The organism is Gordonia sp. NPDC057258, from assembly GCF_042668985.1.
Lineage (GTDB): Bacteria > Actinomycetota > Actinomycetes > Mycobacteriales > Mycobacteriaceae > Gordonia > Gordonia hongkongensis.
On record NZ_JBHUXZ010000040.1, the window covers coordinates 1 to 44,323 of the forward strand.

General features: G+C 65.6%; 43 protein-coding genes and 6 pseudogenes. 39 read left to right on the forward strand and 10 right to left on the reverse strand.

Annotated features, from left to right (window positions below):
* Positions 1 to 82: 82 nt before the first annotated feature.
* Positions 83 to 322 carry a DUF4229 domain-containing protein gene (locus tag ACFUEJ_RS20765; RefSeq protein ID WP_388031619.1) on the forward strand — a complete coding sequence of 80 codons (240 nt, stop codon included), beginning with the start codon at positions 83 to 85 and terminating at the stop codon, positions 320 to 322.
* 282 nt (positions 323 to 604) lie between these two features.
* Here the strand turns inward: ACFUEJ_RS20765 and ACFUEJ_RS20770 are convergent, their stop codons facing one another.
* Positions 605 to 967, reverse strand: a complete 363-nt coding sequence (locus tag ACFUEJ_RS20770; protein WP_338858013.1) for a M23 family metallopeptidase — start codon at positions 965 to 967, stop codon at positions 605 to 607.
* A 1,318-nt stretch (positions 968 to 2,285) separates the two neighbouring features.
* Between ACFUEJ_RS20770 and ACFUEJ_RS20775 the strand changes: the two genes are divergently transcribed.
* A complete protein-coding gene (locus ACFUEJ_RS20775; protein WP_338086033.1) occupies positions 2,286 to 3,140 on the forward strand; it encodes an endonuclease/exonuclease/phosphatase family protein in 855 nt (284 codons plus the stop codon).
* 129 nt (positions 3,141 to 3,269) lie between these two features.
* Here ACFUEJ_RS20775 and ACFUEJ_RS20780 read toward each other — a convergent pair whose 3' ends face one another.
* The 3 genes from ACFUEJ_RS20780 to ACFUEJ_RS20790 all read right to left on the reverse strand — a co-directional run bounded on the left by ACFUEJ_RS20780 (position 3,270) and on the right by ACFUEJ_RS20790 (position 6,525).
* Entirely contained in the window at positions 3,270 to 3,929 is a 660-nt protein-coding gene (locus ACFUEJ_RS20780; protein ID WP_277244574.1) for a hypothetical protein, read from the reverse strand.
* Positions 3,930 to 4,235: 306 nt separating this feature from the next.
* Positions 4,236 to 5,771, reverse strand: coding sequence for a long-chain fatty acid--CoA ligase (locus ACFUEJ_RS20785; protein WP_388031595.1), 1,536 nt, complete (start codon positions 5,769 to 5,771; stop codon positions 4,236 to 4,238).
* A 115-nt stretch (positions 5,772 to 5,886) separates the two neighbouring features.
* Positions 5,887 to 6,525 carry a TetR/AcrR family transcriptional regulator gene (locus tag ACFUEJ_RS20790; protein ID WP_055476451.1) on the reverse strand — a complete coding sequence of 213 codons (639 nt, stop codon included), beginning with the start codon at positions 6,523 to 6,525 and terminating at the stop codon, positions 5,887 to 5,889.
* A 98-nt stretch (positions 6,526 to 6,623) separates the two neighbouring features.
* Between ACFUEJ_RS20790 and ACFUEJ_RS20795 the strand changes: the two genes are divergently transcribed.
* From ACFUEJ_RS20795 to ACFUEJ_RS20835, 9 genes and pseudogenes are all read left to right on the forward strand, one after another.
* Entirely contained in the window at positions 6,624 to 7,511 is an 888-nt protein-coding gene (locus ACFUEJ_RS20795) for a CoA transferase (RefSeq protein WP_388031598.1), read from the forward strand.
* Positions 7,512 to 7,534: 23 nt separating this feature from the next.
* Complete coding sequence (locus ACFUEJ_RS20800) at positions 7,535 to 8,740, forward strand: thiolase family protein (RefSeq protein WP_055476449.1); 1,206 nt, start codon at positions 7,535 to 7,537, stop codon at positions 8,738 to 8,740.
* Positions 8,741 to 8,792: 52 nt separating this feature from the next.
* On the forward strand, positions 8,793 to 10,466 hold the full coding sequence (locus tag ACFUEJ_RS20805; protein ID WP_006897082.1) for a long-chain-fatty-acid--CoA ligase: 1,674 nt from the start codon (positions 8,793 to 8,795) through the stop codon (positions 10,464 to 10,466).
* Positions 10,463 to 11,260 (forward strand): enoyl-CoA hydratase/isomerase family protein, encoded by a 798-nt coding sequence (locus ACFUEJ_RS20810; RefSeq protein ID WP_008382197.1) that lies wholly within the window; start codon positions 10,463 to 10,465, stop codon positions 11,258 to 11,260. The genes ACFUEJ_RS20805 and ACFUEJ_RS20810 overlap by 4 nt, the downstream gene beginning before the upstream one ends.
* A 23-nt stretch (positions 11,261 to 11,283) precedes the next feature.
* The gene (locus ACFUEJ_RS20815) at positions 11,284 to 12,447 is read left to right on the forward strand and encodes an acyl-CoA dehydrogenase family protein (protein WP_008382198.1); all 1,164 of its coding nucleotides are present in this window, start codon (positions 11,284 to 11,286) and stop codon (positions 12,445 to 12,447) included.
* Positions 12,444 to 12,929 (forward strand): MaoC/PaaZ C-terminal domain-containing protein, encoded by a 486-nt coding sequence (locus ACFUEJ_RS20820; RefSeq protein WP_055476448.1) that lies wholly within the window; start codon positions 12,444 to 12,446, stop codon positions 12,927 to 12,929. Before ACFUEJ_RS20815 ends, ACFUEJ_RS20820 begins: the two co-directional genes overlap by 4 nt.
* Positions 12,930 to 13,450: 521 nt before the next feature.
* Entirely contained in the window at positions 13,451 to 13,738 is a 288-nt protein-coding gene (locus ACFUEJ_RS20825) for a hypothetical protein (protein ID WP_006897078.1), read from the forward strand.
* On the forward strand, positions 13,675 to 14,580 hold the full coding sequence (locus ACFUEJ_RS20830) for a tyrosine-type recombinase/integrase (RefSeq protein WP_006897077.1): 906 nt from the start codon (positions 13,675 to 13,677) through the stop codon (positions 14,578 to 14,580). Before ACFUEJ_RS20825 ends, ACFUEJ_RS20830 begins: the two co-directional genes overlap by 64 nt.
* A pseudogene (locus ACFUEJ_RS20835) lies at positions 14,577 to 14,810 on the forward strand (helix-turn-helix domain-containing protein); the annotation flags it as partial. The gene ACFUEJ_RS20830 and the pseudogene ACFUEJ_RS20835, both read left to right, overlap by 4 nt.
* A gap of 527 nt (positions 14,811 to 15,337) precedes the next feature.
* On the opposite strand, the pseudogene ACFUEJ_RS20840 reads toward ACFUEJ_RS20835, so the two are convergent.
* Positions 15,338 to 15,559 (reverse strand): annotated as a pseudogene (locus ACFUEJ_RS20840) (ATP-binding protein); the annotation flags it as partial.
* Between the two features lie 17 nt (positions 15,560 to 15,576).
* On the opposite strand from ACFUEJ_RS20840, the pseudogene ACFUEJ_RS20845 reads away from it, so the two are divergent.
* A pseudogene (locus tag ACFUEJ_RS20845) lies at positions 15,577 to 15,801 on the forward strand (IclR family transcriptional regulator C-terminal domain-containing protein); the annotation flags it as partial.
* A 31-nt stretch (positions 15,802 to 15,832) separates the two neighbouring features.
* On the opposite strand, the gene ACFUEJ_RS20850 reads toward ACFUEJ_RS20845, so the two are convergent.
* On the reverse strand, positions 15,833 to 16,747 hold the full coding sequence (locus tag ACFUEJ_RS20850; protein WP_006897072.1) for a LysR family transcriptional regulator: 915 nt from the start codon (positions 16,745 to 16,747) through the stop codon (positions 15,833 to 15,835).
* Positions 16,748 to 16,898: 151 nt separating this feature from the next.
* On the opposite strand from ACFUEJ_RS20850, the gene ACFUEJ_RS20855 reads away from it, so the two are divergent.
* The 12 genes and pseudogenes from ACFUEJ_RS20855 to ACFUEJ_RS20910 all read left to right on the forward strand — a co-directional run bounded on the left by ACFUEJ_RS20855 (position 16,899) and on the right by ACFUEJ_RS20910 (position 26,284).
* Positions 16,899 to 17,948 (forward strand): SDR family NAD(P)-dependent oxidoreductase, encoded by a 1,050-nt coding sequence (locus ACFUEJ_RS20855; protein WP_101841495.1) that lies wholly within the window; start codon positions 16,899 to 16,901, stop codon positions 17,946 to 17,948.
* A gap of 99 nt (positions 17,949 to 18,047) precedes the next feature.
* A complete protein-coding gene (locus tag ACFUEJ_RS20860) occupies positions 18,048 to 19,379 on the forward strand; it encodes an aromatic ring-hydroxylating dioxygenase subunit alpha (protein ID WP_006897070.1) in 1,332 nt (443 codons plus the stop codon).
* Positions 19,376 to 19,879 carry an aromatic-ring-hydroxylating dioxygenase subunit beta gene (locus ACFUEJ_RS20865; RefSeq protein WP_006897069.1) on the forward strand — a complete coding sequence of 168 codons (504 nt, stop codon included), beginning with the start codon at positions 19,376 to 19,378 and terminating at the stop codon, positions 19,877 to 19,879. The genes ACFUEJ_RS20860 and ACFUEJ_RS20865 overlap by 4 nt, the downstream gene beginning before the upstream one ends.
* Positions 19,857 to 20,168, forward strand: coding sequence for a hypothetical protein (locus ACFUEJ_RS20870; protein ID WP_006897068.1), 312 nt, complete (start codon positions 19,857 to 19,859; stop codon positions 20,166 to 20,168). The genes ACFUEJ_RS20865 and ACFUEJ_RS20870 overlap by 23 nt, the downstream gene beginning before the upstream one ends.
* Positions 20,169 to 20,216: 48 nt before the next feature.
* A complete protein-coding gene (locus ACFUEJ_RS20875; RefSeq protein WP_137809379.1) occupies positions 20,217 to 21,203 on the forward strand; it encodes an alpha/beta fold hydrolase in 987 nt (328 codons plus the stop codon).
* Complete coding sequence (locus ACFUEJ_RS20880; RefSeq protein ID WP_006897066.1) at positions 21,203 to 22,075, forward strand: extradiol dioxygenase; 873 nt, start codon at positions 21,203 to 21,205, stop codon at positions 22,073 to 22,075. Before ACFUEJ_RS20875 ends, ACFUEJ_RS20880 begins: the two co-directional genes overlap by 1 nt.
* Positions 22,072 to 22,344 (forward strand): hypothetical protein, encoded by a 273-nt coding sequence (locus ACFUEJ_RS20885; protein WP_006897065.1) that lies wholly within the window; start codon positions 22,072 to 22,074, stop codon positions 22,342 to 22,344. The genes ACFUEJ_RS20880 and ACFUEJ_RS20885 overlap by 4 nt, the downstream gene beginning before the upstream one ends.
* Complete coding sequence (locus ACFUEJ_RS20890; RefSeq protein ID WP_006897064.1) at positions 22,341 to 22,586, forward strand: ferredoxin; 246 nt, start codon at positions 22,341 to 22,343, stop codon at positions 22,584 to 22,586. Before ACFUEJ_RS20885 ends, ACFUEJ_RS20890 begins: the two co-directional genes overlap by 4 nt.
* A gap of 483 nt (positions 22,587 to 23,069) precedes the next feature.
* Positions 23,070 to 23,576, forward strand: a pseudogene (locus ACFUEJ_RS20895) (helix-turn-helix domain-containing protein); the annotation flags it as partial.
* A pseudogene (locus tag ACFUEJ_RS20900) lies at positions 23,576 to 24,277 on the forward strand (ISL3 family transposase); the annotation flags it as partial. The pseudogenes ACFUEJ_RS20895 and ACFUEJ_RS20900, both read left to right, overlap by 1 nt.
* 155 nt (positions 24,278 to 24,432) lie before the next feature.
* Positions 24,433 to 25,326 carry an alpha/beta fold hydrolase gene (locus ACFUEJ_RS20905; RefSeq protein WP_286352952.1) on the forward strand — a complete coding sequence of 298 codons (894 nt, stop codon included), beginning with the start codon at positions 24,433 to 24,435 and terminating at the stop codon, positions 25,324 to 25,326.
* A 295-nt stretch (positions 25,327 to 25,621) separates the two neighbouring features.
* Positions 25,622 to 26,284, forward strand: coding sequence for a polysaccharide deacetylase family protein (locus ACFUEJ_RS20910; RefSeq protein ID WP_307814793.1), 663 nt, complete (start codon positions 25,622 to 25,624; stop codon positions 26,282 to 26,284).
* On the opposite strand, the pseudogene ACFUEJ_RS20915 reads toward ACFUEJ_RS20910, so the two are convergent.
* Positions 26,281 to 27,054, reverse strand: a pseudogene (locus ACFUEJ_RS20915) (IS630 family transposase); the annotation flags it as partial. The gene ACFUEJ_RS20910 and the pseudogene ACFUEJ_RS20915 sit on opposite strands and share 4 nt — an antisense overlap.
* A gap of 28 nt (positions 27,055 to 27,082) precedes the next feature.
* On the opposite strand from ACFUEJ_RS20915, the gene ACFUEJ_RS20920 reads away from it, so the two are divergent.
* From ACFUEJ_RS20920 to ACFUEJ_RS20970, 11 genes are all read left to right on the forward strand, one after another.
* A complete protein-coding gene (locus tag ACFUEJ_RS20920) occupies positions 27,083 to 27,739 on the forward strand; it encodes an N-carbamoylsarcosine amidohydrolase (RefSeq protein WP_055476446.1) in 657 nt (218 codons plus the stop codon).
* Between the two features lie 101 nt (positions 27,740 to 27,840).
* Positions 27,841 to 28,983 (forward strand): MFS transporter, encoded by a 1,143-nt coding sequence (locus ACFUEJ_RS20925; protein WP_020171244.1) that lies wholly within the window; start codon positions 27,841 to 27,843, stop codon positions 28,981 to 28,983.
* A 75-nt stretch (positions 28,984 to 29,058) separates the two neighbouring features.
* On the forward strand, positions 29,059 to 29,925 hold the full coding sequence (locus ACFUEJ_RS20930; protein ID WP_006897059.1) for an aldo/keto reductase: 867 nt from the start codon (positions 29,059 to 29,061) through the stop codon (positions 29,923 to 29,925).
* 138 nt (positions 29,926 to 30,063) lie between these two features.
* Positions 30,064 to 31,527, forward strand: coding sequence for an aromatic-ring-hydroxylating dioxygenase subunit alpha (locus ACFUEJ_RS20935; RefSeq protein WP_006897058.1), 1,464 nt, complete (start codon positions 30,064 to 30,066; stop codon positions 31,525 to 31,527).
* A 2-nt stretch (positions 31,528 to 31,529) separates the two neighbouring features.
* Complete coding sequence (locus ACFUEJ_RS20940) at positions 31,530 to 32,141, forward strand: 3-phenylpropionate/cinnamic acid dioxygenase subunit beta (protein WP_006897057.1); 612 nt, start codon at positions 31,530 to 31,532, stop codon at positions 32,139 to 32,141.
* Complete coding sequence (locus tag ACFUEJ_RS20945) at positions 32,138 to 32,443, forward strand: hypothetical protein (RefSeq protein WP_006897056.1); 306 nt, start codon at positions 32,138 to 32,140, stop codon at positions 32,441 to 32,443. Before ACFUEJ_RS20940 ends, ACFUEJ_RS20945 begins: the two co-directional genes overlap by 4 nt.
* Positions 32,444 to 32,491: 48 nt before the next feature.
* On the forward strand, positions 32,492 to 32,689 hold the full coding sequence (locus ACFUEJ_RS20950) for a ferredoxin (protein ID WP_006897055.1): 198 nt from the start codon (positions 32,492 to 32,494) through the stop codon (positions 32,687 to 32,689).
* On the forward strand, positions 32,686 to 33,921 hold the full coding sequence (locus ACFUEJ_RS20955) for an NAD(P)/FAD-dependent oxidoreductase (RefSeq protein ID WP_006897054.1): 1,236 nt from the start codon (positions 32,686 to 32,688) through the stop codon (positions 33,919 to 33,921). The genes ACFUEJ_RS20950 and ACFUEJ_RS20955 overlap by 4 nt, the downstream gene beginning before the upstream one ends.
* Complete coding sequence (locus tag ACFUEJ_RS20960) at positions 33,918 to 34,667, forward strand: class II aldolase/adducin family protein (protein ID WP_006897053.1); 750 nt, start codon at positions 33,918 to 33,920, stop codon at positions 34,665 to 34,667. Before ACFUEJ_RS20955 ends, ACFUEJ_RS20960 begins: the two co-directional genes overlap by 4 nt.
* Positions 34,668 to 34,713: 46 nt before the next feature.
* Positions 34,714 to 35,514: an IclR family transcriptional regulator gene (locus tag ACFUEJ_RS20965; RefSeq protein WP_016895390.1), complete on the forward strand. Its 801-nt coding sequence runs from the start codon at positions 34,714 to 34,716 to the stop codon at positions 35,512 to 35,514.
* Positions 35,515 to 35,806: 292 nt separating this feature from the next.
* Complete coding sequence (locus ACFUEJ_RS20970; RefSeq protein WP_006897051.1) at positions 35,807 to 37,210, forward strand: IS1380 family transposase; 1,404 nt, start codon at positions 35,807 to 35,809, stop codon at positions 37,208 to 37,210.
* A gap of 98 nt (positions 37,211 to 37,308) precedes the next feature.
* On the opposite strand, the gene ACFUEJ_RS20975 is transcribed toward ACFUEJ_RS20970, so the two are convergent.
* Both ACFUEJ_RS20975 and ACFUEJ_RS20980 read right to left on the reverse strand, forming a co-directional pair.
* Positions 37,309 to 38,415 (reverse strand): MFS transporter, encoded by a 1,107-nt coding sequence (locus tag ACFUEJ_RS20975; protein ID WP_327037320.1) that lies wholly within the window; start codon positions 38,413 to 38,415, stop codon positions 37,309 to 37,311.
* Positions 38,416 to 38,750: 335 nt separating this feature from the next.
* Positions 38,751 to 39,506, reverse strand: a complete 756-nt coding sequence (locus ACFUEJ_RS20980) for an IclR family transcriptional regulator (RefSeq protein ID WP_016895386.1) — start codon at positions 39,504 to 39,506, stop codon at positions 38,751 to 38,753.
* A 69-nt stretch (positions 39,507 to 39,575) separates the two neighbouring features.
* Here ACFUEJ_RS20980 and pcaH point away from each other — a divergent pair, with 69 nt between their 5' ends.
* From pcaH to pcaC, 4 genes are read left to right on the forward strand one after another with little or no spacing between them, the layout of a single operon-like run.
* Complete coding sequence (gene pcaH / locus ACFUEJ_RS20985) at positions 39,576 to 40,343, forward strand: protocatechuate 3,4-dioxygenase subunit beta (RefSeq protein ID WP_006898356.1); 768 nt, start codon at positions 39,576 to 39,578, stop codon at positions 40,341 to 40,343.
* A complete protein-coding gene (gene pcaG / locus ACFUEJ_RS20990) occupies positions 40,340 to 40,909 on the forward strand; it encodes a protocatechuate 3,4-dioxygenase subunit alpha (RefSeq protein WP_006898355.1) in 570 nt (189 codons plus the stop codon). The genes pcaH and pcaG overlap by 4 nt, the downstream gene beginning before the upstream one ends.
* A 5-nt stretch (positions 40,910 to 40,914) precedes the next feature.
* Complete coding sequence (locus ACFUEJ_RS20995; RefSeq protein WP_016895385.1) at positions 40,915 to 42,159, forward strand: lyase family protein; 1,245 nt, start codon at positions 40,915 to 40,917, stop codon at positions 42,157 to 42,159.
* Positions 42,156 to 43,355, forward strand: a complete 1,200-nt coding sequence (gene pcaC / locus ACFUEJ_RS21000; protein ID WP_016895384.1) for a 4-carboxymuconolactone decarboxylase — start codon at positions 42,156 to 42,158, stop codon at positions 43,353 to 43,355. The genes ACFUEJ_RS20995 and pcaC overlap by 4 nt, the downstream gene beginning before the upstream one ends.
* A gap of 368 nt (positions 43,356 to 43,723) precedes the next feature.
* Here pcaC and ACFUEJ_RS21005 read toward each other — a convergent pair.
* Positions 43,724 to 44,323 (reverse strand): recombinase family protein (locus tag ACFUEJ_RS21005; protein ID WP_388031617.1); only part of this gene is annotated, 600 nt, incomplete at its 5' end.

Genomic DNA, 44,323 nt, shown 5'->3' on the forward strand with positions numbered 1-44,323 from the left:
CACACCGAACGGAGGTGCCACCGACCTAGAACATCCCGCACAGGGTGGGGACTTTTACCTGGCCACCAGCGGGGACATCAAACTGGCCGTTGACACGCGCCTAGCACTCGCTGCTGCGCTAACTGGACTAGTTCTGTTGGTCGCCTACCTAATTGACGTGGACGTCCCGTTTTTCGTAGCCGTCGTGCTCGCCGTGATTCTCAGTAGTCCAGTCTCGATGATCGTCCTCAAACCCCTACGAACTCGTATCAATCACCGGGCCGAAGCAATGGACTCCCGCCGAGCAACCAAGAAGGGACTCGCCAGACCGGACGCGCCATAGGTTGATATCAGACCAGCAAACATGGTCAGCAGGCCGCCTGTCCGACAGGTGCCGGAACATGCAGTGCAGTCTGCCGGATCGGTGAAACCAACGCAGTTCACCCTCAATGACCACAACCACCCGCACACCGATCCTCTCAAACGATCGGGGTAGGCGCCCATCTGTGTGGCCGTCGAACCGATCACTGCGCCCGCGGATTTGGCCCGACCTAGTCCCGCCTCGAAGCTCGCGACACCTGAGCGGGACCACTCGTCGTCACACCTCCCGCGCCGATGAGGCGGGTCATCCGACGACGTAGACTCCCCGGGTTCTCAGCCACTGTGCAGGATCGAGTTTGGGTCCATCTTGCTGCCAGACCTCGTAGTGCAGGTGTGGGCCGGTGGAGTAGCCGCGGTTTCCTACCGTTGCGATCTGCTCGCCGGCCAGGACTCGCTGTCCGACGCTCACCAGTGTCTCGTTGATGTGCCCGTACACGCCGATCGTGCCGTCGTCTTGCAGCACTCGTATCCATAGACCGAAGCCATCAGCCGGACCGGATTCGATGATCTGCCCGTCGCTGGTCGAGACCACCGGTGTGCCAATCGTGTTGGCGATGTCGAGGCCATAGTGCGTGGTACTCCATCGAGCTCCGTAACTCGAGGTCACGGTGCCGTAGGTCGGTGCCGCCGACCGCGGCCGTTGCGGCACCGGGGGTTCAGGCGGCCGCGCGCGATCTGGCTGTGTCAGTTCTCGCATAGCCGAGGTCAGCTCATCGCGTGACGATGCACGTGCCGACGTGCGGCTTCGCTGTTCGTCCACCGATCCGACGGTTACAGAGCGTGGGGCTGCTGCGGGCTGGACGTCGACGGGCACGCCAGCCTGAGTCAGGGGAGTGACCGTCAGGTCGTGTCGATCGGCGACCGCAGTGGCCGCAGTCCCGCCGGCAGCGCATAGAACCACCGCGGCCATGAGTGATCCACCCAACCCGGCCGCAGCCGCCGACCGAGTTGAGGTGCCCGAGACCTCCTCGCCCTCGAGCACCTCGAGAAAGCCTGACTGAGCTTGCTCGCTGGACTGAGGTTCAACGACCCACAACGCCCGCTCCCACGGTGCGGTAGGCGCTGCCGATGGATGCCTGCCGAGGTCGAGCGGGCGCTGTGAGCGAGGCGGCCCGAAAGCTCGATGGCCAGGCCCGGCTTGGCGGGGCAAGGCAGTACGCGAGCGCGCAGTGTGTGGACGGCCACTGCGAGGTGGGTATGACAGCGACGCCCCGGGCGCCGTCGTCGATCGAGCATGCGGCGAGTAGGAGGGCACCGGGGCGCCCGAGAAGATGGGCCGCGTGAACCCAGCCGACACCTCGGGTTGGACAGGCATTCGGTGTCGCCCGGCCGCATGCACGACGTGTGAATGCTGGGGCCCCGCGAGTCCAGGGGTGAGGCTCGCCGATGCGCCGCGCCGGAACGCAGAGATACCAGCGGAGGGCGGGCTGGGATCAGCTTTGCGATGCCGTGCCAAGAGGAGTCCTTCAGTCCAAGCGTCAGTCCGGATGAAAACAGTTCGATATCGAACGAGCCACAGACAGGTTACTACTATCCAGGTTAGTTTCTCCCCGCTGGCCCCAAAATCGATTCTTCGAGCTCTGCGCAGCTCCGACGGTGCGCTTGGTTGACCAGCGGGTACATTGTGGCCGACTACGCGTCGGCGTCAATGCGTGCGCAAGTTCTCGCCTGGGCAACTGCGTCGATAACGAAGCGTCCGGCTCGTAACGGTCACCATAGATCGAACCGACTGGTGGCTTGGCTGACAGCCCCTGTCGCCGACAGCCTGCACTCGACGATCACCCGCCAGAGAGCGCGACAGCGGTCCTGGCATGATCGGCCGCATGCGTGGACTGCTACGAGCGCTCGGGTGGGGTGCGGTCCTCGCCGCTGCTGCCGGGATTGCTGCCCACTATTCTGGCCTGGTCAGCAATCTCGTGTCCCGGGTGGCGGCGTTCACGCCGGTGCTGATCATCGTCGGCGTCGTCGGTCTGCTGCTGTTGCTCGCTGCGCGCGCCTGGCTCTCCGCGGCGGGAGCTGTGCTCGTCATCGCCGTGGGCGTGACGGCGCAGGCCCCGCTGTATCGGGGGGCGGACGAACAAGTCTCGGACTCGGACCTGACCGTGATGCAGGCCAATATCTATCTCGGGCAGGCTGATCCGGACGCGCTAGTGTCGCGGGTGCGCGACTCAGGCGTTGACGTCGTGACGGTGGTCGAGCTGACGTCTGAGGCGGTGGGAGCCCTCGAGCGCGCCGGGTTGCGGCAAGCCTTGCCGTTTGCGTTTCTTCGTCCCCGAGACGGTGGAGGTGGAGCTGGCATCTATGCGCGGGCCCCGCTGACCGACGGGCAACTCTTGCGTGGGTTCGAACTGTCGAATCTTCGTGCGCGACTGTTGCTTCCGAACCGATCGCCAATTTCGATCTATGCACTGCACCCGTTGCCGCCGTATCCCGAACCGTCGTGGCGCTGGGATGCCGAGCTCCGCGAGTTGCACTCGATCCTCTTCGCCGACACAGATCCACTGATCATCGGCGCCGATGCGAACTCGACCTACGATCACCGCTCCTTCCGGCAGCTACTGTCGGGACCGCCGGATTCGCCCCAGCTGACCGACGCCGCCGAGCATCTCGGATCGGGCGTCGTCGCGACCTATCCTGCCGGCCGGCCCTACCCGTCGCTGCTTGCGCTCGACCGGGTGCTGACACGCAATGGCCCGACACCGACATCGTTCCAGCGGATCGATCTGCCGGGCTCCGATCATCACGGGGTGCTCGCGAGCATCCGGCTCAGCGAAGGATGACGTCCCCGAGTAATCTCGAACCATCGGAACACCTCGGTTCGTGACCGACAGCCTTATGTCAACTCGATCGAGCCTGGCAAGCTATCTCCCCCAACGCTTTCCATATGCCGCCACTGGCTACTTCATGATTCAGCCGGGTGGCGCCGGTGAGGGTGGAGGTGGGTTGCGGTCGCCGGGTTGGGGAATCGGGAAGGTCATCGACAGGCTCGGTGGGTCCGGTGGTGCGAGCCGGCTTTGGGGGTTGGCGCGCACCGCGGCCTCAGCCTCGGCCAGGGGCGCGGAGGCTCTGCCGCGGGCTTGCTGTTCGGTCACCGGTTTGCGGCCGTCAACCGGGATGAGGGTGTACCACTCCTCGGACTCGAGGTAGCGGGTGGCGAACAGGTACCACTGGCCGACCTTGAGTGGTGTGTCGCCGTTGACGGAAATGTAGACACCGTCTTTGACTCCGCCTTGCTGGTTGACTACCACGCTCTCGAAGACTTCGCCCTTGATCGCTGTTTTGGTGAGCACGCTGTACTGAGTTTCGGGGAGCGGCCCGAGTGCCTTGGCGCCAGCAGCTGATTCGACACGGCCGCTGAAGACGTGTGTGGAGATCGCCATCAGATTACGCAAGTCAGAGGTGTCGGTAATCGAGTCCGCATGGGCGGTCGAGGTGGCCGTGGCCGATTCGAGGGGCGGGATGCCCTCATTGACGGTTTGTTCGCCGCACGCGGCCAAGGTGGCAGCGGCGAGGATGCCGGCGATGCCGAGTGTGAGGGCCGCCGGTCGTGCTGCTCGGTGGTGGGTCATCAGAATCCCCACTTGTTGTGGTATAGGTCGCGGGTGAGGCCGGTGGGTGTGTAGGACGTTTCGCGGGCCCCGTCATTATCTGCTATCAGGTCGTTGGAGCAGGTGGAACAGCCCCAGTGCGTGCCCGACCTCAGTCCAAGTTATGTCACTTTCTAGTAAAAGTGCCTGTCCCCCAGCTGTTTTAATGTGCCGATAATTTACGTTATGTAAAGTAGGCGATGCCGAGTATCCCGCGAACTCGACCTCTCCCAGAGCGGGCCAAATGGCAGGTGGCTTGGTAGAGGAGCCTAACGAGCTATCCGATTGTTAGCTGGTGGCGACTGTGCCTTCCGTGATTGCATCACGCAGCACGTGCTTGAGAATCTTCCCCGAGGGGTTACGGGGAATGGGCCGGGTGATGAGCTCGCGCGGAAGCTTGTAACCCGCAATGAACTGGGATCCGTACTCGCGGAGCGACTCCAAGGTGACCTCGCGGCCCTCGACCGGGGTGACGACGGCGATGAGGCTCTCCCCGAACATCTCGTCCGGCCGCCCGACGACCGCCACATCGGCCACGTCCGGGTGGCCGGCGAGGGCCTGTTCGACCTCCACCGAGTACACGTTGCGCCCGCCCGTGATGATCATGTCCTTCATCCGATCAACGATCGTGATAAACCCGTCGGCGTCCCGGACCGCCACGTCGCCGCTGTGCAGCCAGCCGTCGCGGAGCGCATCGGCGGTGGCCTCGGGCTTGTTCCAGTAGCCCTTCATGATGGTCTCGCCTCGGTAAATGATCTCCCCGGGCTCGCCGACCGCGGTGTCGTTGCCCTCGTCGTCGACGATCCGCGTCTCGGCGTTAGTGATGGACGCCCGTCCGGTGGCATCTGGGCGGGCGCGTACTTCGTCCGGAGTGAGGAAGATGCCGGTCGGGCCGCCTTCGGTTTGGCCGCACAGCTGGAAGAACTGCACGTGCGGCAGGGTGGCGAGCAAGCTGGTCGCCGCGCTCGGCGGCATTGGTGCGGCGCCGAAGAAGCCCAGCCGCCACGCGGACAGATCGCGCGTGCCGAGCTCGGGGTGCTGCAGCAGTATCTGGTACATGGTGGGCACGCCCAGGAACACGGTGATGCGGTGCTTCTCCAGCGCATCCAGGACCGCCTTGGGCTCGAACGCTGGCAGCACCACGTGAGTGGTGCCCAGGCTGAACCCTGACATAACGAACAGGACCAGCTCCGCGCAGTGGTACATCGGCGCGACGTGCAGATTCCGGTCGAAGATATTCATACCGAGTGCGGAAACCGAGTTCCCCACCCACAGCATGCGGTGATGGTCGAACAACGCTCCCTTGGGACGCCCGGTCGTGCCCGAGGTGTAGAGGATAATGCAGTCGTCGTCCTCGATGACCTCCACTTCCGGCGCGGTGGTCGGCATGGTGTCTGCGAGCCGCGCGATGCCCTGCGCGGCGGGCTCGTCCAGCACCAGACTTTGCGGCGCGGACGGCAGCGGATCGAGTTCGTCGAGGCCGGCCACCACCACCGCGAGCCCCTCGGAGTACAGCAGCACCGTCGCACCGGAGTCCTCGAGCAGGTAGCGAAGTTCGCGGGCCGGCACGCGAGGGTTGAGAGGCACGGCGACGGCCCCCAGTCGGAACGCTCCGTACAGGCCCAGGATGTACGCGTCGGAGTTCGGACTCAGCAGTGCCACCCTGTCGCCCTTGCCGACTCCGAGCGACGCCAACGCGTGCGCATACTGATTGATCCGGGCCGCGAGCTGCTCGTACGAGTAGGTGCTCTCGCCGAAGATCAGTGCGGTCTTGTCCGGGTGCCGGCGGGCATTGAGCGCGAGGGCGCCTCCGAGAGTGGCCATGGTGACTCCTGAGGTGTCGATGACTCCGGGATCGGGTATGTGACCCCGGACACAGCAGGAACAGTAACCGCCAGCGTGATGCTTGTACAGATGTTCAGTGAAAGTGAAACTCGGGTCAGGTGGCTGACCCGTGGGAACGATCGACAGCTCCTCCCCCGGACACGCTCACGCCGAGTTCGGGCTTGCTGTGCCCCTCGGTGTGGGTGAAGGTCCCGAGGTGGGTCCAGACGGCATCCACCAGCGGCTGCAGGAACAGTCGGCCCATCTGGTTGATGATCACGTCGACCACCTGGACGGAGTCGGCGCGACCTCGCGAGGCCGCGCCGGTCTCGCGCATCGCAACGACCTCCCGGTGGGTGAGTTCGGTGAGCCGCTCCAGCAGTTGCCCCCGCTGGCCGCCGGGTTCGAGTAGCGCCCGGCGGAGGTAGTTGACCACCTCCGGGTTTCTGAACAGCATTTCCGCGACGGATTCATTCCGGACGCGAGCGATTTCTTCGCCGGCCCCGTCGGTCGGCGCCGAAGCAAGGGCCGACGCAAAACGCTCCACGACGATCTGCTCCACGGCCTCGCGGAGGCCGTCTTTGGACCCGTAGTGATGGACCACCAGCCCGACAGTCACCCCGGCGGCGGCCGCGACCGCCCGCATCGGTGTGCGGTCCTCGCCGTTGGCCGCGTAAAGCTCGAGAGCGGCGTTGCGGATTCGCGCTTTGGCGGTGAGATCTTGGTCGCCGGAGTGCTGGGCGGGGCGGTCCACGCGGTCTCCCTTCGGTCGACAAACGAGTCTACGGGGACGCGCCAATCGCTAAAGCTATACAGTGGCTAAGTTTACTGACTACTTGTATAGTCGCTGGAATGAGTCCTCGATCGCTCCGACCCCTGGCCGGCATACAGGTCGTCTCTTTGGCTACCAACCTGCCCGGTCCGCTGGCCGTGGCAGGCCTTCGTGACCTCGGCGCAGCGGTGATCAAAGTGGAGCCGCCGGTGGGTGACGCCTTGGCCGTGGCCGCGCCCTCCTGGTACGCAGAACTGACACAGGGGGTGGAGGTTCGTCGGGCCGACCTCAAGAGTCGTAGCGGCCTGGAGGAGCTGACCAGGCTGCTCGATACGGCGGACGTGTTGGTGACCGCCATGCGCCCGTCAGCGTTCTGCCGACTCGGCCTCGGCGATCTCAGCGACCGCTACCCGCGGTTGTGCCATGTGGAGATCGTGGGCTACGACGGCGCCGACGAGGAGGTCGCGGGCCACGACCTGACCTATCAGGCGAGATACGGCACCATCCGGCCGCCGCACCTGCCGCTGGTCCCGGTCGCCGACACCGTCGGTGGGGAGCGGGCCATCTCGGCCGCCCTGGCACTGCTGCTGGCGCGGGGACAGCACGACTCCGGTGGACATCAACGCATCACTCTCGACGCGGCCGCGTACGACTCCGCGGCTGCCCTCCGGCACGGCCTGTTTGGCAATGGAGCACCACTGGGCGGGGCTCTGCCCTCCTACAACATCTATGCCACCGCCGACGGCCATATCGCCCTGGGGGCACTCGAGCCGCACTTCGAGGCCCGCACCAGAGAGGTACTCGATTGCGACGGCACATCCGCCGCCTACACCCGCGCCTTCGCCGCGCGCACCACGGCCCACTGGGAGGATCTGGCCGCGCGCCACGACATCCCGCTCAGCGCCGTTCGCGATGCCCACCCGGCCACAGCGCAGACCACTCACGCGCTCACGGCGACTACCGCCTGACCACCTTGAGGAAGGACCCAGTCATGACCGACTCCCCCCAGCCCCGTAGTTCCCGAGCCACCCGCGAGGCGGTGATCGTCGATGCCGTCCGGACCCCGGTCGGCAAGCGCGGCGGGGCGCTGGCCGCCTGGCATCCCGCCGATCTGCTGGGGGCCACCCTCAGTGAACTGGTTCGCCGCAGTGATGTGGCGCCGGAGAAAATCGACGACGTGATCGCTGGCTGTGTGATGACGCACGACCAGCAGAGCTCCAACATCGCCCGCCATGCTGTACTCTCCTCCGGCCTGCCCGATTCGGTGCCGGCCGTGACCGTGGACCGACAGTGCGGCTCGGGGCAGCAAGCTGTCGCATTTGCCGCCCACGGTGTGGAGGCGGGGTCCTACGACCTCGCCATCGCATGCGGCGTGGAGTCGATGTCACAGGTGGCGCTGCCATCCTCACTACAACCCGGCGCCCCGCTCGGCCCGCAGTACTCCCCCCGGGAGCTGGCCCGCTACGACGGCGGACTGCTGGTGCAGGGCCCGTCCAGTGAGCTGATGAACACCCGCTTCGACCTCAGCCGGGAGGAACTCGACGCGTTCAGCCGCCGGAGCCATGAGCGGGCGCTGGCTGCCACCCGCGACGGCCGCTTCGAGACCCAGCTGGTTCCGTTGCGCCGCGACCCGCTCGATGACTCCAGCGAGCCCGTGACCGCGGATGAGGGGATCCGGGCCGAGCTCGACCCGGAGAAGATGGCGTCCCTGCGGGCGGTGTTCGCCGAGGACGGCAAGACCACCGCAGCCAACTCCTCCCAGCTCAGCGACGGTGCCGCCGCACTACTCATCGCCGACCGTGAGTTCGCCGAGGCCCACGGGCTCACCCCCCGCGCCCGCTTCGTGGTCCACGCGGTCGCCGCGGCCGATCCGATCATCCAGTTCACCGCGATCCTCGAGTCCACCCGCAAGGCCCTGGTCCGGTCGGGGCTCACGGTGGACGATATCGACCTGTTCGAGGTCAACGAAGCGTTCGCGGGAGTACCGCTGATGTTCCAAAAAGAGTTCGGCGTCCCCGACGACAAACTCAACGTCAACGGCGGCTCGGTGGCCGTGGGCCATCCCCTCGGATCCACCGGCGCCCGCATGATGACGGACCTGCTGACCGAGCTCGAACGCACCGGCAGCCGATACGGGCTACAGACCATCTGCGAAGCCCACGGCACCGCTAACACCACCATCATCGAACGCCTCTGACGAGCCCCCTCCGTCCCAGCCACCGTCCCAACCCCACTTCAGGAGCACCAACATGACGTCCCACCCCATCGTCACCGGTCTGCCGTCGACACACGGTGACAGTTACCAGCTCAACACCACCACCCTGCTGCGGCACTCCGCCCGGACCTACCCCGAGCAGGAGATCGTATTCCGCACCATCGACGGGGGCTGGGACCGCTACACCTACGCAGACATGTTCGAGCGGGTCGGGAAGTCAGCCCACGCGCTCACCGGGCTGGGGGCCGGCCCCGGAACGGTGGTGGGAATCCTGGATTGGAACTCCAAACGCCATATGGAGCTGTACTGGGCGATTCCCGGTATCGCATCGGTGATGCTGCAGATGAACCTGCGGCTCGCCCCGGTGGACCTGGCCTATGTCACCGACCACGCCGAAGCCTCGATCGTGCTGGTCGACGAGTCCCTGCTGCCCGTGGCCGAGGCGCTGGTCGAGCAGGGCGTCGGGGTGAAGACCTGGGTGGTCATGACGGACAAGCCACTCTCGGAGATCTCCACCACCCTGCCCGGGGTCGTCCACTGGGAAGACGCGCTGACGGCCGCGGAATCGACCTTCGACTGGCCGATGATCGACGAAACCTCGGCGTACAGCGCGTGCTACACCACCGGCACCACCGGCCGCCCCAAGGGCGTGTACTACTCCCATCGCGGGATCTACCTCCACACTCTTGCCGAGGCAGCGCAGTTGAAGATGGGCGACGACGACACCGTCATGGTCATCACCCCGATGTTCCACGGCCAGGGCTGGGGACTGCCGCAGTCGGCCATCTACTCGGCCGCCAAGGTCGTGCTGCCCGGACGGTATACGGCCGAGGACACCTCTGTGCTGGTTGACGCGATGATCTCCGAGTCCGTCACCGTAGCCAACGGTGCCCCCGCGATCTTCGAGCCGATGCTCGACTACATCCGCACACTCAAGACGCGCCCGGACTTCAGCCGCGCCCGTCTGCTGTCCGGGGCGACCGAACCGTCGTTGACGCTCATGCGCGGCTTCCATGACCTCACCGGCGCCGACATCATCCACGCCTACGGCGCCACGGAGACCACTCCGCTGGTCACCGTCAACGCAGGCCTGAAGCACACGCTGCGGGACGTGCTCAGTGAGAAGGAGAAGTGGGATCTCAAGCGGGCCCAGGGTCTGCTGGTCAACGGGATCGACATCAAGGTCGTCGGACCGGACGGAACCGAACTACCCCACGACGGTGTCTCCCAGGGCGAGGTGCTCATGCGCGGCCCGTGGATCATCGAGCGCTACCACAAGATGGAAGACAAAGGCGGCGCGTTCGCCGATGGGTGGTGGCGCAGCGGCGATGCCGGCACGATCCGCCCCGACGGCTACCTCAAGCTGACCGACCGCATCAAGGACGTGGTCAAAAGCGGCGGCGAATGGATCTCCTCGATCGACATGGAAAACGCGATCGTCGCCCACCCACAGGTCCGCGAAGCCGCCGTGGTGGGGATCGAGCATCCCAAGTGGCAAGAGCGCCCGGTTGCGATCGTCGTCCAAGAAGACGGTGCCGATCTTGACGTCGACGACATCCACGCCGTGTTGGAAGACAAGTTCGCCAAGTGGCAACTGCCCGACATCGTCATCTTCGCCGACGCGCTGCCGCGCACCAGCGTCGGCAAGTTGGACAAAAAGACGCTACGCACCGACCACGCCGATCTCTACCGGGGAGCCGAGGAATGAACAACCGGAGCGGACACGATGATGTGGTGCGCAGCGAACGACGCGGAGCCGTCGCGATCCTGCGCATCAACCGACCCGAGGCCCGGAATGCACTGAACGCCGCGGTGTTCGCAGCCTTGAACGGGCACCTAGCCGAGCTGCGGACCGATGACTCCGTGCGCGCCATAGTTTTGGCCGGCGCGAGCGGCGTGTTCTGCGCTGGAGCAGACATCACCGCGTTCGACGCCCTGCGGGCCGATCCGTTGATCGGGCAGCGGCGGGCCTCCGGGGGGACTCTATGGGCCGACCTGGAGAACTTCCCCAAACCGGTGATCGCAGCCGTCGAGGGCCTGGCCCTGGGGGGCGGGCTCGAACTCGTCCTGGCCTGCGACACCAGCATCGTCGGCCAGGGTGCCCGCCTTGGATTACCCGAGGTCAAGCTCGGCGTCATCCCCGGCGGCGGCGGCACCCAACGACTCATCCGGGCGCTCGGCAAACCTCGCGCCATGGCACTGCTGCTCAGCGGCGACCTGGTCACCGGGACCGAGGCCGCCACCCTCGGCCTGGTGGGAAAGGTGGTCGACGACGACGAGGTCGTCGAACAGGCGATCGCCCTGGCGCAGCGGATCTCGGCTAATTCCCCGCTGGCCGTGGCCCTGGCCAAAGACGCCGCCCTGGCCGCGCAGACCGGGTCGATAGCCGCAGGGCTCGAGCACGAAAAGCGCAACTTCGTCTATTCACTCGCCTCAGACGACAGCCACGAGGGCCAGGCCGCCTTCGTGGCCAAGCGTTCGCCGAACTTCACCGGCCGCTGACCCGGCCCGACAAGGACAAGATCATGACCACCACCCTGTTCCCCGACCACCGCCCCACCTGGCAAACCGAGTCCCACGAGTTGCTACGGGACCACGCCCGCGCCTTCTTCGCCAGAGAAGTCACCCCCCGCCAGGCGGACTGGGCCCGGCAGGGCCACGTCGACCGCGAACTCTGGAACAGAGCCGGAGCGGCAGGCCTACTGCTCACCGACATCGCCGAAAAGGACGGCGGCGGGGGAGGCGACTTCGGCCACGAGGCTGTAGTGGCCCAGGAACTGGCGTACGCGCACGACAGCGCGTTCGGCTTCACCGTGCACTCCACGATCGTCAGCCACTACATCAACGCCTACGGGACCGAGGAGCAAAAGCGCCGCTGGCTACCCGGGCTCGCCTCCGGCGAGAAAGTGGTGGCCGTCGCCATGACCGAGCCTGGTACCGGCTCAGACCTGCAGAACGTCAAGACCACAGCGATCCGCGACGGCGACCACTACGTGGTCAACGGCGCCAAGACCTTCATCTCCAACGGCACCCACTGCGACTTGGTTGTCATCGTGGCCAAGACCGATCCAGCGGCCGGCGGCAAGGGCATCTCCCTACTAGTCGCCGAGGTCGACAATAACGTCGCGGGCTTCTCCCGCGGCGCCGTCCTCGAGAAGATCGGCATGCACGGATGGGACACCCGCGAACTCTTCTTTGACGACATGCGGGTACCGGTGGAGAACATCCTTGGCGAGGAGGGCTCCGGCTTCGCCGAACTCATGACCCAGTTGCCGCGGGAGCGACTCATCATCGGAGTCGCCGGCGTGGCAGTGGCCGAGGCCGCGGTGATCGAGACCATCCGGTACGTCAAAGAGCGCGATGCGTTCGGCAAGAAACTCCTGGACTTCCAGAACACCCAGTTCGTACTAGCCGAGTGCAAGGCCGACGTCTACGCCGGCAAGGCGCTGATCGACGACGGCATCCGCCGCCAGATCGACGGCACCCTCGACGCCGCCGGCGCCTCGATGATCAAGCTGTGGGCCACCGACATGCAGTGCCGCGTGGTGGACAAGTGCCTACAGCTGTTCGGTGGCTACGGCTACATGATGGAGTACCCCATCGCCCAGATGTACACCGCCTCCCGCGTGCAGCGGATCTACGGCGGCACCAACGAGATCATGAAGCTGCTCGTAGCCAGGTCGCTGTGAACGCCACTCCCCCAAGTCCGTCCGTCTACGCCGAAGACTTCACCCCGGGCCAGATCCTCGAACTGGGCGATCACACCGTCTCCAAGGCCGAACTGGTGGATTTCGCCACACGCTGGGACGCACAGTGGTTTCACATCGATGAGGAAGCGGCCGATCAGGGACACTTCCGCGGACTCATCGCCAGCGGGGTACACACCATCGCCATCGCTCAACGGCTGCTCACACAAACAGTGCTCAACCAATGGGCAGTGATCGCCGGGCTCGGATTCGACCGGGTCCGGTTCCCGGTGCCCGTCCGACCCGGGAACGTTCTCACCGGAACCGTCCGGATTGCCGAGGTCACTCTCGACGGAACACGCGGGCGAGTGAAGATGGAGATGCGGCTGACCGATCAGGACGACCACACCGTCCTCTACGCCGAACTGACCATCGTCATGTGGCAAAGAGAGCAGGCCACGACACCGTCCGGAGGCTTCAACTGACACACGGCAGGACGTCACCAGAAAGAGCCACGGTCCCGCCCTACATCGACGAAGCGACCTTCATCTCGTATCCGCAAGTCAGCGTGGGACGTGACGACCCCACCTCACGACGGTGGCTCAAGGTAGTCAAACCCCCGTCCGAGCGCGTCCGCTAGCTAGCGATCGATTTCGCGACACTCACAGAACCAGTCGTTTCCGCAGGGCAGCAGTGTCCGAAAACTCGTGTCGCCTTGCCACCCACATCGAGCACCGGTAACCAGACGTTATGACAAGTAGCGGGTGCTGAGTTGTAAGTTCTGCGAACTCGACACCTCCCGGACATTCTCTCGCCCGCCCTGTCCGGCACCCCGACTGACCTGCACGTCGTCACGTGACGGACCGCTTCCCGGGGCCGCCTCTGAGTGCAGTGGCCCAACCTCCGCGGACTGACTGGCAATGCCGCTACCTGCGACCTCTTGTGTTGATTCGCGCAAAGTGCGATACTTTCGCATATATCGCGAACCATGTTTGGGTGGTGCGAGATGGCAGATCAGGATCCTCCGCCGGGGTCGGCGCGGCTGCAATTGGCCGACGGCATCGCTGTCCTGCGGCCGGAAGCCGCGGTGTTCGAGGCGATGGTCACCGGGTGGTCGCACCAGCAGATGGCCCGGAACCTGTCCGTTGGCACGATCGCGGCCCAGGTCGCCACGATCCGGCGGTTCCAGGACTTCTGCGGTGTCGCCGGCCCCTGGCACTGGACGCCCCGATGGTCGATGACTGGTTCACCGAACTGCGCGGGGTCCACGGCCTGGCCCTGGGCACGGTGCTGAGCTACCAGGGTGCACTGCGGCATTTCATGGACTACCTGCTCGATCCGGCCTACGAGTGGACCCAGCAATGCCAGGACCGATTCGACACGCATCCGATACAGATCATCACCGAGGCCAACTCGGCCCGCCACACCTACGAGGGCCCCGACAATCCACTCAAACGGGCCTACACCACCGATGAACTGCAGGACCTTTGCGATTTCGCGGACGATCAGGTCAACCACCGTTTCGAGGCTGGCTCGAAGGGCGCGATGGTGGCCCTGCGGACCGCGACGATCATCAAGGTCGCCTACGCGTGGGGCCTGCGTCGCAACGAAGTCCGCATGCTGGATCTGACAGACTTCGGACCGAACCCTCGAGCACCACAGTTCGGCCAGTTCGGGTTCTGCTACGTCCGCCACGGCAAACCCGGCAAGGGATCTGCGGCCAAGCGGCGTGGCGTCCTGACGGTCCCGGAGACCGCCTGGGCGATCGACTGCCTCAAACGATGGATCGACCAGGGCCGCACCACCTTTGACCACCCGGTCGGGACCGCATTGTTCCCGACCGAGCGATCCGAGCGCATCTCGAACGGCGCGTTGTCCCATAGCTTCGCCGACCTCTGCGACACCGCCGGCCTGACCGATCCCGGACTGGATTTTCACTCCCTGCGCCGCAGCTACGTCACGCTGCTGGTCGAGTCCGGATACGACACCCGCTTCATCCAGGAACAAGTCGGACACAAGTACGCCTCAACCACCTCGCTCTACACCTTCGTCTCCCCCGACTACCGCAGCCGTGTCGTGGCCGCCGCACTTCGCGCCGCGGCCAAACGCCTGCCCGAAAGGACCGACCAGCAATGAAACACCGGATCGCCTACCAGTGGCGACTACGCCAGGTCATGACCGACCGAGATATGCACACCCTGTCCGACCTGATCACGCCATTGCACGACGTGGGAATCGAACTCTCCGCCTCCCAGCTCTACCGCCTCCTGGGACGCACCCCTGAGCGACTGCCCCTGGCCCTACTCGGAGCGCTGTGCCACGTCCTGGACTGCACCGTCGAAGACCTCTGCGTCTTCCACGTCGACACCTCCCCCTCCAGACGCACCGCCACAGCCACCGACGCCTCCCCCGCAACCGACGTGCCACTGCGACCGAAGCGGGCACACATCCACCGACCCGGACCGACGGCGTAGACCCCCAGGCAGGCGGCGGACACATGGCTGACACATCGAAGTACCACTGCACACGGTGCAACGACGAGCAGCAGCATCGCGGAGTGCGCTGGCCCGAGGGCTTCGTCTGCCGCCGCTGCTACCAACAGGCCACCCGCCGACGCGGCACCTGCCCCCGCTGCCAACGCCCGGATCGACTGCTGCCTGGCCTCGCCAACGACCAGCCCATCTGCACTGACTGTGCCGGAATCGACGACCCCCGACTGACCTGCACCCGCTGCGGAGACCAGGACGAACCCCACCGCCGAGGACTGTGCGCACGATGCTGCCTCACCGACGACCTGACCGCTGAAGTGCCCCGGGTTTGATGGAGACATCGATTACCCGGGGCACTTCAATGGGATCTGCCCAGAAGTTGGCCATCTCGGGTTTTCGGGTTGTCAGGACAAGGGCTTCACTCCCTGGCCTGCGAGTGCTTCGGAGAGGCGGACGGAGTCGCCGCTGGTCTGGCAGACGTGGGCGCGGTGCAGTAGCCGATCCACTGTCGCGGTGGCGATGGTCTTGGGCATGAGTTCGTCGAAACCGGCCGGGTGCAGGTTCGAGCTGATCGCGATGGCACGTTTCTCGTAGGCGGCGTCCACCAGGCGGTAAAGCCCATTCGCTAGGCACCCGGACCGAACTTCTCGACGCGGTGCGCACGATCCGTTCCCGGGGGTTCGCGTCGAGCAAGGAGGAGAGCGAGGAGGATGTCGCCTCCCTCGCCGTCGCACTGGCCTCGACCCGCTCTCCGCGGTTGGCTGTCAAGGCCTCGCTGCCGCTCAGTCGCATGAGCTCGGCGACCGAGCAGGACATCCTCACTCGGCTGGTAGCTGCGGCGGAGGAGATCGACCATCTCCTGCTCTGATCGGCGTGGTCAGGCCGAAGTCGGCTGGGCCTCAGGCTGGACTGGGCTGCCCGCCGTCCCGGTCCAGCCGGTTGCCGGTCCCCTGGACGTGGCGCACGAAGGACCGTACCGCCGGGGCGATGCCTCCTTCGCGTGACCAGTAGATCCACAGCGGGGCGCTCATCGGGGTGTGCTCGTCGACCAGCACTGGCCATCTGGCCGAGTCGTCGGCACTGAGGTTGTCGTCGGCGATGACGGCCACGCCCAGCCCTGCCCGGGCGAGCGCAACGATGGTGGTGGCGTTGACGCTCTCCGACGTGATGTCGAGCCCGAAGCCCCCTGCCCGCAGCGCCGGCTCCAGCAGGCGCCGGGTGAGGCTATCGGCGTGCCCGGTGAGCACCGGCTGGCCACGCAATTCAGCGACCAAGACGTGGCTCCGGCCCCGCCACGGGTGGTCGTCGGAGGTCACCACCGCCAGCCGCACGTCGCCGAGCTGGTGGCCCGCAAGACGCTGGTCGGCCTGCCCGAGGCCCGTCACGAGATCGACGTCCCCGTTAAGCACCTGTTCGATCGCGGGCAGGCCCGAGTACTCGTGGACGGCGACGTGGATAGCGGGATGCGCCGACCGGAAGGTGCCGATCAGGGGCGCGAGGAACCGTGACACGTGCGGATATGCGCAGGCCACCGTGACGACGCCCGCTCGACCGCGAGCGAGTTCGTGGGCAAACTGGGAGACCGACTCCGCTCGATTCAGCAGGTAATGGGCGCGGGGCAGCAATTGATTCCCGGCACCGGTGAGCTGTACTCCGCGGCCGGACCTCTCGAAGAGGGCGATGCCCAGCTCCGCCTCCAGCGCCTTGATCGAACGCCACAGCGAGGGCTGCGGCACATCGAGGGTGGCGGCGGCGCGGAGGAACGACCCCTCGCGGGCCACCGCAACGAGATACCTGAGTTGACGCAGCTCCACGCACGGCTCCTAGTTTCACCAGTGAATAGCTCGATACCAAAATAGCCCATAGACAGCCTGTGATGAAGGTCATACTCTTTTATGTGTACTGCAATGCAGAAAGCCGTCCTAACTTGAGGAGAATTGGATGTCGGAGTCTGGTGGAGAAACCGTGGCCACTGCGCGGCAGCGTCAGCTGGTCGAGCGGGCACTCGGTGAGTGGCAGGGCGAGGCGGCGGGTCGAGTCATCGTTGTCACCGGTGGAGCCCGCGGCATCGGCCGTTCCCTCTGCGAGGGACTGTTGCGCGCCGGCGCCAAGGTCGTTGCAGCGGACCTGACGTGGGACGACGCTGACGACTTCCGCAAGCAGCTGGAGTCGGACGGCAGCGGCATGGCCGTCGACATGGACATCACCGACGACGACGCCCTCGACGCCGCCCGAGACGCTGTAATCGACAGGTTCGGGACCGTCGACGTCCTAGTGAACAACGCGTCTCTGGTCTCCGAAACCCTCTTCCCGCCCACAGGCCACCGGAACACCCTTGACACGACCGACCGCGACTGGGAGGTGATGTTCGGCGTCAACGTGTTCGGCACGCTGAAGGCCATCCGCCGGTTCATCGAGCCGATGCGGGCCCAGCAGCGGGGCAGCATCGTCAACGTCGTCAGCAGTGGCGTCCTGGCCGTCGCCGCCGGCGGCGGCTACCACGGGCTGCGCCCGTGGACGGTCGAGATGCCTTACCAGGCCACCAAGGCCGCCGTGATGGCGCTGACCTTCTACCTCGCCGAGGAAGTGCGCGGCGACGGGGTCGCGGTTAACGCGATCATGCCGGGGCACACCCGAGCGTCGTGGTTCGACGCCACCGCCCGGGCCTTCAACGAGCAGGGCATTGCCTACTTCATGCGCCCGGCGATTCCCGAGCACCTGCTGCCGATCTCGCTCTTCCTCGCCGCCCAGGACAGCGCGGGGACGTCCGGGCGCCTCTACTACGTGCCGGAGTGGAACTACGACCACGGCTACGGGGACTACGCCGCCTGGCAGGACCATGAGCTGCCTCCGGACATGGAGGAGATCTACAGCCGGCTGGAAGCCGCGACCCCGTCATACGAGCGGGCCGGCGTGGCCCACCTCCCCTTCGACGCGCAGGGTGCCCTGTACGCCGCGGGCATGGCAAACCTCGGGGCCCAGAACAGTTGGACCAGCAATGACAGCGCTCAGTGATACCGCAGACGCCCAGACGATCCGCCTACAGGTGGGCCGTTCGGGTCCGCCCTCCCATCTCACCTCACGCAACCCGTCAGACCCCGAGAGGACCCGATCATGACCAGCATTAGCGAACGCCCCGTTGACGTGGCCGCCGCAAGACTGCACGACCTGGTGAAGCCCGACGAGGGTGCCGTCAGCAGAACAGTCTTCGTCGACGAGGCAACCTACCGCAAGGAATTGGACCGGGTATTCACCAAGACGTGGTTGTTCATCGGCCACGAGTCCCAGTTGAGTGAGCCGGGCGACTACCTGACGAACTTCATGGGCGAGGACCCTGTGATCGCCACTCGCGGTGCGGACGGAGTGATCCGGGTGATGCTCAACTCCTGCGCCCACCGGGGCATGGCCGTGTGTAGCACCGACGCCGGGTCCTCGAAGTTCTTCCGCTGCCCCTACCACGGCTGGACCTACAGCAACAACGGCGATCTGATCGGTGCACCGCGCGCAGATACCGTCTACCATGGCGAGCTGGACAAGCCGCGCCTAGGTCTGAAGGCCGTTCCGCGGGTGGAGAACTACAAGGGCTTCATCTTCGCCAATTGGGACGAGGACGCCATCCCGCTGGTAGACTACCTCGGCGCTGACCAGCTCTGGTATCTGGACCTGGCCTTCGAGGCGCCGCTCGGCGGGCTCGAGGTGATCGGCCCCACGATGAAGTTCCGGATCAAGGCCAACTGGAAGCTGGCGGCGGAGAACTTCGCCGGCGACGACTACCACGTGCTCTACACACATGGGTCGGCCTTCCAGATCGGCTTCCTCCCCGATTACGACACGCTCGGCGACTACATCGCATACTTCGACCACGGCCACGGGATGGGCGACATCAGCAAGCCCGGCCGGGCCTATCAGAACGACGTCGGGATGGCTCAGCTCCTCGGGCCGGAGGCGATCGAGTACGTCAACGCCGTGCACGAGCGGCTCAAGGCCCGGGTCTCCCCGCTGCAGGCGGAGATGCACGGGCTCGGTCAGGGCAATATCTTCCCGAACCTGTCATGGATCAAGTTCGGCGTCTTCCACGTCTTCGGGCTCTTCCAATGGCACCCGAGGGGACCGGGTGAGATCGAGGTCTGGCAGACGGCGCTCTTCGACCGCGACGCGCCGCAGTCGGTCAAGGACTTCGCCCGCACCCAGATGTCCCAGGAGAACGCCGCGGCCGGGATCTTTGGCCAGGACGATGGCGAGAACTTCGAGCAAATCACCGAGTCCGCCCGAGGGGTGGTCTCCCAGACCCGGGATTTCAACTACGCGATGGGCCTGGGGCACGAGGGCGAGATCCACGAGGAGGGATACCCCGGCCATTTGGGGCCCCACTATTCGGAGCAGAACCACCGCAACTTCTATCGCTACTGGCTCGAACTCATGACCACCCCGGGAGAGCAGAAATGACCAATTCCCTCACCGATCTGCGCCGCGACGTCGAGGACTTCCTCTACAGCGAGGCCAAGATGCTCGACGAGCAACGCTACGACGAGTGGCTCGACCTGTTCACTGAGGATGTCCATTACTGGATGCCGATCACGGAGACCCGTGAGGTGCGGCAGCACCGGGACCACGTCCCCGGCGAGTGGTCGCTCATGGAGGAGGACGCCCGTTTCCTCGCCAAGCGGATGGAGCGCTTGGCCGGTGGCCTTGCCCACGCGGAGCAGCCGCGGTCGCGGACGCGCCGGTTCATCAGCAACGTCCTGGTCACCCCCGGGCCGGACGGCGACCTGGTAGCGGAGTGCAACTTCATCATCTTCCAGTCCCGGCGAGCCAACTCCGAGCAGTTCTTCGTCGGCTCCCGTCGCGACCGGATCGTGACCTCCGGTGAGAGCTGGAAGATCGCCGAACGGACCGTGCTCCTCGACCACCGGGTGTTGCCCCGTGCCATCTCCATCTTCTTCTGAGGCCCAGGCGGCTGACCTCGACGGCAGTCGGGACGTCGGGGCTGATGGCGCACCAGAGCCGAGTTCTTGGCTGCGCATCGGCTCTGCCGACGGCGAGCTCGTAGTCCGCAACGAGTTCGCCCGGGTGCGGGTACGCGCCGACCGAGACGGCAACGACCTTCGCCTGGCCATCCGTAGCCTGCGCACCGGCCGCGAGGTCTTCCTTGACGCGCTGCAGCTGGAGAGCCTCACCTGGCTCGACGAGAGGGCCTACACGACATTGCTCTCCGAGCCGTTCGGACCGGAGTGACCGACCATCCCGCACCGGCCGCACGGCCGAACAGAGAGGAGCTTCAACGTGACGAGCACTGAAGGGGGAATGGCCCAGCCCCAGGGGAACTCGTTCTGGGTGGACCTGCTGGGAACCGAGGTCCGGTACCGCCAGGCGAGCTCTTACCGCACCCGCAGCATCGAGGCAGGCGCCGGTGAGCCGGTAGTCCTGCTGCACGGCGTGAGCGGGCACGCCGAGACCTGGGTGCGCAACGTCGCCGTCCTCGGCCGGGACTTCCGCGTGCATGCCATTGACATGCTGGGTCATGGCTTCACCGACAAGCCGCAGATCGAGTACTCGATCCGCGCGCTCGCCGAGCACGTGCTCGGCTTCCTCGACGAGATCGGCGCCTCGCGAGCCCACCTGGTCGGGCAGTCTCTCGGTGGCTGGGTCGCGGCGTTTCTCGCCGTCCACCACCCCGAGCGGGTCGCCTCGCTCGTCAGCGTCACCGGGGCGGGGCTGCAGGTGGACGCCGACGGTGCCACGCTGACCGAGAACGTCGGCCGGCAGGTCGCGGAGGCTACCACCAAGGCTCTGGACACCCCGACCCGGGAGAAGGTCCGGACTCGGCTGGAATGGCTGGTCCATGACCCGTCCGTGGTCACCGACGAACTGGTGGAGACCCGGTACCGGATCTACGCCAGCCCGGACTTCGCCGCCACCGCCGGTGACATGGTCGCCGCATTCACCTCCCGGCCCCGGCCGGAGGAACTGCTGACCGCCGAGCGGCTCGCGACGATCAACTGCCCGACGCTCGTGCTGTGGACCCGGCAGAACCCGACCATGCCGTGGACGGTGGGGGAGGCGGCCAGCCGGATCATTCCCGATGCAACGTTCCGTCTGATGGAGGACGCCGGTCACTGGCCGCAGTTCGAGAAGCCGGCGGAATTCCACGCTGTCGTCGGCGGTTTCGTGCGTTCGGTCACCGCGGGGCGCCGAGGTGGGCGCACCGACGGCGACGGCGACGGCGGCCCCACGGATCCGGCCACCAACCGGCAACGGGCGGCCCGCTGATGGGCAGGCTGGTAGGTGCGTACGCGACGTCCCACACGGCGATGATGATCCGAAAGCTCCAACCGGACAACGACGTGCACGCCGCAGTCCATCAGGCCTTCGCTCAGGTGCGTGCGGAAATTGACCGGCTGTCCCCTGACGTGCTCGTCGTCGTCAGCAGCGAGCACCTAGCATCCTTCAGCTACGACAGCTTTCCGCAGATATGCGTCGGAATCGGAGAGATAGCCACCGGTTGGGGCGATGGAGGAGTGGCCAGCGCCGAGGTCCCACTTGCTGGCGCCTTCGCTGCCCAGCTGCTCTCCGAAGGGGTGGCCGCCGGATTCGACCTCGCGTTCTCCGCCAACCCGAAGATCGACCATGCGTTCATGGCACCATTGACCCTGATCCGACCAGAGATGGACATCCCGGTGGTCCCGGTGTTCCAGAACGCCAACACCGAGCCTCTGCCACCCCTGTGGCGCAGCGCCCAACTGGGGGAACTGCTGCGCGACGTCATTACGCGGCGGCCCGCAGCCGAAACAGTGGTCGTGCTCGGGACCGGCGGGCTCTCCCACTGGGTCGGCACGCCGGAGATGGGCCAGATCAACTCCGCCTTCGACGAGCGATTCCTGCAGCACGTGCGCGCAGGGGACCTCGGCGCGATCCTCGCCATGAAGACCGCCGACGTCCTCGCTGAGGCCGGCAATGGTGCCCCGGAGATCTGCAACTGGGTCACCGCGATGGCCGCCGCGTCCCGTCAGGAGGGCTGGGGAGTGTCGGAGCCTGAGCGGACGGCCCGTGGGCCGAGAGGGGTCGTCCTGGCATACGAGTCCGTCCCGGACTGGGCGACCGGGATCGCGCTGGCTCGGTTGGCCCCCGAGGAGGAACCGTGAACTTACCCCTGGACCAGGTCATCCGCCGGGTCGTCCGGGATCCGGAGTTTCGTTCTATTGCGGAAGAGTCGGGCCAGCTCGCGGCCGACCTCGCAGGCGTACGGCTGGCCGATCTTGCGGCCGTCCTGGAGGGCGACCTGGTCACCCTCCAGCAAAGGGGCGCCCACCCACTGCTGATCATGCAGCTGGCCGGCGCGCTCAGGATCGATCCGATGCGGCGCTTCGCCGCCGAACAGACTGCCCATGACTTAACCACGGAGGGACGATGAACATGATGAACATTACGGTGGACCTCGAGCGGTGTGAGGGCTTCGCCTCGTGCGTTGTGACCGCGCCCGAGCTCTTCGACCTCGATGACGAGCGAAGCGTCGCCGTCGTTCTGGAGCCTGTTGACGGTGGCCCCCGCACCCGCGCCTTAGCGCTCGAGGCCGCCGCGAGCTGCCCGATGCGGGCCATCACCGTCTCCGACCCCCTGGTGGACGAACCATCGCTGCCGCGGCGCGGCCGGTGACCGACGGAGTTTCGCCGGACGCGGTGGCAACCGCGGTCGAGAACGAACCCCGTCGGGCGGCGGTGGCCGGTACGCCCTGTGCCCCGGTTCGTGAACGTGCTACCACCGACGTTAGCGGCCGGCTGCGCCGTTCAGCAGGTTCTCTCCGCTCGCGCTCTCGGTTGGAGGGGTGGCAGCCGCAATGGCCGATCGCTGAGCGGGTCAACGACCACGTTGTCAGACCGGGCGACTCGCGATCCGGGGCTCGATGCCAGCATCCCGGGCTGCCACGCGTACAGCATTTGGTCGCCGCGGCGGGCATATCGTTGACGCCCAAGAGGATACCGGCCTGCCTTCCTGCCGCACCTCGGGCACTGGCCCAGTCGGCTAGATGTACTGACCACGGAGGTTGTGTCTCCGGTCGGCATGGCGAGATGAAATGAGGAAGACCTCCGTGTGAGGTGTGAAAGCGACCAAGCAACCACACCCACAACGGAGGTCTTCGTGTCCCACGCTAACGCGACCTTGACGCCCACGGGAAGACTGCGCCTGGCCCGGTGTGTCGTCGAAGACGGCTGGCCCCCGGCCCGAGCTGCGGAACGGTTCGGTGTCTCGGTCACCACGGCCCGACGCTGGGCCAGCCGGTATCGCGAGCAGGGCAAGGCCGGCATGGTTGACCGCTCCAGCCGGCCGCACACCTGCCCCCACCGCACCCCGCGTCGTCGGGAGCGCCGGGTGATCGGCCTGCGCGTATCGCGCCGGTGGGGGCCAGCCCGAATCGCTTACCACCTGGGAATGCACCCCTCGACGGTGCACAAGATCCTGTCCCGCTTCGGGTGCGTGCGCCTGGCGTTCACCGACCCGGCCACCGGCGCCCCGGTGCGCGCCACCAAGCGACGCCCGCAGCGCTATGAGCACGCCGCACCGGGCGATCTGGTGCACGTGGACATCAAGAAGCTCGGACGCATCCCCGACGGCGGCGGGCACAAGTTCCTCGGCCGCGCCAAAGGATGGTCCCGGGCCGTTCGGCGAAGGTCCTCACCGAGTGGCTCAACGCCCGCGACCAGGCATTTCGAGACCGAGTCAAGGTGGTCACGATGGACGGGTTCGCCGGCTACCACTCCGCCGCAGCCAAGGCCGTGCCCGCAGCACGCACGGTGATGGACCCGTTCCACGTCGTGCATCTTGCCGCCGACAAGCTCACCGTGTGCCGCCAACGCATCCAGCAGGCCACCACCGGGCACCGGGGCCGCACCGGCGATCCGCTGTACGGCATCCGCAGGACGCTCAACACCCGGGCAGGGCTGCTGACCGACAAACAGAAAGTGCGCTTGTTCAAGGCGTTCACCGCCAACGATGCGCACGCGGCGGTGGAGGTCACCTACGGCGTCTACCAGCGACTCATCGCCGCCTACGAGGCCTCGGGCAAGCGGGAGGGCAAGATCGCGATGTACAAGCTCCTGCGCTCGATCCGGACCGGGGTGCCCACCGAGCTGCCCGAGCTCGCCCAGCTCGGCCGGTCGCTATGGAAGCGGCACCGCGAGATCCTCGCCTACTTCGACGTGGGTGCCTCCAACGGCCCCGTCGAGGCCATCAACGGCAGGCTCGAACACCTCCGCGGAATCGCCCTGGGCTTCCGCAACCTCAAGCACTACATCTTGCGGTCACTGATCCACTCCGGACAGCTTCAGGATCGGATCAATGCACTCTGAATCCGGAAGGGCCCTTTCTATTGACAGTCGATGCGGAGGCGCGTAGCTTTCAGGCACACGCAGAAGAGATTTCTACTGGCCAGAACTACCACGTCGGTAGGGGTCGAACTGCGATGAATTGTTCAATCGTTATCGTGCACAGAAAGGCGTTATCCGTGCCAAGCTCTTCAATCACCCAGAAGTTCCATACCGTCGATGTGAAAGGGGTTCAGACGCGTTATTTCGACGACGGCCAGGACAAGGATCCGATCCTCCTCATCCATGGGGGGCATTTCGGGTTCTTCATACCGGCCGGAATCGAATCCTGGGGCAACGTTCTAGAGGATTTCGGCGAGTACGGCCGTGTCCTCGCGGTCGACAAACTCGGTCAGGGCGAGACTGGTCTCCCGCTGAATGACGAAGACTGGACTGTCGACGCGGTCGCCGAACACGTTGCGAACTTTGCAACTCAGTTGGGGCTCAAGAACCTGACCCTGGTGGGTCACTCGCGCGGCGGCATGACGGCGGTCCTTCTCGCGTTGAAGTACCCTGAGATGGTAAAGAAGCTGGTCATCATCAGCAGTGCGACTGCGGCACCGGCGCCGCCCGTCGGAACCGACATGGACTTCTACGAGCGAGTCGAAAGGACTGCCCCCGGAGGTTCGGCCGAGTTGATCCGTCACTATCATGCTGCCCAGGCGGTTAATGAGGGAGATCTGCCCGAGGACTACATCGGGATCGCCACAAAGTGGCTCGAGAGCGAAAAGCAGCTCGACGCTGTCGCCGGATATGCACGCAATGCGGAGGAGCACTGGTTGCCTAGCCTCAGCGAGGGCAGGCGCTGGGTTCAGGAACGGCTTGCCGACGCAGGAATCCCGGTGCCGACGCTGGTTGTGTGGGGAGTCAATGATCGATCGGCGCCGGTGTCGATGGGTAAGGGGCTCTTCGATCTGATCGCTGCCAACACCCTGGATAGCTCGCTCTATCTCATCAACAACGCTGGTCATCACGTGTTCAGTGACCAGCGCGAAAAGTTCAACGCCGCGGTTGGTGCGTTCATCTCGCTTTAGCAGAACCCTTCGTCGGTCTTTCGTGCTCGAAAGACCAGATGTCTGATACAAACAACTTCGAAGAGGAAGCTGGAATCTAATGCACAACTCGCTTTACGACTATTCACCGATTACTGAGCGTCCACGATTCGAGTGGCCGGGCGGGAAGAAGGTCGCCTTCTACGCGGGCGTCGCGGTGGAACACTATCCGGTCGACAAGCCGTCGACATCAATTTTTGCCGGAACAGCTGGGCTGACCCCGGACCCCCTCAACTATGGGTGGCGAGACTATGGAATGCGGGTGGGGATCTAGCGGATGATCGAATCGCTCGATCGTCACGGAATGCGGGCGACCGCCTTTGTGAACTCTGACGCATGTTCGCTTTATCCCCAGGTCATCGCGGCCGGAAACGAGCGCAACTGGTCGTGGGTGGCTCATGGTCGCGACAATTCGACCTTCCAGAACGGGATGGAGAAGAGCGTAGAGAGAAAATATCTTGAAGAGGTCGTGGACGAAATCGAGCGGCACACGGGGACTCGTCCGACTGGTTGGATCGGTCCCGCGCTTACCGAGACATTTGAGACACCTCAGATTCTCGCCGAACTGGGGCTGGAATATGTGCTGGACTGGTGCGCCGACGACCAGCCGTTCTATCTCAATGGCGAGAAGCCGATGCTCAGTGTTCCGTACTCGACCGTTTTGAATGATGTGATGCTGTTCGGCGGAAACGGTCTCAGCGGTGAGGGCTTTGTCCAGCTGATTAAGGACCAGTATGAGCAGCTGTCTAAGGAAGCGGATGACCATGTGCGAGTAATGGGCATTGGCCTTCACCCGTTCATCATCAACCAGCCGTTCCGTCAGAAGTACCTTGACCTGGCCCTGGATTTCATCGCCGAACAGGACGATGTTTGGATTACTACGTCGGATGATATCGCGGCTCACTTCAAGAATAATGTTGCGGATCGTCCTGCGGCCTAGTGTCGCGTTTCTGAAGTTGGTTTAGGGTTGGCTTTCGCGAGGATCTGTTCGGGAGTTTTGGTCCAGACGAATGGGTGTTTGCGGTCGTTCCAGCCCGTGATGAACTGGCGAATCTTGGCATTGAGGTCCTTGACGGATGTAAAGACACCGCGGCGGATGGCCTGCCGGTCGATGATGCCGAACCAGACTTCCACGAGGTTGAGCCAGGACCCGGACGTCGGGGTGAAGTGCACGTGGAACCGCGGATGCTGTGCCAGCCACACCTTCACCGCCGGGGTTTTGTGGGTGGCGTAGTTGTCCATCACCAGGTGCAGGTCCACCTCCGGGTAGGCGCGGTCGAGCTGACGCAGGAACGCCAGGAACTCCTGATGGCGATGCTTCGGCTTGACCGCGCCGGTGACGTGCCCGGTCGCAATGTCCAACGCGGCGAACAGAGTCGTCGTGCCGTGCCGCTTGTAATCGTGGGTGTGCCTTTCGATGCTGCCGGTGCGCATCGGCAGCATCGGCGCGGTCCTATCCAGCGCCTGGATCTGACTCTTCTCGTCAACACACAACACGATCGCGTTGTCCGGTGGCGCCAAGTACAACCCCACCACGTCGGTGACCTTCGCGACCAGTTCGGGATCGGTGGAGAACTTGAACGTTCCGGCCCGCCAAGGCTGCACGCCGAACTTGCGCCACGCCCTGGCCACGGTGGCGTTACCGATCTTCAGATGATCCGCCAGCAGGCGTGAGGACCAGTGCGTCACCCCGTACTTCTTCGGCGGAGGAACAAAGCAGAGAAGAGAAGAGACAACAATGTCTATCAGCAATGCCGTTGAAGAATACGAACGTCTTCGAGCAGATTTCCGAGCCAAAGGTTTGGGCGGCCGGACCGGCTTCGGGCAGCGGCCAGCGCTGCTGGTCATCGACCTGATCCGGGGGTTCACCGACACCAGATCCCCCCTGGCCGGCGAACTCGACTCTCAGTTGCAGGCCACCCAACAACTGCTTGCAGACGCACGCGATGCCGACGTGCCCGTGATCTTCTCGACGGTCGCCTACGATGCGGACCTTCAGGAGGCCGGCAAGTGGATCCGCAAGATCCCTTCCAACAGCTGGCTGATGGAGGGAAACGAGTGGGTGGAGCTGGATGAGCGACTGGGTCGTCGCGAGAACGAGATGCTGCTGGTCAAAAAGTACGCGTCCTGTTTCTTCGGTACCGATCTGGCAGCTCGTCTGATCTCCCGGGGCGTGGACACGGTGATCCTCCTCGGATGCACGACCAGCGGATGCATCCGCGCCACCGCTGTGGACGCGTGCTCCTACGGATTCCACACAGTCGTTGTGGAAGAGGGCGTGGGAGACAGAGCAGAGCTGCCACACCTGGCAAGCCTCTTCGACATCGACAACAAGTACGGTGACGTCGTGAGCCTGGAGGACGCCAGCGCCTACCTCCAGCATGTCCACCAGTAGAGACGCCGAATACGGACACCGGTGACGAAAGCTCATCGGCCAGCGCATCAGCGGATCCTTGAGGACGTCGATGCGAAAGAGTTACCACCACGGGAAAGCACATGGACTCCGTCAACTATGACAGGGCCTTGAGCGCGCTGGCCATCATCTTGTTCAGCTTCGCGCTGGGCACTTTGTCCGTTGTCGTCCCTCTTTTGGGTGTGCATGCGGGCTACACCCCCAGTGAGATCGGGCTGCTGGTCGCCGTGGCTGCCATCGCACAGCTGATCACCCGCCTGTACATGGGCGCGTTGATGCGTCGGATTCCGGACAGGTCCTTCCTCGTGGGATCCGGGCTGATGATCGCGATCTCGTGCGCACTGCTCGCGATTTCTCCCGCGGTCGTGTTTTTTGTCGCGTCCCAGTTGGTCCAGGGAATAGCCCGGGCGTTCTTCTGGACCAGCAGCCAGACCCACGCCGTTCGTACATCCGCCGCACCGGTCAGTGGCCTCCGGGACGTCAATCTGGCGGCGGGGATCGGTGCGCTTCTCGGCCCCACGGTGGCCGGATACCTCTGGGAGGCCTCGGTGCAACTGCCACTCATGATGGGGATCGTCGCAGGTTCCGTCGCCGTCGTCCCCGCGGCCTTGTTGATCAGGTTTCCCCCGTTCGCGGCCAGGCCTTCTTCACCCACTGGCAGGGATGTCCGTCTGTGGCGACGACCCGGTGTCAACGCTGCCTGCTGGATGAACACGGGCGCAGGGGTTTGGAAAAGCCTTCTGGACTCCTACGTCCCTTTGGCCCTGTCCCTGGCAGGCCAACCGGCTGCAGTCATCGGTATCCTGCTCTCCATCGCCAACGCCACCGTTCTCGTCGGTAGTACCGCCAGCGGGTGGGTCCGGCGCCGGGGCGTCAGGGCGTCTCTGGTCATCGGGATGATAGCTACAGGGCTGGGACTGGCCGCAGTGGGACCGTTCGCCGGTCTGACCGCCCCGGTGGCCATTGCCCTGGCCATCTCCGGCATCGGTGCCGGGGTCCTGCAGACCGTCGGTCCGGCCATCGCAGCGGAGAAGGTGCACCCAGAAGAACGCGGAGACGCCCTCGCATTGACGGGCACTTTCCGCGCCACGGCGCTCTTCCTCTCACCGCTGGGCATGGCCGGGCTGGTCACCCTCGTTCCGGTGACCGCGGCCCTGCTGGCCGCGGGCCTGCTCATCATCACCCCAGCTGCAACCACCTGGAGATCCAACAAAGATGTCGACTGACCGACACAGACCCCGAGGCTCGCGCTATTTGCCTCCGGTGACAAGAAAGCAAGACGTTTCGACGAGAGGCTGTCCATGACGACGAAAACCCATCCGAGCGATGACCCCGCAACGGTCCCGAGGCTCCGACTGCGGCACGGGCATAGCATTCCGCATCTGGGCCTGGGCACCTGGCCACTGGTGGGGGAAGAGTGCGAGACGGCCGTCCGCTACGCCATTCAAAGCGGCTACCGGCTCGTCGACACCGCGTTCCAGTACCGCAATGAAGACGCGGTGGGACGCGGTGTCCGCACTGCCGGCGTTGCGCGTGAAGAGCTGTTCGTCTCCAGCAAGTTCAACAAGGAGTCCCACAGCGTCGACGGTGTGCAGAGGGCCTACGACCGCAGTCTCCAAGCCTTGGGCCTGGACTACCTGGACATGTTCATGTGCCACTGGCCCGTGCCGGCCTTGGACCAGTACACCGAGGCATGGAGAGGCCTCGTCAAGCTCTTGGACGAAGGCCGTGTCAAAGCGATCGGTGTCTCCAATTTCAAGCCGGACCATTTGGAGAAGGTCATTGCCGCGACCGGCGTGGTTCCTGACGTGAACCAGATCCAGCTCAGCCCCGATCTCGCACGGCTACCCCCGCGGGCAGTGCACCAGGACCTGGGCATCATTACCGAGGCCTGGAGCCCTATTGGTCGCGAATCGGGACTGCGTGACCACCCCATCGTGGTGCAGATCGCGCAACGGACAGCAAAGAGTCCGGCGCAGGTTCTGCTCCGCTGGCACGTCCAGCAAGGAATCGTCCCGATCCCGCAGGCCGCCAAACCCGCATGGCTGGTCGAGAACATCTCGGTGTTCGATTTCTCCCTGACTGCCGAGGAAATGGCCGCCCTGGCGAGGCTGGACCGCGGAGAGAACGCCGCCCGCGACTCCGACTCCCCCGAAAACGGCCACTGACCCTTGCCGCACCCACCCGTACCTGGCACGAAGAGTGGGAGGGGTTGACGTAGATCACAAAATGCGGAAACCTCTTCACGACAGAGTGGACCTCTGCTCTACAGACTGACTGATCGATGATCGAGAAGGAGCTCTCCCATGGCAGACCATCACGGCGTCCTCGAGGACGTACGGCGGGGCATGATCCCTGCACATATCTACAACGACAAAGAGCTCTTCGAACTCGAGAAGGAACGTCTCTTCAGCCGCAGCTGGCTGTTCGTCGCCCACGAGTCGGAGGTCCCCGAGGCTGGTGACTACGTGGTCCGCAGGGTCCTCGAGGACTCGTTCATTATCTCTCGGGACGAACAGGGCCAGGTCCGGGCCCTGTTCAACATGTGCCTCCACCGGGGCATGCAGGTGTGCCGGGCGGAGATGGGCAATGCCTCCCACTTCCGTTGCCCGTACCACGGTTGGTCTTACCGCAATGACGGGCGCCTCGTTGGCCTGCCGTTTCACAAGGAGGCATACGGCGGGGAGGAAGGCTTCAAGAAGAAGGGCCAGACCTTGTTGCCTGCTCCCTCGCTGGCCACGTACAACGGTCTGATCTTCATCAGCATGGACCCGGATGCCGAGCCCCTGGAGGAGTTCCTGGGGGACTTCAAGTTCTACCTGGACTACTACACGAAGCAGAGCGCGGACGGCATCGAGCTGCGTGGCCCTCAGCGTTGGCGGGTCAAGGCGAACTGGAAGATCGGGGCCGAGAACTTCGCCGGGGACATGTACCACACGCCCCAGACCCACACCTCGGTGGTGGAGATCGGCCTCTTCCGCGAGCCCAAGGCGGAGAAGCGCAAGGACGGCACCACGTACTGGGCTGGCAACGGTGGCGGCACCACTTACAAGCTGCCCGAAGGTGGCCTGGAGGAGCGCCTGCGCTACGTGGGCTACCCGGACGAGATGATCGCCCGGATGAAGGAGCAGTGGACCCAGGAGCAGCTCGACGTGGTCGGCAAGGACGGGTTCATGATCTCGGCGGCCTCACTGTTCCCGAACATGAGCTTCGTCCATAACTGGCCGCGGGTCGAAGAGGGCTCCGACGAGGTGCTCCCCTTCATCTCTATCCGCGTGTGGCAGCCGATCAGCGAGAACGAGACGGAAGTCCTCTCGTGGTTCGCCGTCGACAAGAACGCGCCGGAGGAGTACAAAGCGCTTTCCTACAAGGCGTATCTCATGTGCTTCGGCAGTGGCGGCATGTTCGAGCAGGACGACGTCGAGAACTGGGTGTCCCTCACCAATACTGCCGCCGGCTCCATGGCACGGCGTCTGCTGCTCAACAGCCGGATGGGCATGCTCGAGAACGGCGAGAACGTCGTCGAGGCCCTGTCCCCCGAGGAATACTCGGGACCCGGCGCCACCCGTGTCGGCTACAGCGAGTACAACCAGCGGGAGTTGTTGCGCCGGTGGGCCGATCACCTCGAACGTCCGGTAGAAGCCGCAGCGCAGGTGCACGTGGGCTCGGACCCGGTGCAAGCGCCACCGGCCGCCGGATCGGGGCCCGCCCGCCCGGCCTGCGGCAGCGCAGAGACCGCGCCCGCAGCAACCCTTCACGAGGAGGTCTGATCATGAGTGTTGGAACGGCACACGAGAACGAGAACTTGACGCTGTCCGAACAATCGGCGCTGGGAGCCCACGCCCCGCGTACTCAGCGGACGGGGCAGACCCTGCCTTTCAACGATGAACTTCACCTGGAGGCGCATCGTTGGCTGGTCGATGAGGCGTACCTGTTGGACGCCCAGGACTACGACGAGTGGCTCTCCCGGATCGCCGATGACGTGCACTATCTCATGCCCGTCCGCGTCACCACTGCCCTGGGCGCCGGATACTCCACCTCACCGGGGATGGCGCACTGGGACGAGAACAAGTACTCGCTCAGTCGCCGCGTGGCACGCTTCGCCACCGAGCACGCGTGGACCGAAGACCCCCCATCACGGCTGCGCCACTACATCACCAACGTGCGCACCTTCCGCACCCCCGACCCGCAAGAGATCATCGTGGACTCGGCGGTTCTTCTCTTCCGCAGCCGTGGTGACGTCGGGGAGTCCTCCACTGTCTCGGCAGGACGCGAGGATCTCCTCCGCCGTACCTCATCCGGGTCCGGGTGGGAGCTGGCCCGTCGCACCATCATGGTCGACGAGTCGGTCATCCGCATGCAGAACCTGGCGATCTTCCTGTGAAACTGGAATGGGAAGGCGAGGAGGAAGACCGCCTCGCGGCGATCCAGGCCACCGAGGAACGCCGCCGGCTCGAAGAGCACGTCACCGGCAAGCCGATCGTGATCGCTAACGAGTTCTCGGAGGTCCAGGTCACCCGCATCGAGACCCGCAACGGTTCGCGGCTGATGATTCAATCTCCTCGTTCGGGCCAGTGGGTAACGCTCTGTCCGCTGGAACTGGAGTCCCTGACCTGGCAGGCCCCGGCCACGTTCTCGGCCATGATCGGACACCCTTTCGGGCCGCTCGTGGCCGAAGACGAATAAACACCCCAACCGCCAGAGCACCACCGTCTCAAGCTAAGGAGTTCGACCATGCCCGTTGTAAAAGCCGATCTGCAGGCCTGTCAGGGATACGCGAACTGCGTCGTCGGAGCCTCTGACTACTTCGACCTGGACGACGACGGGATCGTCGTGCTGCTCCAGACCGAAGTCCCCGAAGCCGACCGCGCCCGCGTCACCGAAGCCGCGCGCAGCTGCCCGGTCTCCGCACTGGTGGTAGAGGACGCATGAGCCCGGGCACCGTCGTCGTCGTCGGGTCCTCCATTGCCGGGGTGCGCACCGCGCAGTCCCTCCGGCTGGAAGGCTATAAGGGGGAGATCATCCTCGTGGGAGAAGAGACCGAACTTCCCTACGATAAGCCGCCATTGTCGAAATCCGTTCTTGCGGGATCCGCCGACGAGGACTCTATCCGGCTGCTGACACAGGAGCAGGCCGATGCCGAGGACATCCAACTCTTGCTGGGGCACCGCGCTGTCGATCTGGACGTCGCCGAGAACCTGCTGAAGCTTGAAGGGCATGACCCCCTTCGCTACGACAACCTCGTCATTGCCACCGGAGCATCACCCCGGCCCTCTCCCTGGGGCCAGTCTCCAGGGATTCACGTGCTGCGCACCCTTGAGGACGCCCGCGAACTACGTGGGGACCTTCTCCGGGGTGGGGCGCTGGCCGTTATCGGGGCAGGGTTCATCGGCGCCGAAGCGGCAGCCACCGCCCGCGGCCTGGGATTGGAGGTCACCGTCATCGACCCGGTGCCCGTGCCCATGAGCCGCCTCTTTAACCCTGAGATCGGCCAGTGGTTCGCAGACCTTCACCAGGACAACGGGGTCGACACCATGTTCGGCACCGGAGTGGAAGCTATCGAAGGCGAGGAGGGCAACTTCTCCCTCCACCTGACCAACGGTGAGAGCGTTCAGGCGGCCACCGTGCTGATCGGTATTGGCGTCATCCCCAATGACTCCTGGCTTAGCGCATCCGGCCTGCTGGTGGACAACGGGGTCGTGCTCAACGAGTACTGTCAAGCCCTCGACGCTGCGAACGTGTACGCCGTCGGCGACGTAGCCCGCTGGCGCCACCAGAAGCACGGCGAGGACGTCAGGACCGAGCACTGGACTAACGCGGTGGAACAGGCCGCCTGCGTGGCCTACAACATCATCCATCCGGAACAGCCGCGCGCCTACACGCCCATTGAATACGTGTGGAGCGACCAGCACGACTGGAAGATCCAGGTCGTGGGACGCGTCGGAGGCAATGTCGACCACGTCCTCATCGGACACCCGCAGGTCCACGGCAAGTTCGCCGCCCTCTACACCATCGACGGCACCACCGTCCGGGGCGCAGCCATCGTGAACTGGCCCAAAGCCCTCATTGCCTGCCGTCTGGGCATGGCCAGGGGCATCACGGTGCAGGATCTGCGCGCCAAGCTCGAACCCCAGTTGGAGCCACCGCCGAGGAGGGCGTCATGACACCCGGAAACTTGCTGCCCCAGACCGAGAGCGTCAGCCGGGAACGTATCGCCCTCGCCTGCCGGGTCTTGGCCCATCGGGGCCTTGCAGATGGAATCTTGGGTCACATCAGCCTGAAAATTACCGACAGCACATTGCTGGTGCGCTGTCGCGGCCCGTACGAACGCGGACTGGCGTATACGCAAGCCGAAGACATCCGCATGGTGGACCTCGACGGCAATCCCGCCGCCGACGGCGAGCTCGCGGGCGGATACACGGTCCCCAACGAACTGCCGCTGCACACCGAGCTCTTCCGGCGCCGCCCAGACATCCGGGCTGTCGTTCACGCCCATCCCCCGCGAGTGGTTGCCGCCGACCTGGCAGGGCTTGCAGTACGCCCCATCGTAGGGGCGTACGACATTCCCGGAGCCCGCCTCGCCGCCAACGGGGTGCCCGTCTATCCCCGCGGAGTACTCATCCGCGACCGTCGGCTCGCCACCGAAATGGCCGATGCTATGGGAACAAGGCCCGTTGTTGTGCTGCGGGGCCACGGCCTCACCAGCGCGGCCGAAACCGTCGAGCAAGCAGTTCTCCAGGCCATCAGCGTGGACGGCCTGTCCGGGTTGGCACTGCAAGTGACTTCGGCTGGTGGGCACCTCGTCGATCTGCCCGACGCCGATATGGCCGAACTGCCCGACCTCGGAGGAGCATTCAACACAGAGACTGCTTGGAGACATGAACTCGCACGACTTGGTGAGCCTCGTTGATGGCCTGCGCCCTAGCCGGACAGAGACTGAACCCCCGGTCAGTAACATGAAGCTCATGTCCGCATCACGGGCGGAGGACGACTCCAGATACGGCCCTCCTCCGCAGTACCCCATCGAATCCGTCGACAACGCACTCCGATTGTTGCTGCTCTTCGAGACTCGGCCGAGCATCCGGCTCACCGATGCCAGCAAGTACCTCGGAGTGGCGTCATCTACGGCCCATCGCCTCATGGGGATGCTCCTCTACCGAGGTTTCGTACGGCAGAACCCTCAGACCAAAGCGTACGAACCCGGACAAGCACTCAGCTCCATCGCCTTCGCCATACGGCGCCACGTCGACATCGGAACGCTAATTCGTCCAGCAATGGAAAGGGTATTCGAGGCAACCGGAGAGACGGTGCACTTTGCCGAGCTCAAAGGCTCGAACGCACACTTTCTGGAGGCCATCGAAAGCCAACGTGCCGTCCGCGTTGCCTCACGTCAAGGTGCGATGCTTCCTGCCAACTGCACTGCAACGGGCAAAGCAATGCTGAGCCTACTCACCACGGAACAACTGCATGCCCTGTACCCGTATGAGGAGCTCCCGGGTCTCACCAAGGGATCTATCATTTCCCGTTCCGATCTGGAGCGTGCCCTCGAAACGATTCGGCAAACCGGGTACTCAACGAGCCAGGAAGAAAGCGAAGACGGCGTCATGTCAGTCGCTGTTCCCATCACCAGCCCGAGCGGAGGATACTACGGGATCAATGTATCCGTGCCCGCTCACCGCATGACTGAACAACTCCGCACAGAACTCGGAGCTATGCTCCAGACAGCCGCCAAAGAAATCCAGAACTTGCTCGTTTAAGGATCTCGACGGCCGGTGACGGTGGTGCTGTGGACAGGACCACCTCAGGCCAGCGGCGATTCCAGAGAGTCGATTCTCCGCAGTCGGAGCCCGAAGAAGAAGGAAATGACCACGGCGACGGTTGCCATAGTGACGAGCATCGCCCAGGTCAGTGTCGAGTTACCGAGGCTAACCCGGGTGATTCATGGGAATCTGCGGATCGCTGGGCGAAAATAGACCGAAGTGCTTCCTGAACAGGGGAAACTGGGACTTGTCTAAGGTTCCATGTTCTCCAGCAGAAAGCACTCGGTAGGTGAAGCGTACTTCGTGGTCGGCCGGTCTGTCCGTTACTGCAGATGGTGTCGGGGTGGTCTCGCATGCCGGGGCTATCGTGCCTCGACTTCTGGCTGATCAGGTCGGTCTGACCGCCGAGCTGTCAGGGGCCATGGCTCGCCGCCGGTTCATCCCGATCCACGATCGCGGCCGGGTGTTGATCGATACCGCGGTGATGCTCGCCGATGGCGGCGAGTCCATCTCCGACATCGGCGTCCTGCGCCACCAGTCCGGCGCCCTGGGCCCAGTGGCGTCGGCGCCGACGGTGTGGCGCACGCTCGATGAGGTCACTGCCGGCAAGCGCAAGAAGATCCAGGTGGCGCGGGCTCGCACGCGGCGGCACGTGTGGTCCCACCTGCCCGGCGGAGTGCCCGCATCGGCGTGTGCGGGGCGGGATCTGGGATCGACGGTCGTGCTCGATGTGGACGCCACCATTGTGGTCACTCACAGCGAGAAGGAGCTTGCTGCGCCGACGTATAAGCGCACGTTCGGGTACCACCCGATCGGCGTGTGGTGCGACAACACAGAAGAGTTCCTCGCCGCGAGCTTGCGCCCAGGCAACGCCGGGTCCAACACCGCCGCCGACCACATCGACGTCCTGGGCCAGGCAATCGCGCAGATCCCCGCCAGTCATCGGCGTGATCTGCTGATCCGCTCCGACGGTGCCGGCGCCTCCCACGACCTGATCGACTGGATCACCGAGCAGAACCGCGTCCGTGGTCGACAGGTGGAGTACTCGGTCGGCTTCTCCATCACTGCCCCGATTCGCCGGGCCATCGCGACCTGCCCCGAAGCCGCGTGGGGACCAGCGCTCAACCCCAACGGGGACATTCGTGACGGGGCCGACATCGCGGAGCTGACCGGATTCCTCTCCCAACGGATGCTCGCCAAGTGGCCAGACGGGATGCGGGTGATCGTGCGCCGCGAGCGGCCCCATCCGGGTGCTCAGTTGTCGATGTTCGAGGAGATCGATGGATGGCGCTACCAGGCTTTTGTCACCAACACCACCGCCACGGGTCAGCTGCAATTCCTCGAGGCCAGGCATCGGGCTCACGCCCGGGTCGAGGACCGGATACGCCACGCCAAGGACACCGGGCTCGGGCGGCTACCTTCGCGGGGGTTCGCGCTCAACCAGGCCTGGCTCGTCGCGGTGATGATCGCAGCGGACCTCGTTGCCTGGACGCGGATGCTCGCTTGCACCGGCGAGGCCGCAGTCCTGGCGTTGTGCGAGCCCAAGGCACTGCGCTACCGCTTCCTTCACGTGGCAGCCCGGCTGGTCCGCAGCGGCCGACGGCGAAAAGTGAAGATCCCGGAAACATGGCCCTGGGCCGTCGCGATCGTCGCTGTGTTCAACACGATCGCCGCGATCCCCAAACCAGCCTGACCTCACATGCCCGCCCACGACATCACCACCCGGGGACCCGCCCACCGGCAGCGCCAGCCGGCACACACGCACGCCCACCCACGAAATCGATCCCGCCGTCACCCGACAGCAGCAGTCACACCGGCCCGTGAATCAGCGGGGCTAAGGGCCACCCCGGTGAGCACGGGGCCGATGGTATTGCCGATGTACGTGCCGGTCTGGACAATGCCGGTGGCCGCTGCGGTGGCCCCAGGCGCCATGTGCGAGATGAGGAAGTGCACCAGACCTGGCCACCCCCACCCCAGGCCCACCGCTAGCAGGACACCTACCACGTAGCTCCAGGTGGTGGGGATCGCCATGAGTGAAAGCCCGACGGCGCAGACGATGAGTGCTGTCTGGATCAGAGAAAGTGCTGACACGCCGCCTCGATCGACGACTCCGCCAATGACGATACGGGTCGCGGCTCCTAAGGCGCTGCCGACGGCCAGAATCACACCAGCCGGGCCGACTGCAATCCCCCGCTCCAGCGCGCCGATCACGGCAAAGGCCACGGCGGACGTAACGGCACCGCCCGCGAACATCGTCATCGCGGCCATCAGCACCAACGCCGAACGCATCTGGGTATCCCATTGCCCCGCCGGCCGGGTCGTACCCATAACGACCGGCATGGTCCGGGTCCGGGCCACGGGGACCAGTACGAGCATGCCCAGTACAGCCATCAGCAGGAAGGCCATGGACCATCCCAGAGTCAACGCAACCAACGGGATCGAAACGCCGGCGACCAACCCCGTCACAGGGACCGCGGCCTGTTTCACCCCGAAGGCCAGCCCGCACGAGGCGGCTGGGATGTGCGTGACGAGCAAGTGGTTGGAGGAAGGGTGCCCGAGACCGTTCCCGAGTCCCCCCAGGGATGCCCATACAATTAGCCACGGCCACGCAGAGATCCAGGACGCGCTGCCGGTCAGGCTCACGACCGCCAGAAGCAAGGCGGCGATGCCCATGCCTTTCTCGCTGAGCACACGACCAATCACACCGGTGCACGCGGAGGTGAGGGCGGCCGCAGCCCAGTAGACCCCTACCGCCAGGCCGATCCCGTAGGCCGGGACGCGGATTGTTGCGGTGATCTCCGTGGCCAGCGCCCCAAGGAGAAACACCGGCATGTTTGTTAAGACAGTCACCAGTACGGCCACAGCCAAAGCGGCGAATCCACGGCCCGGATGTCTCACGCGCTGTGACCTGCCACCGGGGCATCCGATGCCGCATCCATCTCCGGCACGCTGCGCTTACGCACCCGTGGGCAGGGCGGTAAAAAGTTCATGGCTGGCATTCCTGCCCTTCCAGGTCAAGGCTGTGGTGCGAGCAATACCGCTTCTGAAGTGCCCCGGGTTTGATGGGCACATTGGTGTGCCCCGGGTTTGATGGGCACATTGGTGTGCCCCGGATTCCGTGGGGTTCGATTTTTTGAATTCTCATGCCTCAAGTACGACTTCGCCGGACATCGGTCTAGATGGGTCAGCGTCGGCCCCTGTGTCCCTCTAGCCCGCGTCAGATCTCCTTCCCATCACCCGCCTGACGCCAGTTCCCGGCCGATACCGAACGCCGCGGCCTGGAGGACTCCGGCGAGGCGGGTCCTGTCCCTCGTCAAGCGGGGAACCACAAGACCCAGGGATGCGACGACCGCGGTGTCTCGAAGCACGGGGACGGCCACCGAGCACGCCCCGAGGGACATCTCCTCGACCGTTGTCGCATACCCATGGCGCCGCACCCGAGCCAGCTGCTGTCGCAGGAGCCCGGGCTGGGTCACCGTGAACGGCGTCATCCGGGTCAACGAGCCGAGCGTCTCGGCGAGCACGTCGTCGGGCGCGTGCGCGAGCAGCACCTTCCCAACCGCCGTGCAGTGCAGCGGCAGTCGGGAGCCGACGGTGCTGACGATCGGGACGGACGCCGTGCCGGACAGCCGGTCGAGGTACAACACCTCGGCGCCCTCGCGCACCGCGAGGTGCACGGTGGCCAGCGTCGCGCCGTACACGTCGTGGAGGAACGGCTCAGCGATCTGGCGCAGGCCGGTCTGGGTCGGCGCCAGTAGTGCGAGCTCCCAGATCCGGCGACCCACCACGTACTCGCCGGTCGGCCGCCGCACCAAGCCGCCCCAGGTGGCCAGTTCGGCCACCAATCGGTGAGTGGTCGGCAGCGGTAGACCCGCCCGACGCGCAATCTGGCTCAGCGTCATCGCCCGGTGCTCATCGTCAAAGGCGCCGAGAACGGTCAGCAGGCGCGAGGCGACACTGGCTCCCGGGTCGGAGGTGTTGCCGGCCATCGTCGCCCTCTTTCACTCAGTGAACGATATAGCTCGAAGCGTACGCCCCGGCCACCTACCGTCGGGCTGGTGAGCACTCCTGACCTATCGACCCAAGCCGAGATCAGCGCCGAGATCGCCGACCTGTCCGCCGGCACCGACCCGTCCGCTATCAGGCCCCGCCTCGACTACTCCCCGTACCGCAGCAGCCTCCTGCGGCATCCGACCAAGGATCTGCACCAGGTCGATCCGGAAGGCGTCGAGTTGTGGTCTCCGTGCTTCAGCCACCGGGACGTCGATCCACTCGAGGCCGATCTGACGATTCAGCGCTCGGGCGAGCCGATCGGCGAGCGCATCACGATCTCCGGCCGGGTCGTGGACGGCGACGGACGCCCGGTCGCGGGCCAGCTGGTCGAGATCTGGCAGGCCAACGCCGGAGGACGCTACATCCACCAGCGTGATCAGCACCCTGCGCCGCTCGACCCGAACTTCACCGGCGCCGGGCGGTGCCTGACCGGTGCGGACGGTAGCTACTCATTCCAGACGATCAAACCGGGTCCGTACCCGTGGCGGAACCACCGCAATGCGTGGCGTCCCGCCCACGTGCACTTCTCCCTGTTTGGCACCGAGTTCACGCAGCGCATCGTCACGCAGATGTACTTCCCGGGCGATCCCCTGTTCGCGCTGGACCCGATCTACCAGTCGATCACCGACCAGGGCTCCCGTGACCGCCTCGTCGCCCGCTACGACCATGACCTGACGCGACCCGAGTGGTCGACCGGCTACCGGTGGGACATCGTGCTCACCGGAGCCCACCGCACCTGGACCGAGAACAACGACGACAAGGACCACGCATGAGCCCCCGCCTGCACCCCACGCCCGGCCAGACGGTGGGCCCGTTCTTCCACTACGCACTCCCCTATGACGGCGACTCCGAACTGGTGCCTGCGAGCAGCCCGGGTGCGATCCGGTTCCACGGCCGCGTGCTCGACGGTTCTGGTGCGCCGGTCCCCGACGCGCTGGTCGAGCTCTGGCAGGCGGACGCGTCCGGCGCGATCGTCCAGCAGCCGGGCTCGTTGCGCCGCGACGGTTGGACGTTCACGGGCTGGGGCCGGTCGTCGACCGACAACGCCGGCCACTACTCGTTCTCGACGATCGCGCCGGGTGGGGTCGACGGGGGCGCACCGTTCTTCGCGCTCACGGTGTTCGCGCGTGGCCTGCTCGATCGGCTCTTCACACGCGCATATCTGCCGGGACACGAGGCCGCCCTCGCTGCGGACCCCCTTCTCAGCAGCCTCGAGCCGGACCGTCGCGCGACGCTGGTCGCGGAGGCCGATGCGCAGGGACATGCGTTCGACATCCGTCTGCAGGGCCAGGGCGAGACCGTCTTCCTGACGTTCCCGGGCCACGGGGCGGCACACTGAACGCCATGACCGACCTGTTCTGGCCCGGCGACGAGCGCGCCGGCGACCTGATGAGTGCTGAGGCGTTGCTCGCCGCCATGGTCAGGGTGGAGTCCGCGTGGCTGGACGCTCTCGTGGCCTCCGGGCTCGCGCCGTCCGCCGCCGCCACCGACCTCGCCCCGCTCGTCACCGTCGACGACCTGCCGCACATCGCGGCGGCAGCCGAGGGCAGCGGCAACCCCGTCGTCCCGCTCGTCGGCCTGCTCCGCTCGCGGGCGCCGCAGCCCGCCGCCACCTGGCTGCACCGCGGGCTCACCAGCCAGGACGTCCTCGATACCGCCCTCATGCTCGCGCTGCGCGATGCGCTCGATCGCCTGATCGACGAGCTGCGCGCCCAGGTGACCGCGCTCTCACGCCTCGCCGCGCAGCACGCCGACACGCCGATGGTCGGTCGCACCCTGACCCAGCACGCCGTCCCCACGACGTTCGGCGCCGTCGCCGCAGGCTGGCTCGACGGCCTGGTCGACGCCGCCGATCTGGTCCAGGACGCCCGCTCCCTCCTGCCGGTGCAGCTCGGCGGGGCGGTCGGCACTCTGTCGGCGGCCACCGAGCTGGCGAACCTGCGGGGGCACGAGGATCCCCAGGGGACCAGCGCCGACCTGGTCGCCAGCACCGCCGCGGCCCTGGGGCTACGGGAACTCCGCCCGTGGCACACCTCGCGGGCGACGGTCACCCGGACGTCCGACGCGCTGGTCTCGTGCACGGACGCCTGGGGACACGTCGCGACCGATGTCGCGACGCTGGCGCGGACCGAGATCGGCGAGCTGGCCGAGCCGACGGCCGAGGGCCGCGGTGGCTCGTCGACGATGCCGCACAAGAACAACCCGATTCTTTCCGTACTGGTGCGCCGCGCAGCCCTGGGAGCCCCCGCTCTGGCCGCGACGATGCACCTCGCCTCCGCCACCGCGGGCGACCAGCGCCCGGACGGCGCGTGGCACGTCGAGTGGTCGACCCTGCACATGCTCGGTCGACGCAGCGTCGTCGCCGCGTCCCAGACCACCGAGCTGCTGCAAGGTCTGCACGTGGACGCCGAGCGCATGCGCGCGACGCTCGACCGGTCGACCGACAGCGTGCTGGCCGAGCGCCGCACGATCGCCGGGCTGCTGGACAAGACCGCCGATTCCGACCCGACCACCTACCGCGGGTTCTCCGAGGACCTCATCGTGGGCGCCGTGGAGCGGGCCCAGACCTTCTTGGAGGAGAACGAGTGACCGTCCCTCGCATCACAGCCGTCCAGCTCGGCGGTTCACCCGCCATGCCCCTGCTCGTCCTCGGGCCCTCGTTGGGCACGTCGGCTCAGTCACTGTGGGCGCGCTGCGCCGCCGGCCTCACCGATCGCTTCGAGGTCCTCGCGTGGGACCTGCCCGGGCACGGATCCAATGTCGGTTCGGCCGAGCCGTTCACGATGGCCGAGCTGGCCGCCGGTGTCCTCGAGATGGTCGACGACGTGGTGGCCCAGCGCGACACGTTCGCCAGCACTTTCACCTACGCGGGCGACTCGGTGGGAGGCGCCGTCGGGCTGCAGCTGCTGCTGGACGCACCCGCGCGCATCGACTCCGCTGTCCTGCTGTCGACGGGCGCACGGATCGGCGAGCCGGATGCCTGGCGGACACGGGCCACGTCCGTGCGCGCGTCGGGCACCCCGTCGATGATCGAAGGGTCGGCCCAGCGTTGGTTCGCACCCGGATTCCTGGAGCGGGAGCCGGAGATCGGCGCAGCCCTGCTGCACGACCTGCGGGACGCCGACGACGAGGGCTATGCGCTGGTGTGCGAGGCGCTGGCGGGCTTCGACGTCCGTGACCGCCTCGGCGAGATCGAACCGCGAGTGCTGGCGGTGTCGGGTCTGCTCGACGTCCCCACTCCGCCGGCCGATCTCGCGGCTATCGCCTCCGGAGTCCGGAACGGGCGGCTCGTCGTCCTCGACGGCGTCGCGCACCTGCCCCCGGCCGAGCAACCGTCCGAGGTCGGCCAACTCATCCGCGATCACGCGAACGCGGGGCAGGCGGTTGCCGCTCCCACGACCGTCGCCGGGGTGCGCGACGCCGGCATGGCGGTGCGCCGGGCGGTCCTGGGCGACGCCCATGTCGACCGCGCGACCGCGGCGATCACCGATCTGACCGCCGACTTCCAGGATTTCATCACCCAGTACGCCTGGGGGTCGGTGTGGACGCGTCCGGGTCTTGACCGGCGCAGCCGCTCACTCATCACGCTGACCGCCCTGGTGGCCCGCGGCCATCACGAGGAGCTGGCCATGCACGTGCGGGCCGCGCGTACCAATGGGCTGACCAACGACGAGATCAAAGAGTTGCTGCTCCAGACGGCGATCTACTGCGGCGTGCCCGATGCCAACGCGGCCTACCGCATCGCCCAGCGCGTGCTCGACGAGCTGGACCACCCCGCTTACTAGGAGACTGCTGCACAATCCTCGTGGCAGGAGCCCGGTGTGGTGGCTGGCGTGAAATCCTGTGGCTATGCAGGGTTGTGATTGTGACTTTCGCGGGTAAGTGGCGGTGGCGGTGGTCTACGGACGTTTCGCGGCGGTCTCACTGGCGAGTGGTGGTCACCCGGGCGCGCACTAGGTCGCGCCGAACGAGACGGTGGAGCTCATTCCAACCGGAACTCACTGACGCGTGCTCGAACCCTCGTCGTCCATGCCGTAGCGGGGATCTCCGAACGCGGCATCTCGACGCAAGGGCTACGACTTCGGTGTCATGTAAGGGTGTCGCACCAGCTTCGTCGCGCAGTGGGCGGGCTAACGCGACGTGTCGGCGGCGCCTACTTCCTTACTCGCTGGAGTGCGCGGTAGAGCGTGGATCGACCCACCCCGAGATCCCGGGCGATAGCTGACGGCCCCTCCCCCGCCTCGATACGGGCAAGGGCCTTGTCGATCTGCTCCTCAGTCAGGACGCGTTTGCGTCCCTTGTACTTGCCCTTCGCCTTGGCGATGGCGATACCCTCGGCCTGGCGTTCGCGAATGATGGCCCGCTCGAACTCTGCGAACGCCCCGAGCAGCGAGAGCATCAGGTCGGCTCGAGGATCCTGGGCACCGGCAGCGTAGGTGGCCCGCTCGTGGACGAACCGCACACTCGCACCCTTCGCGGTGACCTCGCCGACGATCTGCTTGAGATCAACCAGGGAACGAGCGAGTCGGTCCATCGACGCGACAACCAGCTCATCACCGTCCCGCAGATACCTGATGCACTCTTCGAGCTTTACGCGATCAGCGCGCGAGCGTGCCGACTGTTTCTCGATATAGACCCGGTCGCACTCCCCCACCGCCTGTCCATGGCCATGAGAAAGTCCCCACTGGTGGCCAGGTCGAGGTCCCCGCTGGTGGCCAGATAAAAGTCCCCACCCTGTGTTCGTCGTGTCGAC

Coding starts and splice junctions, on each gene's coding strand:
- ACFUEJ_RS20780 (WP_277244574.1), bottom strand. CDS start 3,929: ATGACCCACCACCGAGCAGCACGACCGGCGGCCCTCACACTCGGCATC.
- ACFUEJ_RS20785 (WP_388031595.1), bottom strand. CDS start 5,771: ATGGCCACTCTCGGAGGCGCCCTCGCGCTCAATGCCCGCCGGCACCCG.
- ACFUEJ_RS20795 (WP_388031598.1), top strand. CDS start 6,624: ATGAGTCCTCGATCGCTCCGACCCCTGGCCGGCATACAGGTCGTCTCT.
- ACFUEJ_RS20800 (WP_055476449.1), top strand. CDS start 7,535: ATGACCGACTCCCCCCAGCCCCGTAGTTCCCGAGCCACCCGCGAGGCG.
- ACFUEJ_RS20805 (WP_006897082.1), top strand. CDS start 8,793: ATGACGTCCCACCCCATCGTCACCGGTCTGCCGTCGACACACGGTGAC.
- ACFUEJ_RS20810 (WP_008382197.1), top strand. CDS start 10,463: ATGAACAACCGGAGCGGACACGATGATGTGGTGCGCAGCGAACGACGC.
- ACFUEJ_RS20815 (WP_008382198.1), top strand. CDS start 11,284: ATGACCACCACCCTGTTCCCCGACCACCGCCCCACCTGGCAAACCGAG.
- ACFUEJ_RS20825 (WP_006897078.1), top strand. CDS start 13,451: ATGGCAGATCAGGATCCTCCGCCGGGGTCGGCGCGGCTGCAATTGGCC.
- ACFUEJ_RS20830 (WP_006897077.1), top strand. CDS start 13,675: ATGGTCGATGACTGGTTCACCGAACTGCGCGGGGTCCACGGCCTGGCC.
- ACFUEJ_RS20860 (WP_006897070.1), top strand. CDS start 18,048: ATGACCAGCATTAGCGAACGCCCCGTTGACGTGGCCGCCGCAAGACTG.
- ACFUEJ_RS20865 (WP_006897069.1), top strand. CDS start 19,376: ATGACCAATTCCCTCACCGATCTGCGCCGCGACGTCGAGGACTTCCTC.
- ACFUEJ_RS20880 (WP_006897066.1), top strand. CDS start 21,203: ATGGGCAGGCTGGTAGGTGCGTACGCGACGTCCCACACGGCGATGATG.
- ACFUEJ_RS20890 (WP_006897064.1), top strand. CDS start 22,341: ATGAACATGATGAACATTACGGTGGACCTCGAGCGGTGTGAGGGCTTC.
- ACFUEJ_RS20910 (WP_307814793.1), top strand. CDS start 25,622: ATGATCGAATCGCTCGATCGTCACGGAATGCGGGCGACCGCCTTTGTG.
- ACFUEJ_RS20920 (WP_055476446.1), top strand. CDS start 27,083: ATGTCTATCAGCAATGCCGTTGAAGAATACGAACGTCTTCGAGCAGAT.
- ACFUEJ_RS20925 (WP_020171244.1), top strand. CDS start 27,841: ATGGACTCCGTCAACTATGACAGGGCCTTGAGCGCGCTGGCCATCATC.
- ACFUEJ_RS20930 (WP_006897059.1), top strand. CDS start 29,059: ATGACGACGAAAACCCATCCGAGCGATGACCCCGCAACGGTCCCGAGG.
- ACFUEJ_RS20935 (WP_006897058.1), top strand. CDS start 30,064: ATGGCAGACCATCACGGCGTCCTCGAGGACGTACGGCGGGGCATGATC.
- ACFUEJ_RS20940 (WP_006897057.1), top strand. CDS start 31,530: ATGAGTGTTGGAACGGCACACGAGAACGAGAACTTGACGCTGTCCGAA.
- ACFUEJ_RS20950 (WP_006897055.1), top strand. CDS start 32,492: ATGCCCGTTGTAAAAGCCGATCTGCAGGCCTGTCAGGGATACGCGAAC.
- ACFUEJ_RS20955 (WP_006897054.1), top strand. CDS start 32,686: ATGAGCCCGGGCACCGTCGTCGTCGTCGGGTCCTCCATTGCCGGGGTG.
- ACFUEJ_RS20960 (WP_006897053.1), top strand. CDS start 33,918: ATGACACCCGGAAACTTGCTGCCCCAGACCGAGAGCGTCAGCCGGGAA.
- ACFUEJ_RS20965 (WP_016895390.1), top strand. CDS start 34,714: ATGAAGCTCATGTCCGCATCACGGGCGGAGGACGACTCCAGATACGGC.
- ACFUEJ_RS20980 (WP_016895386.1), bottom strand. CDS start 39,506: ATGGCCGGCAACACCTCCGACCCGGGAGCCAGTGTCGCCTCGCGCCTG.
- pcaG (WP_006898355.1), top strand. CDS start 40,340: ATGAGCCCCCGCCTGCACCCCACGCCCGGCCAGACGGTGGGCCCGTTC.
- ACFUEJ_RS20995 (WP_016895385.1), top strand. CDS start 40,915: ATGACCGACCTGTTCTGGCCCGGCGACGAGCGCGCCGGCGACCTGATG.